Source organism: Streptomyces sp. enrichment culture (genome assembly GCF_964273255.1).
GTDB lineage: Bacteria > Actinomycetota > Actinomycetes > Streptomycetales > Streptomycetaceae > Streptomyces.
In genome coordinates this window covers 5,640,308-5,682,500 of sequence record NZ_OZ186835.1, presented here as the reverse complement: position 1 = coordinate 5,682,500, position 42,193 = coordinate 5,640,308, and the positions used below count along the sequence as shown (strand labels likewise).

The window sequence follows — 42,193 nt, the reverse complement described above, 5'->3', positions numbered from 1 at the left end:
GTGGGTTGGCCGCTTCCGGCTGCAGGCGATCGCCGTACCCGGTTCAAGCGGCCCGGAGTACATTACGCGTCCCGCCGGGCCGAGTCAACTTCGGCGGCGCCTCGGCACGTGGGCGCGGTACGGACTCACGGTCGGGTCGTCCGCGATCCAGTAGCGCCACGGATGCACGGCCCCCTCGCCGGCCACCCCGGTGCGGGGTCCGTTGCGCACCTGGTGGGCCGGGACGGGATGCCCGCCGAGCACCCTCAGCGGGGTGTCGTGCGGGGTGCAGGCGTCCGTGCCGTCGAAGGAGCGGTCGACCCCGAGTGCGGTGGCGAGGCGGGCCGGGCCCTTGGCCAGTTCCTTGTCGTTGCGGGCCGACAGGCGACGGGCCCGGGCGAGTTCCGCGCCCTCGACGATCTCCCCGGCGCGCAGCAGGACCCCACTGGCACGGCCCTCGGGGCCGCAGACCAGATTCATGCAGAACCACATGCCGTACGTGAAGTAGACGTAGACGTGGCCGGGCGGGCCGAACATCACGGCGTTGCGTGCGGTGCGGCCCCGGTAGGCGTGCGAGCCGGGGTCGTTCTCGCCGTCGTACGCCTCGACCTCGGTGAGCCGGAGGGCGATCGGACCGTCCGGGGTGCTGCGTACGACGATCCGGCCGAGGAGATCGGGGGCCACGTCGAGGACGGGGCGGTCGAAGAACTCTCTGGGCAGAGGCGTACGGTCGGGGGTCGCGATCATGCCGTCCGAGGGTACTGGAGGCGGCTCGTGCCGCGGGGTGGTCAGGGGGCGCCGTTCTTGTCAGGGTGACGTCCACGGAACCGGTCACGGCCCGATCGCGTTGTTATGGAGCGACGGTCCGCACGACACGACGGTCCGCAGGACACGGACGAGCCACGGGCCACACAGGCCGTAGGGCGACAAGGGGAGACACATGGCGTTCAAGAAGCTGCTCGCGAGCCTGGGGGCCGGCGGCGCATCGGTCGAGACGGTGCTGCACGAGGTCAACGTCGTGCCGGGCGGTGTCGTCCAGGGTGAGGTGCGGATCCAGGGCGGCTCGGTGAACCAGCAGATCGAGGCGCTGTCGGTCGGGCTGCAGGCCAAGGTCGAGGTGGAGAGCGGCGACCAGGAGTACAAGCAGGACATCGAGTTCACCAAGTCGCGGCTCGGGGGCGCGTTCGAGCTGCAGGCCGGGGCGGTGCACGCGGTGCCGTTCGGTCTGGAGATCCCGTGGGAGACGCCGGTCACGATGATCGACGGTCAGGCCCTGCGCGGGATGAACATCGGGGTGAGCACCGAGCTGGAGATCGCGCGTGCGGTGGACTCCGGTGATCTGGACCCGATCAACGTGCACCCGCTGCCGGCGCAGAAGGCGATCCTGGACGCGTTCATCCAGCTGGGGTTCCGCTTCAAGAGCGCGGACATGGAGCGCGGCCACATCCGCGGGACGCGGCAGAAGCTGCCGTTCTACCAGGAGATCGAGTTCTTCCCGCCGCAGCAGTACCGCGGGCTGAACCAGGTCGAGCTGAGCTTCGTGGCCGACGAGCAGGCCATGGACGTCGTGCTGGAGATGGACAAGAAGCCCGGGCTGTTCAGCGAGGGCAGCGACACCTTCCGTTCCTTCACCGTGGGTCTGAACGACTACCAGGGCACCGACTGGGCCGCGTACCTGAACCAGTGGCTGTCGGAGGTCGGCAGCAAGCGCAACTGGTTCTAGGCTCGGTGGTGACCGAAGGCTGACGATTCAGGAGGTACCGAGGTGACCGAGCTCGAGCGGCGGCCGCTGCCCCACGACTTCCATCCGCCCGTGCCGTCCTTCACGGTGACGAGTGAGGACGTCGAGGACGGGGCGACGCTGGGGGACGCCCAGGTCCACGCTGCCGGGAACACCTCGCCGCATCTGCGGTGGGAGGGTTTCCCGGAGAGGACCAAGAGCTTCGCCGTGACGTGCTTCGACCCGGACGCGCCGACGGGCAGCGGGTTCTGGCACTGGGTGGTGTTCGACATCCCGGCCTCGGTGACCGAGTTGCCGACGGGTGCGGGCAGCGGGAAGTTCGAGGGCCTGCCCCAGGGCGCGGTGCACGTGCGCAACGACTACGGCAGCCGCGACTTCGGCGGTGCCGCGCCGCCGCCCGGCGACGGGCCGCACCGGTACGTGTTCACGGTGTACGCCGTGGATCAGGAGGAGCTGGGTCCGGACGCGGACGCCAGTCCTGCGGTCGTGGGCTTCAACCTGCGCTTCCACACGCTGGCGCGGGCGCACCTGATCGCCGAGTACGAGGTGCCCGCCGGATCCTGACGGACTCCTGACGGGATCCTGACCGGATTGCCGCGTTCACGGAACGTTTGCCCGCCCCTGGTCTTGGAATTGACCCGGGGCGGGCATTTTCTTGGTGTCGCAAGGCGCGGGGGCTTCCCGCGGAGCAGCGGATATTACGTTGTCCATCTCGGCGTGCCCGGCCAGAGTTGACCCCAGCCCGCCAGGGGGTGGGCCGGTGCGCACAGGAGGTGGGCTGGTATGCGGGACACGCTGGTGCTGAACGCGAGCTTCGAGCCGCTGTCGACGGTGACGCTGAACCGAGCCGTCGTTCTGGTGCTCCAGGACAAGGCCGTCGTCGAGCAGGCCCACCCCGAACTGCGCATGCGGGGAGCCGCGGTCGACATACCGGCGCCCCGCGTGATCAGGCTCTGCCACTACGTGCGGGTGCCGTTCCGAAGACGGGCGCCCTGGTCCAGGCGGGGCGTGCTGGTGCGGGACCGGCACCGGTGCGCGTACTGCGGGCGGCGGGCGACGACCGTGGACCATGTGGTGCCGCGGTCCAAGGGGGGCCAGGACACCTGGCTGAACACGGTGGCGTCGTGTGCGGAGGACAATCACCGCAAGGCGAACCGGACGCCCGAGCAGGCGGGCATGCCGCTGCTGCGGGAGCCGTTCGAGCCGACGCCGGCCGACGCGATGCTGCTGGCCCTGGGGGCCGCCGAGTTCGAGGCGCTCCCGGAGTGGCTGACGGTGGACGCCGCGTAGGCAGGTGTGCGTGGCGGCGGGCGGCCGCCGCGTCCGAGGCCGGTCCGCGGGGCCGGTGCCGCCCCCCTGCGCTCCTCGCACCTCGACGGGTACGGGGAGCGGGGGGCCGTGGGCCGGCCGTGGGTCGACGGGCCGTGGCGCGGGGCGGACCGGGAGGCCGGGTCAGTCGATGGAGGGCTTCTCCCGGCGCTCCTGTGCCGGGACGCTGCCGGTGGAGCCGCCGCCGTTGCCGCTCGTCCCGCCGCCGCCCATGGCACCGAAGTTGCCCACGGCGCCGGAGAGGCCCTTGAGGGCGTCGCCGATCTCGCTGGGCACGATCCAGAGCTTGTTGGCGTCGCCCTCGGCGATCTTCGGGAGCATCTGGAGGTACTGGTAGGACAGCAGCTTCTGGTCCGGGTCGCCGGCGTGGATGGCCTCGAAGACGGTGCGGACGGCCTGCGCCTCGCCCTCGGCGCGCAGGGCGGCGGCCTTGGCCTCACCCTCGGCCCGCAGGATCTGGGACTGCTTCTCGCCCTCGGCGCGCAGGATCTCGGACTGGCGGACACCTTCGGCCTGGAGGATCGCGGCGCGCTTGTCGCGGTCGGCGCGCATCTGCTTCTCCATCGAGTCCTGGATGGAGGTGGGCGGTTCGATGGCCTTGAGTTCGACGCGGTTGACGCGGATGCCCCACTTGCCGGTGGCCTCGTCGAGGACGCCGCGCAGGGCGGCGTTGATCTCCTCGCGGGAGGTCAGGGTGCGCTCCAGGTCCATTCCGCCGATGATGTTGCGCAGGGTGGTGACGGTGAGCTGCTCGATGGCCTGGATGTAGCTGGCGACCTCGTAGGTCGCGGCGCGCGCGTCGGTCACCTGGTAGTAGATGACGGTGTCGATGTTGACGACCAGGTTGTCCTGGGTGATGACGGGCTGGGGCGGGAAGGGGACGACCTGTTCCCGCAGGTCGATGCGGTTGCGGATGGTGTCGATGAACGGCACGACGATGTTCAGGCCGGCGTTCAGGGTCCGCGTGTAGCGGCCGAAGCGCTCGACGATGGCGGCGCTGGCCTGCGGGATGACTTGGATCGTCTTGATCAGGGCGATGAAGACCAACACCACCAGGATGATCAGGACGATGATGACCGGTTCCATCGACGGTTCCCCGTACCCTTCTTCGCCTCGGCGCCTTCGGCAGGTCGTGTGCCTGGAAAGATCTTGCTGGTCGAGTCTGACAGACCGCGGAGCAACTCGGGGCCGTATCGGCCCGGTTGCGTCGTGCGAGGTCGCACGACGGGTCACATGACGATGGCCGTGGCTCCCTCGATGTCGACGACGTCCACTTCCTGGCCGACTTCGTAGGCGCGGTCGGCCTCCAGGGCGCGGGCCGACCAGACCTCGCCGGCGAGCTTGATGCGTCCGCCGGAGCGGTCGACGCGTTCCAGGACGACGGCCTGTCTGCCCTTCAGGGCGTCGACGCCCGTGGACAGTTGGGGCGGGCGTCCGGCACGGTGCCGGTTGGCGATGGGGCGTACCACGGCGATGAGGGCGGTCGAGACGACGGTGAAGACGACGACCTGGGCGACCGCGCCGCCGCCGAAGATGCCGGAGGTCACGGCCGCGGCGACGGCTCCCACCGCGAGCATGCCGAGTTCGGGCATCGCGGTGATCACCAGGGCGATGCCGAGTCCTGCCGCGCCGATCAGCCACCACAACCATGCGTCGATGTCCACATGGTCATGGTAGGACCGCGCTCCCGTCGCCGACAGGGCACCGGTGTCCCTTGTCGGTCCGAAAAGGGTTCAAGGGCAGGGAGGTTGGCGGAAGGAGGTGCCGCTCAGCCCATCGGGAGGCCCTGGGCGGTCCAGCGGTCGCCGACCTGCTCGACCACGAGGGGGAGCCCGAAGCAGAGGGAGAGGTTGCGGGAGGTGAGTTCGAGCTCCAGCGGGCCGGCGGCGAGGACCTTGCCCTGACGGATCATCAGGACGTGGGTGAAGCCGGGGGCGATCTCCTCGACGTGGTGGGTCACCATGATCATGGACGGGGCGATCGGGTCGCGGGCGAGCCGGCCGAGGCGGCGGACGAGGTCCTCGCGGCCGCCGAGGTCGAGGCCGGCGGCGGGCTCGTCGAGGAGCAGCAGTTCGGGGTCGGTCATCAGGGCGCGGGCGATGAGGGTGCGCTTGCGTTCGCCCTCGGAGAGGGTGCCGAACCTGCGGTCGAGGTACTCGGACATGCCGAGGCGGTCGAGGAAGGCGCGGGCGCGCTGCTCGTCGATGTCCTCGTACTCCTCCTGCCAGCCGGCGGTCATGCCGTAGGCGGCGGTGAGCACGGTCTGCAGGACCGTCTGCTTCTTGGGGAGCTTGTCCGCCATGGCGAGGCCGGCCATGCCGATGCGGGGGCGCAGCTCGAAGACGTCCGTGCCGGGCCTGCCGAGGGTCTCGCCGAGGATGGTGGCGGTGCCCTTGCTGGGGTAGAGGTAGCTGGACGCGATATTGAGGAGGGTGGTCTTGCCGGCTCCGTTGGGGCCGAGGATGACCCAGCGCTCACCCTCCTTGACCGACCAGGAGACCTGGTCCACCAGAGCCCGGCCCTCGCGGACCACGGATACGTCCTGAAGCTCCAGAACATCGCTCATGAGCGCGTTGTCTCCCCTTGCAGTGTGGCCGGTCTCGGCAGTCGCTTACGCCTGTGGCTCGGTCCGCCGCGCCGATCGGGCGCAGCCCTCCCTGAAATCTACGCCACCGGCCGGGCGGGGCGGTCCCGCGGTCCGGTTCTTGGGCTTTCCGCGGGCCTGCCTCGGCGGGCCGGGGGCCCGCCTAAGGTGGGGGGATGCTGTCGGAACCACGCTCTGGACGCCTTGCTGCATGGGGAAATGCCCTGTTGGCCGGACTTGTCCCGCCGGATGACGCCGTTGTGGAGATCGTCGGCGAGGACGCCGTGCACCGGGTCGCGGGGCTGCCGGGCGAGTCGGCCCCGGTGGGGCTGACGCTGGCGCTGGGGCGGCTGCGGTCGCTGGGGGCGACCGGTCTGCGGGTCGCGCTGCCCGCGCCGGGGCATCCGCTGGGGCTGAGCGGGCCGCCGGAGTTCAACGCGCGGGCGCTGGAGGCCGGGGAGGCGGTGGTCTGTCACGGGGCCGCGCTGGGCCTGGTGCCGGAGGTCGCCGAGGCGGGGCCCGAGGGCGATGTCCATGTGGAGGTCGTCTGGCACTGCCTCCCGGTGCGGGAGGCGCCGCCCGCCGACGTGCCGTCGCTGGGTGAGGCGGAGCGGGAGCTGGCGGAGGCGCTGAGGGAGGCGACGGAGGTGCTGACGCGGCTGGACGTGGCCGGGTCGGGGCCGGTGGCCGAGGCGGCGATCGACGCGTACCGGGCGCGGGCGGAACGCGGGCGGGAGGTGCTGGCGCCGGGCTATCCGCCGCGGGCGGTGCGGGTGCTGGAGCTGGCGCAGCGGGTCGGGGCGCTGGTGGCGCTGGCGGGGACCCACGGACACGGTGGTGCGGTGAGCGCGTCGGAGATGGCGGCGCGCGGGTCGGCGCTGCGGCCGGTGGAGCGGACGGCGCGGCGGGCGCAGGTCGCGGCGTACAACGCGGCGGTGGAGGAACGCGAGCGCGGCGTCCGCTGAGCGCGACCCGAACCACAGGCGGCGGGGCGTGCGGGCCGGAGGCCCGGGGGCACGCGGGTCACAGGGTGGGAACAGCCCACGGGCCGGGGCGTGCGGGCGGCCGGGGTCGGCCGCCGGTGGCCGCCGGCGGGCGGCAGCGTCCGGAGCGTGCGCCGGTACACCACGGCGGCGCCGACGCGGGAGCGCACCCGGCCGCAGGCGCCGGGGCACGAGCGGTCCAGCAGGGGCCGGAGTGCGAGCGGCCCCGCAGACGCCGAGGCACGGGCCGCCGCGGACCCAGGACTGCGCGCCGCCGATGAGGACGCGGGCAGCGGGCACGGGGCGCCGGAGCCGCGCAGGAACGCGTGATCGACGACGACGCGCGGTGGACGACGCCGCCCGGCCCCGGACGGCGGACGGCCTCCCGGGTGGGGCCGGGAGGCCGTGGTCACCGCGTCGGTGCGGGGCGCGTCAGTGGTTGACGGCCAGGTTGCCGAAGGCCGGGTTCAGCAGGCCGATGACGTTGACGGTGTTGCCGGAGACGTTGACCGGGACGTCGACCGGGACCTGGATGACGTTGCCCGAGACGACGCCCGGGGAGCCCGCCGCGATGCCGTCGGCGTGGGCGCCGTCCGTGGCGGAGGCCATGCCGGTGCCGGCGGCGAGCAGACCGCCGGCGATCATCGTCACGGCCGCTGCCTTCTTCAGGTTCTTCACTTTCCAACCCCTCCTTGCGAGGACCGCGGCAGGCGCCGCGGCACGCACTGAGCAACGCGGGGGGCCGAAAAAGGATGCGCCATCCGGGGGACATTCCCACGACGGTATGAATCTCTCACCGGAGGGGAACCGTCCGCCGGGCCGGGGCGTCGCGGCTCAGCCGCTCACCCCGTGCCGCACAGCCCACAGGGCGGCCTGGGTGCGGTCCGCGAGGTCCAGCTTCATGAGGATGTTGGAGACGTGCGTCTTCACCGTCTTCTCGGAGAGCACCAGGGCGCGGGCGATCTCGCGGTTGGAGCGGCCGTCCGCGATCAGCCCCAGCACCTCGCGCTCCCGGTCGGTGAGCGAACCGGCCCGGCCGTGCCCCGGCCCGGTGTCCTCCTGCGCCAGGAGCGCGCCGGCCACCTCGGCCTGGAGCAGGACGTGTCCCGCGTGCACGGAGCGGATGGCTCCGGCGAGGGCGTCGGGGTCGACGTCCTTGTACACGTATCCGGCGGCGCCCGCGCGCAGGGCCGGGACCACCGTGCGCTGCTCGGTGAAGCTGGTGACCACCAGCACGCGGGCGGGGTGGTCCAGCTCGCGCAGCCGGCGCAGCGCCTCCACGCCGTCCATGCCGGGCATCTTCAGGTCCATGAGGATGACGTCCGGCCGCAGTTCCCCGGCGAGGGCGACGCCCTCGGTGCCGTCCGCGGCCTCGCCGACGACCTCGATGTCGTCCTGCACCTCCAGGAAGGTGCGCAGTCCCCGGCGGACCACCTGGTGGTCGTCGACCAGGAGCACCCTGATTGCGTCAGCCACCGGGGACCTCCATTTCGATCGTGGTGCCCTTGCCGGGCTCGGACGTCACGTCGAGGCTGCCGCCGACGCCGCCCGCCCGGTCCCGCATGGAGACCAGTCCGAGGTGGCGTCCGGCACGGCGCACGAGGCGCGGGTCGAAGCCGCCGCCGTCGTCGGTCACCCGCAGGACGGCACCGGCGCCCCGCCGCTCCAGGGTGACGTCGACCCGGTCGGCGTCGGCGTGCCGCAGGGCGTTGTGCAGGGCTTCCTGGGCCACCCGCAGCACCGCCTCCTCCTGGGCGGCGGGCAGGGCCCGTACGCCGTGGGCGGTGAAGGTGACCCGGGCGGTGTGGGCGCGGTCGAGGACCTGGACCTGGGTGCGGAGGGTGGCGACGAGTCCGTCCTCGTCCAGGGCCGCCGGGCGCAGCTCGACCACGGCGGCGCGCAGTTCGTCGGCGGCCTCGGCGGCGAGGGCGGCCACCTGCTGGAGCTCGCCCTTGGCCCGGGAGGGGTCGCGGTCGACGAGGCGGGCGGCGGCCTGGGCGGTCAGGCGCAGGGAGAACAGTTTCTGGCTGACGGCGTCGTGCAGTTCGTGGGCCAGCCGGGAACGTTCCTCGGCGATGGTCAGCTCGCGGCTGCGCTCGTAGAGACGGGCGTTGGTGAGGGCGATCGCCGCGTGCTGGGCGAGGATGCCGAGCAGTTCCTCGTCGTCCTCGGTGAAGCCGCAGGTGCCCTCGGGTCTGGGGCAGTTCTTGTTGGCCAGGAAGAGGGCGCCGATGACCTCGTCGCCGTCGCGGATGGGCAGGCCCAGGAAGTCGGCCAGGTCGGGGTGGGCGCTGGGCCAGCCCTCGAAGCGGGGGTCGCGGCGCACGTCGGCGAGGCGCTGCGGGGCGGCCTCGTCGAGCATCGCGGCGAGGATGCCGTGCCGTCGCGGGAGGGGGCCGATGGCCTTCCACTGGTCCTCGCTGACGCCGTCGACCACGAACTGGGCGAATCCGCCGTGGTCGTCGGGCACGCCGAGCGCGGCGTACTGCGCGTCGAGCAGTTCGCGGGCCGAGGCGACGATCGTCTTGAGGACGTCGCGCACCTCCAGGTGCCTGCTCATGGCCAGCAGCGCGGAACTGACCGCGGCGAGGCCGGACCGGGGGCCGTGACTCATGTCCTCACGGTACCGGCGGGTGCGGGCGTGGCGGATCGGCCCGGTGGCCCCCCGCCGCGGGCCCCGGGACCTAGGTCGCGGGGCGGACCCGGGGCCGGTCGCGGGGCGGGGCGTAGGGCCGGGGTACCCGGGTGCGCGGTGCAGGGCGAACGGACCCGGCGCGTGCGTCCCTCGTCCGAGGCGCGGCGGGCGGCGCCGTCCCTACGTTGTGATCACGCCGTCCGAGCGGCGCACGACGAGAGGGGTACGACATGCCGGTGGCGATCATCACGGGGGCGTCCAAGGGGCTGGGGCACGCGCTGGCGGGGGCGCTGGCGGAGCGCGGCTGGGGCCTGGTGCTCGACGCGCGGAGTCCGGTGCCGCTGGCGGAGGCGGCCCGGCGGGTGTCCGCGCACGGCACGCGCGTGACCGCCCTGCCGGGTGACGTGGCGGACGCCGGGCACCGCGCGGAGCTGGTGGCGGCGGCCCGGCGGCTGGGCGGGGCGGACCTGCTGGTGCACAACGCCAGTGCGCTGGGGACCGAGCCGCTGGAGCCGTTGGAGCGGCTGCCGCTGGACGGGCTGCGGCGGGCGCTGGAGGTGAACCTGGTGGCGGCCCTGGGGCTGGTCCAGGAGGCACTGCCGCTGCTGCGGGCGTCCCGGGAGGGCGCCGTGATCACGGTGAGTTCGGACGCCGCCGTCGAGGCGTATCCGCGGTGGGGCGGGTACGGGGCGTCCAAGGCCGCGCTGGACCACGTGGCGGCGGTGCTGGGGGTGGAGGAGCCGGCGCTGCGGGTGTGGGCGGTGGACCCGGGGGACATGGCGACGGACCTGTACGCGGCGGCCGTGCCGGACGACGACGCTCCGCGGCCGGAGCCGTCCGGCGTGGTGCCCGCCTTCCTGCGGCTGCTGGACGAGCGGCCGGCGAGCGGGCGGCACGCGGCGGCGGCGCTCGCGGGGGTCCGGCCGTGACCGTGGCGGTGCGGGTGCCCGAGGAGCTGTCGGCCCGGGTGCCCGCGGAGCAGCGGGGGCCGGGGCGGGGCCGGGACGCCGTGCGGTTGCTGGTGTCCCGGGGCACGCGGGTGACGCACCACGTCTTCGCGGAGCTGCCGCGGCTGCTGCGGGCCGGGGACCTGCTGGTGGTGAACACCTCGCCGACGCTGGCGGCGGCCGTCGACGGGCGGGCGGGGCGCGAGCGGGTGGTGGTGCACTTCTCCACGCGCGGTGACGACGGCCGCTGGGCGGTGGAGCTGCGGGAGCCGGACGGGCGGGGCACCACGCGCGCGCGTGCCGCGCGGCGCGCGGGGGCAGGGGTGCGGCTGCCGGGCGGGGCGCGGCTGGTCCTGGAGGAGCCGCTGTCCGCCGGGGGCGAGAGGCTGTGGTGGGCGCGGGTGAGCCGGGACGTGGCCGGGCTGCTGCGGGAGTACGGGCGGCCGATCCGGTACGCGTACACGGAGCGGGACCAGCCGCTGTCGGCGTACCGGACGGTGTTCGCGCTGCCGTCGCCGGACGGGGCGGGCAGTGCGGAGATGCCGAGTGCGGGGCGCCCGTTCACCGCCGGCCTGGTGGCGGAGCTGGTGAGCCGGGGGGTCGTGTTCGCGCCGGTCAGGCTGCACACCGGGGTGGCGTCGGCGGAGGTGCACGAGCCGCCGTACCCGGAGCGGTTCGAGGTGCCCAGGACGTCGGCGTGGCTGGTGAACGCGGTGCGGGCGCGCGGCGGGCGGGTGGTCGCGGTGGGGACGACGGTGGTGCGGGCGCTGGAGTCGGCGGCCGGTGCGGACGGTGTGGTGCGGGCGCGTGCGGGCTGGACGGATCTGGTCGTGACGCCGGCGCGCGGGGTGCGGGTGGTGGACGGCCTGCTGACGGGTCTGCACGAGCCGGAGGCGTCGCACCTGCTGATGCTGGAGGCGGTCGCGGGACGGGCGGCCGTCGAGCGCGGCTACGAGGAGGCGCTGCGTGCGCGGTACCTGTGGCACGAGTTCGGGGATGTGCACCTGCTCCTGCCGCAGCGACGGTCGTAGGGGGCGCCGGGGGCACAGGCACCGGGGGAACCGGGGCGGCTCACCCAGTGCATTGCGGCAGCAACTGCGTGTGAGAAGAGGGTGGGCCCCGTGTGAGGCCGGGCATAGGGCGCACATCACGTACGAACGGGAGTAGGAGATACATACCGCCCACGTGAGCGGCCCGTTCAGTCCAGCTTGTACCGATTTGCCCCTCCCGGGTCCACTACCCGGCTTCGTACGTCACACCTTTGCCACCCCATTTTGCGGCCGCTAAGAATGGCTGCCGTCGCTCAGCGCCGTGGGTACGACCCGCGGCGTTCGTGCCGGAAGCACCACTGTCCCCACCGGACGCCGAGCGACCTCCGCGCTATTCGAAGAGGTCCAACCCCCCATGCCGAAGAACATCCTCACCCGTGGTCACAGCCGCGCCCTGAGCCGGCATCACAAGATCGCCGCCGCCGGTGTCGCCGCCCTCGGTGCCGCCGCGATCGGGATCTCGGCCGTGCCGAGCGACGCGTCGACGACCGTCACGAGCGAGGCGGCCGCTCCGGTGGCCGAGGTGGCCTACAGCAACGAGCAGATCAAGGACGTCAAGGCGAGCGTCACCGACCAGCTCGCGGGCGCCAGCGTGAAGGCCGAGCAGATCGCGGCGAAGAAGAAGGCCGAGGCCCGCGCGAAGGCCGAGGCCACCGCGAAGAAGAAGGCCGCCGCGGCGAAGAAGGCGGAGAAGACCCGCCAGGCCCAGGAGAGCGCCAGCCGCGCCGCCGAGCGCACGCAGGTGAAGAAGGCCGCCGAGAAGACCTACGCGAACAACCTCGACGGCTGGATCCGCGAGTCCCTCGACATCATGAAGAAGCACGGGATCCCGGGCTCCTACGAGGGCATCCACCGCAACATCATGCGCGAGTCCTCCGGCAACCCGCAGGCGATCAACCTGTGGGACATCAACGCCCGCAACGGCATCCCGTCCAAGGGCCTGCTGCAGGTGATCCCGCCGACGTTCGAGGCGTACCACGTCCCGGGCACCTCGAAGAACATCTACGACCCGGTCGCCAACATCACGGCCGCCTGCAACTACGCGGCGGACCGGTACGGCACCATGGACAACGTCGACAGCGCGTACTGAGGTCGGCGCGGACCTCTGTACCTCGCGTCCGACGCGAACGCACACGCCGAAGGGCGGCACCCTCCTGACCGGGTGCCGCCCTTCGGGCGTCGTCGTGGTGCCGTGGGCGCGGCGGTTACTTCCGCATGACCTCCGGCTCGTGGCGGCGCAGGAAGCGGGCCACGAAGAAGCCGCAGATCACGCCGAGCACGATGAGCGCGCCCATGTCCATCGCCCACGCGCCGACCGTGTGCTCCCACAGCGGGTCGGTGTCGCCGGGCGTCTCCGGCGGGCTGATCCGGTTGAAGTCCAGCGTGGCGCCCGCCGCGGCGACCGCCCAGCGGGACGGCATCAGGAACGAGAACTGGTTGACGCCGATCGAGCCGTGCAGCGCGAAGAGACAGCCCGTGAACACCACCTGGATGATCGCGAACATCACCAGCAGCGGCATGGTCTTCTCGGCGGTCTTCACCAGCGAGGAGATGATCAGGCCGAACATCATCGAGGTGAAGCCGAGCGCCATGATCGGCAGGGAGAGCTCCAGCAGCGTGAAGCCGCCGAGGACCAGGCCCTCCTCCGGGAGCTCCCGGCTGGAGAAGCCGATCACGCCGACCAGCAGACCCTGGAACACCGTGATCATGCCGAGGACGAACACCTTGGACATCAGGTACGCCGAGCGGGACAGGCCGGTGGCGCGCTCCCGCTCGTAGATGACCCGTTCCTTGATCAGCTCGCGCACGGAGTTCGCCGCGCCCGCGAAGCAGGCGCCGACCGCCAGGATCAGCAGCACCGTCGTCGCCGTGCCGTTCGGGACGATCCGGCCGGTCTGCGGGTTGGGCGGGTTCGGCAGGAGGCCCTTGTCCGCGTCGATGAGCAGGCTCACCGCGCCGAGCACCGCCGGCAGGATCACCATCAGGGCGAGGAAGCCCTTGTCGGACGCGATCACCGAGATGTAGCGGCGCACCAGGGTGGCGAACTGCGACATCCAGCCCTGCGGCTTCGGGGGCCGCATCGCCTGCATCGCCGGCACCTGTACGGACTGCGGGGCGACCGCGTCGATGTCCGCCGCGTACATCTGGTAGTGCTGCGAGCCCTTCCAGCGGCCCGCCCAGTCGTAGTCGCGGTAGTTCTCGAAGGCGGAGAAGACGTCGGCCCAGGTGTCGTAGCCGAAGAAGTTCAGCGCCTCCTCGGGCGGGCCGAAGTAGGCGACCGAGCCGCCCGGCGCCATCACCAGCAGCTTGTCGCAGATCGCCAGCTCGGCCACCGAGTGCGTGACGACCAGGACGGTGCGGCCGTCGTCGGCGAGGCCGCGCAGCAGCTGCATGACGTCGCGGTCCATGCCCGGGTCGAGACCGGACGTCGGCTCGTCCAGGAAGATCAGCGAGGGCTTGGTCAGCAGCTCCAGCGCCACGGACACGCGCTTGCGCTGGCCGCCGGACAGGGAGGTGACCTTCTTGTCCTTGTGGATGTCCAGCTTCAGCTCGCGCAGCACCTCGTCGATGCGGGACGCGCGCTCGGCGGCCGTGGTGTCGGCCGGGAAGCGCAGCTTCGCCGCGTAGGTGAGGGCCTTCTTGACGCTCAGCTCCTTGTGCAGGATGTCGTCCTGCGGGACCAGCCCGATGCGCTGGCGCAGCTCGGCGAACTGCTTGTAGAGGTTCCGGTTGTCGTAGAGGACCTCGCCCTGGTTCGCGGGGCGGTAGCCGGTGAGCGCCTTGAGCAGGGTCGACTTGCCCGAGCCGGAGGGCCCGATGACCGCGATCAGCGACTTCTCCGGCACGCCGAAGGAGACGTCCTTGAGGATCTGCTTGCCGCCGTCGACCGTGACGGTCAGGTGGCGCGCGGAGAAGGACACCTCACCGGTGTCGACGAACTCCTCGAGCCGGTCCCCGACGATCCGGAACGTCGAGTGGCCCACACCGACGATGTCGGTCGGGCCCAGCAGCTGAGATCCGCCCTTGGGGATCGGCAGACCGTTGACGTACGTGCCGTTGTGCGAGCCGAGGTCGCGGATCTCCATGCGCCCGTCGGGCGTCGAGTGGAACTCGGCGTGGTTGCGGGACACCTGGAGGTCGGAGACGACGAGGTCGTTCTCCAGGGCGCGGCCGATGCGCATCACCCGGCCGAGGGAGAACTGGTGGAACGTGGTCGGGCTGCGGTCGCCGTAGACCGGCGCGCCCGGTCCGCCGCCGGGGCTCTGCTGCTGCGGGATCCGCGGCGCGGGCTGCTGCGGGGCGCCCTGCTGCGGCTGCTGGTAGCCGGCCTGCGCGGCCGGCTGCTGCGGCGGCGCCTGCTGCGCCCAGCCCGCATGGGCGCCCTGAGCCCCCTGGGCCGCGTACGGCTGCTGGTGCTGCGGCGCCTGCTGCGGCGGCGCCTGGTGCGAGGCGGCCCCGACACCGGTCAGCGTCACGCGCGGCCCGTCGGTGGCGTTGCCCAGGTTCAGCGCCGTGTCGGAGGCGACCTCCAGATGGTGGATCCGTTGCCCCTGCACGAACGTGCCGTTGGTGCTGCCGTGATCCACGATGACCCAACTGTGGCCGTTGAAGCTGATCGTGGCGTGCCGCCAGGAGACCCTGGCGTCGTCGAGCACGACATCGCCCTGCGGATCGCGTCCCAGGGCGTAGGTCCTGGACGGATCGAGCGTCCAGGTACGTCCGTTTGATTCCAGTACGAGTTCCGGCACTCCATGCCCCACTGAGTTGTCCCCCGAATTTCCCCCGTCGCAGGGAGTCTAGGGATGTCGAACATCGGGGGGAACTATTCCAGGGTCGTCCCCCTGACCGAAAGTCGGGCCTTGTCACGAGCCCGCACCAACGCTTCGATCCGCCCCGCCGACGGGGTTGAAATCGGCTCGGAGAGTGGTAATCCAGGCGAGGGGGACATGCGCGGCAACCGTGCCGCGCCGGGGACCGGGGGGTCTGCCATGAGTGCTGCCACGCGGGCCGGCATCGCGGAACGGGACGACGGGCGCGTGCCCTGGGTGGACGTCCTGGTCTCCGCGGTGGCGGCGGTCAGCTGGGCGCTGATCGGGATGGCCGGCACCGCGGCGCTGGGACTCCACCTGCTGCGCGCGGACGCGGCGGGTTCGCTCGGGCCGATGACGGCGGCGGTGGTGGCGCTGGGGGCCGGCGGTTCGGTCACGCCGTCCGGCGACGTGTCCGCGTTCGGCCTGTCGGGCGCGGAGGCGACCACCGCGGTCGAGATCACGCCACTGGGCGTGAGCCTGGTCGGCGCGCTGCTGCTGGCCTTCTTCTTCCTGCGGTCGCTGCGGACGGCGGGGGCGGTGGTCACGGCCGCCGAACTCCTCGCGCGGGCCGGTGCGGTGCTCGCGCTGTGCGTGGCGATGGCGGGCGGGCTGGTGTGGGCCGGCCACGACGTCGTCACCCTCGACGGCAGGTCCCTCGGGCTGGACGGGCTCCCCGGCGGGGACGGAGACGGGACCGGCCTCCCCGGCCCGGTCGATCTCCCGGGCGTGGAGGGGCTGTTGCCGGACCGGGTCGCCGGCCTCGTCGACGCGGAGGCCGCGGTGGGGTTCACCGTCGACACCGCACCGACGCTGCTCGGTGCCGCGGGCTGGTCGGTCTGCGTCCTGGTGGTCGCCCTGCTGGCCTCCCGCCGTACGCCGCTGCCGCGCGGGTGGGACGCGGTGCACCGGGTGGTGCGCCCGGCGGTGTCCGCCGTCGTCACGGTGCTGCTGCTGACGGTGGCGGCAGGCTGCGCGGCGGCCGGGTACGCCGCCGTGGGCGACGGCCGGCCGCGGCGGATCGTGGGGGCGGCGCTGCTGGGGGCGCCGAACGGGGCGTGGCTCGGCCTGCCGGTCGGTCTGTTCGTGCCCTGGGACGGCCGCGCCTCGGGGGTGCTGCTCGGGGTGCTGCCGCATCCGCTGGACGACCTGCTGCGGCACGGGGCCGGCGGGCCCGTCACCCTGGGGCGGCTGGCCGGGCTCGACGGGCGGGTGTGGCTGCTGGGCGTCGCGGCCGCCGTGGCGATGCTGCTCGCGGGGGTGCTGACGGCGGTGCGCACGCCGGCCGTGGGGACGCCGGCCGTCTTCGCCGGGCAGTGCGCGCTGCGGCTGGGTGCGGTCACCGCCGTCACCGTGCCGGGGCTGGTGCGGCTGACGGGGGTGTCGGTCGACGCTTCGCTGACCGTCCTCGGGTTCGATGTCGTCGGCGCCGGGCTGGAGCTGCACGGCGAGGCGGGCACGGCTGCGCTGCTGGGCGCCGCGTGGGGTGCGGGTGCCGGAGGTGCGGGGGCGCTGCTGGCCCGGGCGGCCGGCGCGGCGGGCGCCCGGGCGGCACCGGCGGCACGGGGTGACTGCGCCACCACGGAGGATGGTGCGGGGGCGGAGGCGGCGGGTCCCGGGGGCACGGGGAGCACGGTCGTCGCGGTGGGGTCCGGGTGGTCCGGGCCGCCTGCAGGATCCGGGTCGCCCGCCGACGGCAGGCGGTACGACGGCGGACGTACGGCGTCGGCGGCCCGCGGAGAGGCGGCTGCCTCCGGCGAACAGGGCGGGAAGGGACGGGACCGGGAAGGACGGGGCCTGGAAGGACCGGGCCGGGAAGGACGGGCGGATGCGGGCCGGGCGGATGCGGGCCGGGACGGCCGGGAGCACAGGGACGCCCCGCAGCGCGGGGACGGCCCGCAGCGCGGGGACGGCCCGGAGGGTGGGGTGCGGCGTGGGCCGTATACGCCCGGAACGCCGTACCGGCCGCCGAACCCCGACACGAATCCGTATCTGCGGATGCCCGGGACGGAGGGGGCGGGCGAGCCGCGGGACGCCGGTCCGTCCGACGGGTGGCCCGCACCGGCGGACGACCGGCCGGAGGCGCACGGCCCCGGGGCCCGGCCCCGGCCGGCTGGGCCGCCGGACGTCCGGGACGCCGGTGCGCGGGGGTACCGGCCGCCGTCGTGGGTGGCCCCGCCACCGCCCGGGAGCGCCCGGCCGCCCGGTGGGGGCCCGGCTCCGGAGGAGTCCGCGGAGCCCGCCCCTCCCGGCGCCCCGGGCGAGGACGACGTCTCCGGGGCGCCCACGGTGGTCCGGCCCGTCGAGCCGCCCCGGCGCGGACAGCGGGGCGGCGCCGCGCGGGAGCGCTTCACGCGGCGGGCGGACGACGGACCGCCCCCTCCCCCGCCGCCCCCTCCCCCGGCCCCGCGCGGGCCGGGGGGCAAGGGCTGAGGCGGCGGCGCGGCCCTCTCCCGGACGGCGGCTGACCCGGCGGCGCGGCCCCCTCCCGGACGGCGGCTGACCCTACGGCCCGGCCCACGCCGGAGGGCGTCCGCCGCCGGGGGCCGTCCGCGGCCGGGGCTCCCTCCCGGGACCGCGCCCTCCCGGGACCGCGCCGTCCCGGCCGCAGGACAGGCCGGCCGAGCGGGCGGGGCACTACCTCGGCCCCGGCCGCCGGACACGCCGGCCGAGCGGGCGGGGCGCTGCCCCGGCCCAGGTCCCGGCCCCGGTGGCCCGGACGCGGTCACGGCCGCCGCCGCCCGGGCGGGGCCACACCCGCCGGTCGCTGCCCGCGAGGAAGGCCGCCCCCGGCCCGCCCGGTTCCTCCGGGCCCGGCCGCGACCGTCGTCCGGGCGCTCGCGTCCTGCGGTCCGTCCCGCCGCCCGTCCGGCCGTCCGTCCATCAGTCCGTCCAGCGTCCAGCGGTCCGTCCAGCGGCCGGTCCGGCTGTCCGTCAGGCGGACCGAGGCGGCGGGAGGCACGGGGTGCCGGATACGGTAAGACCACCATGAGCGCATCGCAGACCACCGACGTACCCACTCTCCTGGTCAAGATCTTCGGCAAGGACAGGCCGGGCATCACGGCCGGCCTCTTCGACACCCTCGCCGCCTACTCGGTCGACGTCGTCGACATCGAGCAGGTCGTCACCCGTGGCCGTATCGTGCTGTGCGCGCTCGTGACCGAGCCGCCGCGGGGCCTGGAGGGGAACCTGCGGGCCACCGTGCACAGCTGGGCCGAGTCGATGAAGCTCCAGGCGGAGATCATCTCCGGCATCGGCGACAACCTTCCGCGCGGCCTGGGCCGTTCCCTGATCACCGTGCTGGGCCACCCCCTCACCTCCGAGGCGGCGGCGTCGATCGCCGCCCGCATCACCGACGCCGGCGGCAACATCGACCGCATCTTCCGGCTCGCCAAGTACCCGGTGACCGCCGTGGAGTTCGCGGTGTCGGGGGTGGAGACCGAGCCGCTGCGCACCGCGCTGGTGACCGAGTCCGCACGGCTCGGGGTCGACGTGGCGGTCGTCGCGGCCGGGCTGCACCGGCGGGCGCAGCGCCTGGTCGTCATGGACGTGGACTCCACGCTCATCCAGGACGAGGTGATCGAACTGTTCGCCGCCCACGCGGGCTGCGAGGACAAAGTGGCCGACGTGACGTCCGCGGCCATGCGCGGGGAGTTGGACTTCGAGCAGTCCCTGCATGCACGGGTGGCGCTGCTGGAGGGGCTGGACGCCTCCGTGGTGGACAAGGTGCGCAGCGAGGTCCGGCTGACGCCCGGTGCGCGCACCCTGATCCGCACGCTGAAGCGGCTGGGTTACCAAGTCGGCGTGGTGTCGGGCGGGTTCACCCAGGTCACGGACGACCTGAAGGAGCGGCTGGGGCTGGACTTCGCCCAGGCGAACACGCTGGAGATCGTCGACGGGAAGCTGACGGGCCGGGTCACCGGGGAGATCGTCGACCGGGCGGGCAAGGCGCGCCTGCTGCGTCGTTTCGCGGCCGAGGCGGGGGTGCCGCTCTCCCAGACGGTGGCGATCGGCGACGGCGCCAACGACCTGGACATGCTGAACGCGGCCGGTCTCGGCGTGGCCTTCAACGCCAAGCCGGTGGTGCGCGAGGCCGCGCACACGGCGGTCAACGTGCCGTTCCTGGACACGGTGCTGTACCTGCTGGGGATCACGCGCGAGGAGGTCGAGGCGGCGGACACCGTCGACCTCGGCTGAGCGGGGCCCGCCCTGCCGAGCACGGGTACGGCACGGCCCGGACACGCGCGGTACGCCGCGTGCCCGGGCCTGCACCGTGTGTGAGGGTCCGGCCGTGCTCGTCGCCGGAACGCCGTCAGGCGCGGGGCCTCACTCGCTGGGCGCCCAGTAGTCCACCAGCGTGCCGACGCCCGGCTCCAGGGACTTCCAGGAGCCGGTGAAGGTCAGCACCGCGAAGGCGGCGGCCGGGTAGCCCCGGCGGTTCATCCGCTCGCGGGCGTCCGCCTCGTCCGAGCCGGCCAGGATGTCCGCGAGGCCCTGGATGCCGGGGTTGTGGCCGACCAGCAGGACGTTCTGCGCGTCGTCGGAGGTCTCGTTCAGCAGGGCGATCAGCTCGCCGGGCGACGCCTCGTAGATCCGCTCCTCGTAGACGGTTTTCGGTCGCTGCGGGAATTCCTGGACCGCGAGCTTCCAGGTTTCCCGGGTGCGGGTCGCGGTGGAGCACAGGGCCAGGTCGAAGGCGATGGCGGAGTCGGCCAGCTTGCGTCCGGCGACTGCCGCGTCCATGCGGCCCCGCTCAGCGAGCGGGCGCTCATGGTCGTTCACCGGGGGCCAGTCGGCCTTCGCATGCCGGAAGAGGACAATCCTGCGGGGTTCTGCGACGCTCATGTCACCCAGCTTCGCATGAAACAGGCCACGGGGCGCAGGGAGTTGGCGGCCCTCCCCCCGGGGACTCACCGGCCCATGAGCTGCTGCGCGCGTTCGACGAGGTGCGCGATCGCCGGTTCGCCGGCCGCCGCGTGGGCCTCGGAGGGGTTCAGGACGAGGGTCAGCAGCGTGACGAAGGCGAGGGTGGGCAGGGCCAGGGCCCACCAGGGCAGCCGGATGCCGGGGCCGCCGCCCCGTGGGGCGGGGTGGGGCCGGGGATGGGTGCGCGCCGTCATGAGGGCCTCCGCTCCACGAGGAATCCGTTCCGGGGGCCGCTCCCGCGGCCACATCTCGAAGGTACGGACCCGACGGGCGCCAACCCATCCGGTGATCCACCCACTTGACCCTGAGCCTGTCCCCCTAGGGGATACGGGGGCCAGCCCCACCACGCGGCGGACGACGCGGACGACGCGGACCTCCGGGACGGACGGTCCGCCCGGGGCCGCCGGGGCGGCCCGAAGACCGCAGCGCAGCGGACGGACGCACGGGGCGCCGGGACAGAGGCGCCACCGGGCGGGCGGGACGGCAGGGGCGCTGGAACGGCCCGGGAGGGGCCTGGACCTGTCTGGACGTCGGCCCGGGGGCCGGGAGCGGTCGGGCCACCCGGAGGCGCCGCCGGCCGGATTCCGAACGACCGCCTCGGTACGTCCGTGGACGGCGCGAGCGGCGACAGCACCGCCCGACACCGGGGCGCGTCTCCGGCTCCGTCCTCCGTCCTCCGGCTCCGGCTCCGGCTCCGGAGAACGGTCCGGACGGCCCCGCGGGACGGCCCGGGCGTCAGGGGGCGAGGAAACTGGCGACGACGCCGATGACGACGAGGATCGCGAGGAACGAGCCGAGGACCAGGAGCAGCTTCTTCTGGCCGTTCTGCGGGTTCGGGTCGAGGACTGGCATGGGGCCAGTCTCGCATCCCCGGCGCGGTGACCCGGTGCGGGGGCGCGCTCAGCGCGCCGTCTCCTCCTCCACCGTGCGGGGGCGGCCGGCCAGGTAGCCGAACACGGTCTGCGGCACCATGAGGGCGGCCATCAGCCCGATCGGGAGCCCCCAGCCGCCGCTGTGCTGGTAGAGCACACCGACCAGCAGCGGCCCCGGGATGGAGATCAGGTAGCCGGTGCTCTGGGCGAAGGCCGACAGCTGGGCGACGCCGGGGCCGGTCCGTGCCCGCATGCCGACCAGGGTCAGCGCGAGCGGGAAGGCGCAGCCGGCGATGCCCAGCAGCAGTGCCCAGGCCCAGGCGCCGGCGGCCGGGGCGAAGTGGAGACCGGCGTACCCGGCGAGACCGCTGGCGCCGAGGACGAGCACGATCGGGCCCTGGTGGGGCAGCCGGGTGGCGAGCCGGGGTATGACGAAGGCGAGCGGTACGCCCATCACCATGGTGACGGCGAGCAGCAGCCCGGCCGTGCCGGCGGGGACACCGGCGTCCCGGAAGATCTGCGGCATCCACCCCATGGTGATGTAGGCGGCGGTGGCCTGGAGCCCGAAGAAGACGGCCAGTGCCCAGGCGGTGGGGCTGCGGGAGATACGCGGCGGGGCCGCCTCCGCGCGGGGGCCGGGCACGGAGGCGGACGCCGCCCCGGCAGACGCCGCCCCGGCAGACGCCGCCCCGGCAGACGCCGTCCCGGCGGACACCGCCCCGGCGGGAGGGGCCCCGGCAGCCGCGGCCCCCGACGGTGCGGCCGCCTTTCCGGCTCCCGCCGTCCCCGGAGCGCCGGCGCCCGTCCGGCCCCGGCCGCGGCGGCCGGAGGCGTCCGGGCCGTCGGCCCGGACGAACGCGAGCCACGGCAGGACGGCCGCGGCGGCGAGGGCGGACCACAGGACGAGTCCGGACCGCCAGTCCCCGCCGAGCAGGTCGGTCACCGGCACGGTGACGGCGGCGGCAGTCGAGGTGCCGAGGGCGAGCGCCATGGAGTACAGGCCCGTCATGGTGCCGATCCGGTCCGGGAACCAGCGCTTGACGATGACGGGCATCAGGACGTTGCTGACGGCGATGCCCATCAGGGCCAGGGCGGTGGCCGCGAGGAACCCGGCCGTGCCGCCCGCGAACGGGCGGACGAGCAGGCCGGCGGCGATGGCGGCCATGCCGCCGCACACCACGGCGCCGGGCCCGAAGCGGCGGGCGAGGCGCGGAGCGGTGACGCCGAAGACGGCGAAGCACAGCGGGGGCACGGAGGTCAGCAGTCCGGCCACGCTGCCGCTCATGCCGAGCGCCGCGCGGACCTCCTCGAGCAGCGCGCCGAGACTGGTGATGGCGGGCCGCAGATTGAGGGCGGCGAGGACCACGGCCACGACCAGCAGGCGGGCGGTCCACCCGCGCGGGCGGGAGGACGCGTCCGGCGGCCCGGGCGTCCGGGACGGCGGTGCGGGTCGGGATCCGGCCGGTGTGTCTCCGGTCGTCGTGGACGCGAGCGTCCGGGTCTCTTCGCCAGCCATGGGACCCATCATAGAATCATGGGATGATTTCCCGTCCAGCGTCGGGCCGCCCGCCCGGCGGTCCCGCTGTGCGAAGGTGAACCATGCCCCTGAGCCATCCGCGTCGTGCGGCCCTGTCCGAGCAGGTCATCGCCGCCCTGCGCGCGCAGATCACCACGGGTGAGTGGCCGGTCGGCTCCCGGATCCCGACCGAGCCGGAGCTGGTCGAGCAGCTCGGGGTGGCCCGGAACACGGTCCGCGAGGCGGTCCGCGCCCTCGCGCACAACGGCCTGCTGGACATCCGCCAGGGGTCGGGCACCTACGTGGCGGCGACGAGTGAACTGGCGGGCGTCATGCACCGCCGGTTCGCCGACGCCGATCCCCGGCACGTGGCCGAACTGCGCTCCACGCTGGAGTCGTCCGCCGCGCGGCTGGCCGCCGAGCGGCGGACGGAGAAGGACCTCAAACAGTTGGACACCCTGCTGCTGCGCCGCGAGGAGGCGTGGGAGTCGGGCGAGGCCGAGGCGTTCGTGGCGGCGGACGCCACGTTCCACCTGGCGGTGGTGGCGGCCTCGCACAACGACGTGATGACCGCGATGTACGCGGACCTGGGCGAGGTGCTGCGGGACTGGCTGCGCGGCGACGTGGGCCCGGAGCTGTCCCCGGAGACACACATGGAGCACGGGAGGCTGGTGGACGCGATCCGCGCCGGGGACGCCGCGGCGGCGGCCGAGGTGGCCGCCGCCTATCCGCTGGCGTGCCGGCCGGGCCGGATCACGGCTCCGTCCTCCGGTGGCTGACCCAGGCGGAGCCGACCTCCTTCCAGCAGCGGCCGGTCAGGCGCACGGTCTGGGCCGGCCCGGCGGCCACCGGGGCGCTGTCGGCGTCGAGGTCCCACCACCGGACGCACTCCACGTGCAGACTCACACGGTCGGTGACGGGATAGGGGTTGTGGCAGTACGCGGTCACGCTGGAGCCGTCGACACGGATCCGGCACTCGGCACCGAACGGATCGTCCGCGGCCGGCCGGTCCGTCACCGGCTGCGCGGGGCGCGTGCGGGTGTGCGGGAACGCCTCGTACGGCAGGGCCAGGACGAGGGCGGCGGCAAGGGTCGCTGAGGCCAGGCGGTACACGCGCACAACGGGACCTCCTCGGCGTGGCTGGGGAGGGGAAAGCGCGACGGACGTGTCCTCCACGGTGCCCGGTCCCCGGCGCCCCGCGCCCGGATTGGTGGGCCGTTCGGGTGAACGGGACGGATGGCCGCGGGCGCCTCACGAGCGGCCTTCGGCACCGTCCGCGGCAGCACGGCAGGCGGCGTTCCGGCGACCGCCACGCGGCCCAGCGACACGGCGGCATGGCGGCACAGCAGCATGGCGGCACAGCGGCACGGGCAGCGCAGCACGGGGCCCCCGGCCGCCCCGGCGGGACCGGAGCGCCACGCCACGGGACACGGCTCGGGACCGGAGCACCACGGGACACGGCCCGGGACCCGGAGCGCCGCCGGACACGGCGCGGGCCCGCACCCACCGTGGGGTGCGGGCCCGCGCGCCGTGGACGGCCGGGGGACCGTGCGCGGTCCCCTCCGGATCAGGCGCCGACGGCGTGCAGACCGCCGTCGACGTGCACGATCTCACCGGTGGTCTTGGGGAACCAGTCGCTCAGCAGGGCGACGACACCGCGGCCGGCCGGCTCCGGGTCCTTCAGGTCCCACTCCAGCGGGGCACGGGTGTCCCACACGGAGGCCAGCTCGCTGAAGCCCGGGATGGACTTGGCGGCCATGGAGCCGATCGGGCCCGCGGAGATGAGGTTGCAGCGGATGTTCTGCTTGCCCAGGTCGCGCGCCATGTAGCGGTTGGTGGCCTCCAGGGCGGCCTTGGCCGGCCCCATCCAGTCGTACTGCGGCCAGGCGTACTGCGCGTCGAAGGTGAGGCCGACGACGGAGCCGCCGTTCTGCATCAGCGGCAGGCAGGCCATGGTCAGCGACTTCAGGGAGAAGGCGGAGACGTGCATGGCGGTGGACACCGACTCGAACGGCGTGTTGAGGAAGTTGCCGCCGAGCGCGTCCTGCGGCGCGAAGCCGATGGAGTGCACCACGCCGTCGAGGCCGCCCAGTTCCTCGCCGACGACGTCCGCGAGACGGCCCAGGTGCTCGTCGTTGGTCACGTCGAGCTCGATGACCTTGGTGGGCTCGGGCAGCTTCTTGGCGATGCGCTCGGTCAGGGTCGGCCGCGGGAACGCGGTCAGGATGATCTCGGCGCCCTGCTCCTGGGCCAGCTTGGCGGTGTGGAAGGCGATGGAGGACTCCATCAGGACACCGGTGATCAGGACGCGCTTGCCCTCGAGAATTCCGCTCATGTCGTTCAGTGACCCATTCCCAGTCCGCCGTCAACGGGAATGACGGCTCCAGTGATGTACGAGGCGTCGTCGGAGGCGAGGAACCGCACCGTCGCGGCGACCTCCTCCGGCTGCGCGTACCGGCCGAGCGGCACCTGCGACACGATCTTCGTGCGCTGTTCCTCGGTGAGCACCTTCGTCATGTCGGTGTCGACGAAGCCGGGCGCCACGACGTTGAAGGTGATGTTGCGCGACCCCAGCTCACGGGCGAGGGAGCGCGCGAAGCCGACCAGGGCGGCCTTGGAGGCGGCGTAGTTCGCCTGCCCCGCGGAGCCCGCCAGGCCGACGACCGAGGAGATGAGCACCACGCGCCCCTTCTTGGCGCGCAGCATGCCCCGGTTGGCCCGCTTCACGATGCGGAACGTGCCGGTGAGGTTGGTGTCGACGACGGAGGTGAAGTCCTCCTCGGACATGCGCATCAGGAGCTGGTCCTTGGTGACGCCGGCGTTGGCGACGAGGACCTCGACCGGGCCGTGCTGCGCCTCGATCTCCTTGTAGGCCTGCTCCACCTGCTCGGGGTCGGTGATGTCGCAGCGGACCGCGAGGAAGCCGGCCGGCGGCTCACCCGAGCGGTACGTGATGGCGACCTGGTCGCCGGCGTCGGCGAATGCACGGGCGATGGCGAGGCCGATGCCCCGGTTGCCTCCGGTGACGAGAACCGAGCGGCTCAACGGATCACCCTTTCGATAGCGGTCGGATTCCCCCGCCCGAACACCTGGATGACAGGCGGCTTCCCCGAAAACCTATCGGTCGGGAGGTGCCCCGGGACATTCGGGCACCGACAGTGGCGCTCGTGGCCTCCTGTCGGGTTCCTACAGTCCGGACGGACGGTGAGCGGGCGCTCCGGCGTCCCGGGCCGCCCGCCGCGCCCGGCTCCGGGCCCCTCGCTCCGGCCCGGTACGGGTGCGGCCGGCCCCGGTCGGGCCGTGCCGAGCGGATCCGATCCGTCCGGGCGCTCCGGGCGCTCCGGGAGCTCCGGGAGTCCGGAGCGCGGGGGCGCGAAGGCGCACGGAACGGCGCGTGGAAGCCCCACAGGGGGCGGCACGGGCTCCGGCGGCCCGGGCCGTGCGGCATGATTCACTGCCCGTGACGGTCAGGCCGGCGCGCACCGAAGGGAAACCCACCCGTGCCCCATGAAGTCGATCAGTCGTTCCTGGCGCTGCCGCTGCGCCCGCTCGCCGACGCCGCGCTGGCCCGCGCGCGCTCGCTCGGGGCGGAGCACGCCGACTTCCGGCTGGAACGGGTGCGCAGCGCGTCCTGGAGCCTGCGGGACGCCCGGCCCGCCGGGACGTCGGACACCACCGACCTCGGGTACGCGGTGCGGGTGGTGCACGGCGGGGCCTGGGGGTTCGCCTCCGGGGTGGACCTGACGCCCGGCGCCGCCGCGAAGGTCGCCTCGCAGGCGGTGGCGATGGCGCAGCTGTCCGCGCGGGTGGTCCGGGCGGCGGGGGCGGGGCCGGGCGGCCCGGTGGAACTGGCGGAGGAGCCGGTGCACGCGGAGAAGACCTGGGTGTCGTCGTACGACGTCGACCCGTTCTCGGTGCCGGACGAGGAGAAGGCCGGGCTGCTCGCCGAGTGGAGCGCGCGGCTGCTGGCGGCGCCCGGGGTCGACCACGTGGACGCCTCGCTGCTCACCGTGCACGAGAACAAGTTCTACGCCGACACCGCCGGGACCGTGACCACGCAGCAGCGGGTCCGGCTGCACCCGTCGTTCACGGCCGTGTCGGTGGACGACTCCAGCGGGGAGTTCGACTCCATGCGCACCCTGGCGCCGCCCGTCGGGCGCGGCTGGGAGTACCTGACCGGGACCGGCTGGGACTGGGACGAGGAGCTGGCGCGGCTGCCGGAGCTGCTCGCGGAGAAGATGCGGGCGCCGAGCGTGGAGCCGGGCCTGTACGACCTGGTCGTCGACCCGTCCAACCTGTGGCTGACCATCCACGAGTCCATCGGGCACGCCACGGAGCTGGACCGGGCGCTCGGCTACGAGGCGGCGTACGCCGGCACCTCGTTCGCCACCTTCGACCAGCTGGGCAGGCTGAAGTACGGCTCCGAGCTGATGAACGTCACGGGCGACCGCACCGCCGAGCACGGGCTCGCGACGATCGGCTACGACGACGAGGGTGTCGAGGCCCAGTCCTGGGACCTGGTGAAGGACGGCACGCTGGTCGGCTACCAGCTCGACCGGCGGATCGCGAAGCTGACCGGCTTCGAGCGGTCCAACGGGTGCGCGTTCGCGGACTCCCCCGCACACGTGCCGGTGCAGCGGATGGCGAACGTGTCGTTGCGGCCCGATCCCGCCGGGATGTCCACGGAGGACCTGATCGGCGGTGTGGAACGGGGCATCTACGTGGTCGGGGACCGGTCGTGGAGCATCGACATGCAGCGCTACAACTTCCAGTTCACCGGCCAGCGGTTCCACCGCATCGAGAACGGGCGGCTGGCGGGTCAGCTGCGGGACGTGGCCTACCAGGCGACGACGACCGACTTCTGGGGCTCCATGGCGGCGGTCGGCGGTCCGCAGACGTACGTGCTGGGCGGGGCGTTCAACTGCGGCAAGGCGCAGCCGGGGCAGGTCGCGGCGGTCTCGCACGGCTGCCCGTCGGCCCTGTTCCGGGGCGTCAACATCCTCAACACGACTCAGGAGGCCGGTCGATGAGCGGGCGCACGAGCAAGCCGCACGAGATCGTCGAGCGCGCCCTCGCGCTGTCCCGGACCGACGGGTGCGTGGTGATCGCCGACGAGCGGTCGACGGCCAATCTGCGCTGGGCGGGCAACGCGCTCACCACGAACGGGGTCACGCGCGGGCGCACCCTGACCGTGGTGGCCACGGTGGACGGCAGGGAGGGCACCGCGTCCGGGGTCGTGTCGCGGTCCGCCGTGACCGCCGACGAGCTGGAGCCCCTGGTGCGGGCGGCCGAGGCGGCGGCGCGCGGGGCCGGTCCGGCGGAGGACGCCCGGCCGCTGGTCGCCGGGGTGCCCGCGTCCGCGGACTTCACCCAGGCGCCCGCCGAGACCTCATCGGCGGTGTTCACGGACTTCGCCCCGGCGCTCGGGGAGTCGTTCGCCCGGGCCCGGGCGGGCGGGCGTGAGCTGTACGGGTTCGCCCACCACGAGGTGGTGTCCAGCTACCTCGGCACGTCGACGGGCCTGCGGCTGCGGCACGACCAGCCGAACGGGACGCTGGAGCTGAACGCCAAGTCGCCGGACCGCACCCGGTCGGCGTGGGCGGGCCGCTCCACCTGCGACTTCACGGACGTGGACCCGAGGGCGCTGGACGCGGAACTGGCGGTGCGGCTGGGCTGGGCCGAGCGGCGCCTGGAGCTGCCCGCGGGCCGGTACGAGACGCTGCTGCCGCCGACCGCGGTGGCGGACCTGCTGATCTACCAGCTGTGGTCGGCCTCCGGACGGGACGCGGCCGAGGGCCGCACGGTGTTCTCCGCCCCCGGCGGCGGCACCCGCATCGGTGAGCGGCTCACCGGTCTGCCGCTGACGCTGCGCAGCGACCCGCACGAGCCGGGGCTGCAGTCGGCGCCGTTCGTGCTGGCGCACTCCTCCGGGGGCGACCGCTCGGTGTTCGACAACGGGCTGCCGCTGGCGGCCACCGAGTGGGTGCGCGAGGGCGAGCTGAGGCACCTGACCACCAGTCGGCACAGCGCGGAGCTGACCGGGCTGCCGGTGACGCCGGGGATCGACAACCTGATCCTGGAGGGGGGCCGGGACCGCTCGCTGGAGGAGATGGTGGCGGACACCCGGCGGGGGCTGCTGCTGACCTGCCTGTGGTACATCCGCGAGGTGGACCCGGCGACGCTGCTGCTGACCGGCCTGACCCGGGACGGCGTCTACCTGGTGGAGAACGGCGAGGTGACCGGCGAGGTGAACAACTTCCGGTTCAACGAGTCGCCGGTGGACCTGCTGGGCCGGGCGGCCGAGGCGGGGCGGACGGAGAAGACGCTGCCCAGGGAGTGGAGCGACTGGTTCACCCGGGCCGCGATGCCCGCGCTGCGCATCCCCGATTTCAATATGAGCTCGGTCAGCCGGGGCGTATAACCTCGTAGGCGTCCGCGTCCGGCCGCCGGCCGGGCGCGCGGAGCCGAGCACCCTCGGCGCCCTTCTTCCGGCATCACCTAGGAGACACGAGAACCGTGACGGACATCGTCGACGAGCTGCAGTGGCGCGGGCTGTTCGCCCAGTCCACCGACGAGGACGCATTGCGCAAGGCGCTCGCGGACGGTCCCGTCACCTTCTATTGCGGCTTCGACCCGACCGCGCCGTCCCTGCACGTGGGGCATCTGGTGCAGGTGCTCACCCTGCGCCGGCTCCAGCAGGCCGGGCACCGGCCGCTGGCGCTCGTCGGCGGGGCCACGGGCCAGATCGGCGACCCGCGGCCGACCGCGGAGCGCACCCTGAACTCGCCGGAGACGGTCGCGGGCTGGGTGGAGCGGCTGCGCCGGCAGATCGAGCCGTTCCTGTCCTTCGAGGGCGAGAACGCGGCCGAGATGGTCAACAACCTGGACTGGACGCAGAACCTGTCGGCCATCGAGTTCCTGCGGGACGTCGGCAAGCACTTCCGCGTCAACAAGATGCTGACGAAGGATTCGGTCGCCCGGCGGCTGGAGTCCTCCGAGGGCATCAGCTACACCGAGTTCAGTTACCAGCTGCTGCAGGCCATGGACTTCCTCCAGCTCTACCGGAGGTACGGCTGCACGCTCCAGCAGGGCGGCAGCGACCAGTGGGGCAACCTCACGGCGGGCCTGGACCTGATCCACCGGCTGGAGCCGGACGCCACGGTGCACGCGTACGCGACGCCGCTGATGACGAAGGCGGACGGCACCAAGTTCGGCAAGACCGCGAGCGGCGCCGTCTGGCTGGACCCGGAGATGACGACGCCGTACGCGTTCTACCAGTTCTGGCTGAACGTGGACGACCGGGACATCTCGGGCTACATGCGCATCCTGTCCTTCCGGTCCCGTGAGGAGCTGGAGGAGCTGGAGCGGCAGACCGAGGAGCGGCCGCAGGCCCGGGCCGCGCAGCGTGCGCTGGCCGAGGAGCTGACGACGCTGGTGCACGGCGCGGACCAGACGGCCGCCGTGATCGCCGCCTCGAAGGCGCTGTTCGGCCAGGGCGAGCTGGCGGAGCTGGACGAGCGCACGCTGGCCGCAGCGCTCTCCGAGGTGCCGCACGTCCGGGTCGCGGAGCCCGCCCCGGTGGTGGACCTCTTCGCGGAGGTCGGCCTGGTGGCCAGCAAGTCGGCCGCGCGGCGCACGGTGAAGGAGGGCGGCGCCTACGTGAACAACGTGAAGGTCGCCGCCGAGGACGCCGTCCCCGCGCGGGAGGACCTGCTGCACGGGCGCTGGCTGGTGCTGCGCCGGGGCAAGAAGAACCTGGCGGCCGTCGAGGTCACGGCCGGCTGATCCCGGTCGGCCGGGGGGCGGTTCCCACGGGGACCGTCCGCCCCGGCCGCCCCCCGGGGACGGGTCAGGCTCCCCGGGTCCCGTGCTTCCTGCGCTGCATCGCGTTGTAGATCATCTCCACGAGGAGCACGACGACGATGGCCGCGCCCAGCTGGAAGATGTGCCGCCCCCAGTCGATGCCCCGGGTCTCCTCGATCCCGAAGCCCCGTGCGATGGCGTTGCCGACGACAGCGCCGATCATGCCGCAGATGGTCGCCAGCCACAGCGGGATGTGCTGCTTGCCGGGGATCACCGCCTTGGCGAGCAGGCCGAGCACGAATCCCACGATGATCGCCCACAACCAGCCCATGGCTGCCTCCTCGTACGGCTTGACGCGAGCATTACGGCCAGTGTCGGCCCGGAGCGGGTGCACCGCATGCCGGGCGGCGCCGTCCGCGCGACGGAGCGGCCCCCGGCGGGCGGACCGGGGCGCGCCCCGGTGGCGGCCCGGCGGCCGCGCGGGCGTAACGTGGTGGGTGTCCGGGCCCGGTGTCCCCGATCGGTCGCGGAGCGGTCAGGGACGGGGAAGTCTCGTACGGGCGGGTGGTGGATGACGATGCGGAAGCAGCATGGCCCCGAGGTGTTCCGGATCACCGGCGCCCGGGCGGGACTCCAGGACGACGTGCGGGGACGGCAGCGCCGGTACGTGATCTCGATGACCATCCGTACGATCTCGGTCATCCTCGCCGCGGTGCTGTGGAACGTGGAGAAGCACGTCGCGATCGTGGCGCTGGTCCTCGGCGCGCTGCTGCCGTACATCGCGGTGGTGATCGCCAACGCGGGCCGGGAGAACGCCCCCTCGTTGCCGTCGACCTTCGTGACCACGCCGATGCGGCCCATGATCACGCCGCCGCCCGGGGAGGACGGCGACACGCGGGACACGGACGCGCGGGCCGCGGCGGAAGCGGGTGCGGAGCGTCCCGAAGGGCCGTGACCGCCGGGTACGGACGGGTGAGCGGCGGGAGCGGAAGCAGGTTCTGCGCCAAGCTCAAGAAAAGCTCAGATCAATCATGCTGTTCCGGTGCCGGTGCCGGGGTGACCCGTGACATACTTCGTACGCGCTCCGCATCCCCCGTCGGAGCGACGGACCGACGCCGGGCAGCTCCCCCCGTGGCTGCTCGGCGTCGCCTTTTCCGGGGGACGGCCGCCCGGTCCGGAAGCCGCCGCGGGGCCGGGTTAGGGTCGCGGTGTGATGGTCCCCGATCCCGAGACGCCGATCTGTTCCGCCAAGGGCTGCCGGAGCGCGGCCGCCTGGGTGCTGGCCTGGAACAACCCGAAGCTGCACACGCCGGAGCGGCGCAAGACGTGGCTCGCCTGCGAGGAGCACCGGGAGCACCTGTCGCAGTTCCTGGGCGTGCGGGGGTTCCTGAAGGACGTCGTCCCCTTCGCCGAGTGGCAGGCCCGGGAGGTCTGAGCGCTACCGGGGCCGGTCGTTCGGGGCTCAGCCGCCGATGGCGGACATCGGCCGGTCCGGCTGGACGAAGGAGGGGTCGTCCAGGCCCGCGCCGGCCTTCTTGCCCCACATGGCCTGCCGCCAGACACGGGCGATCTCCTCGTCCGGGGCGCCGGAGCGCAGGGCGGCGCGCAGGTCGGTCTCCTCGGTGGCGAACAGGCAGGTGCGGACCTGCCCGTCGGCGGTGAGGCGGGTGCGGTCGCAGGCGGAGCAGAACGGGCGGGTGACGGAGGCGATGACGCCCACGCGGTGCGGGCCGCCGTCGACCAGCCAGCGCTCGGCGGGTGCGGAGCCGCGGGCCTCGGCGCCCTCGGGGGTCAGCTCGAAACGGGTGCGCAGGGAGGCGAGGATGTCCCCCGCCGTGACCATGCCCTCGCGCTTCCAGCCGTGCTGGGCGTCCAGCGGCATCTGCTCGATGAACCGCAGTTCGTAGTCGTGCTCCACGGCCCAGGCGAGCAGGTCGGGCGCCTCGTCGTCGTTGAGTCCGGGCATGAGCACGGAGTTGACCTTCACGGGGGTCAGACCGGCCTCGCGGGCCGCGTACAGGCCGTCGGTGACGTCCTGGTGGCGGTCGCGGCGGGTGAGGCGCTTGAAGACGTCCGGGCGCAGGGTGTCCAGGGAGACGTTCACCCGGTCCAGGCCCGCCCGCTTCAGGGCGCCGGCGGTGCGGCGCAGGCCGATGCCGTTGGTGGTGAGGGAGATCTGCGGACGGGGCTCCAGGGCGGCGACCCGTTCGACGATGCCGACCAGGCCGGGCCGCAGCAGGGGCTCGCCGCCGGTGAAGCGGACCTCCTCGATGCCGAGGGCGGTGACGGCGACGCCGACCAGGCGGACGATCTCGTCGTCGGTGAGCAGGTCGGGCTTGGCGAGCCACTGCAGGCCCTCCTCGGGCATGCAGTAGGTGCAGCGCAGGTTGCACCGGTCGGTGAGCGAGACCCTCAGATCGGTGGCCACTCGGCCATAGGTGTCGATGAGCACGTGGGCCCCCTCCCTCGACGCGGATCGCTGACATCCCGTACCTGCGAGCGTACGTGACGGCACCGACGGGCCACAGCCGCCCGATGCGACGAGAACGACGACGGCCGCGTCGTGGGGACCTGGAGGTTCCTACGACGCGGCCGTTTGGCGGGGTGGATCAGTGGGCGCCGGTTCCGGTGAGGGACCGGACCTCCAGCTCCGCGTACTTCTCGGTGTCCGGCTGCTCCTTGGAGAGCACGGTGCCGAGCCAGCCGAGCAGGAAGCCGGCCGGGATGGAGATCAGGCCCGGGTTCTTCAGCGGGAACCAGGAGAAGTCGACGTCGGGGAACATCGACGTGGGGTCGCCGGAGACGACGGGCGAGAACAGCACCAGGCCGACGGCGATGACGAGACCGCCGTAGATCGACCACAGCGCGCCCTGGGTGGTGAACCGCTTCCAGAACAGGCTGTAGAGGATGGTCGGCAGGTTGGCCGAGGCGGCGACCGCGAACGCGAGCGCGACCAGGCCGGCCACGTTCAGGTCGCGGGCGAGGGCGCCCAGGGCGATGGAGACGACACCGATGAGGACGGTGGCCAGACGGGCCGCCCGCATCTCCTCCTTCTCGGTGGCCTTCCCCTTGCGGATGACGTTGGCGTAGATGTCGTGCGCGAAGGAGGAGGACGAGGCCAGGGTGAGGCCCGCGACCACGGCCAGGATGGTCGCGAAGGCGACCGCCGAGATGGTGGCGAGCAGGATCGCGCCCCAGGTCGAGTCGACGCCGCCGAGGTGCAGGGCGAGCAGCGGGGCCGCCGTGTTGCCGGACGGGTTGGACTCGATGATCTCGGTGCGCGAGATCAGGGCCGCGGCGCCGAAGCCGAGGGCGATGGTCATCAGGTAGAAGCCGCCGATGATGCCGATGGCCCAGTTGACGGACTTCCGGGCGGCCTTGGCGTTGGGCACCGTGTAGAAGCGGATCAGGATGTGCGGCAGGCCGGCGGTGCCGAGCACCAGGGCGATGCCGAGGGAGATGAAGTCCAGCTTGGTGGTGCCGCTGGCGCCGTACTGCAGGCCGGGCTCCAGGAAGGCGGCGCCCGCTCCGCTGTTCTCGGCGGCCTTGCCGAGCAGGTCGGAGATGTTGAAGTTGAACTTCAGCAGGACCAGGAAGGTGATCAGGATGGTGCCGCCGATGAGCAGCACGGCCTTGATCATCTGCACCCAGGTGGTGCCCTTCATGCCGCCGATGGACACGTAGACGATCATCAGGACGCCGACCAGGGCGACGATGAGGATCTTGCCGGCGTCGGAGGTGATGCCGAGCAGCAGCGAGACGAGGACGCCGGCGCCGGCCATCTGGGCGAGCAGGTAGAAGATCGACACGACGATGGTCGAGGTGCCGGCGGCGGTGCGCACCGGGCGCTGGCGCATGCGGTAGGCGAGGACGTCGCCCATGGTGTAGCGGCCGGAGTTGCGCAGCGGTTCGGCGACCAGCAGCAGCGCCACCAGCCAGGCGACCAGGAAGCCGATGGAGTACAGGAAGCCGTCGTAGCCGAAGAGGGCGATGGCGCCGGCGATGCCGAGGAAGGACGCGGCGGACATGTAGTCGCCGGAGACGGCGAGCCCGTTCTGGAAGGCGCTGAACTGGCGCCCGCCGGCGTAGAAGTCGGAGGCGCTCTTGGTCTGGCGCCCGGCCCAGACGGTGATGCCGAGGGTGGCGACGACGAACAGCGCGAAGAGGGTGATGATCAGGCCGCGGTGTTCGCTGGCCTCGTTCGCGGCGAGGGTGACGTGGGCGATCGAGGGGCTCATGCGCCGCCCTCCATACGGGTCTTGATGGCTTCGGCCTTCGGGTCGAGCTTGGCGGCGGCGTGGCGGGAGTACCACCACGCGATGAAGAAGGTGGTGGCGAACTGCAGGATGCCGAAGACGAAGGCGACGTTGATGTTGCCGAACAGCTCGGTGCCCATGAAGCCGCCCGCGTAGTTCGACAGCAGGACGTACAGCAGGTACCAGGCGATGAAGGCGACGGTCAGCGGGAACGCGAAGGAGCGGTGCGTGCGGCGCAGTTCGGCGAACTCCGCGCTCTGCTGAACCTCGGTGAACTCCTCCGGCGTCGGGAGTCTGGTCTCTGCTGTCGAGGGGGGCGGTGCTTCGGCGGCCACGGAGTCTCCTCGCGATCGTGCGGTCCGACAGGGACGGAGGCGAGTGTCCTCGCGCTCCCTGCCCAAGGGCACGGCGCCCGGCCGGGGGTGGTTCAAACGGGTTCTGCTTCTTTCCGGCCGACGGCTTCCGGCCGGGCGGACGAGGGCGGGCGCGGAGGCCGGGGCACGGGCGCGGGGGCACGGGCGCGGGGGCACGGTCACGGGGGCCGGGGCACGGGCGGCGGCCGGGCCGCCGGGGCGGGAACGGCCCCCGGGCGGCGCGTCCCCGGACGCCGGCGCCGCGGGGCCGGCACGGCGAGGGTGTCCGGGGACGGAGAGGGCCGTCCGGGGGACCGCACGGGACCCTCCGGGACATTCGGGCGCGGACTGTGAAGACCTTGAGGGAAAACGTTGCTGGCCCGAGACCTCGCGGGATAGCTTCACCCTGCACAACCCGTCATGTACCTGCCCGAGCACCACCTGTGTCTCGGGCAGCTTCCGTTCCGGATGATGTGGAGACCCCATGGCTCATCTGCGTTCCAGACGCCGGCTCGCCCTCGCCGTGCCCGTCGCGCTGTCGCTGACCGCCTCGCTCGGCTTCCTGCCGGCGGCGGCCTCGGCCGCCGAGCGGACCGCGTCGACGGCGGAGCAGGCGACGGACGCGCCCGCCTTGGCGTACGTCGTCAACACCAAGGTGGACCGCCGCACGATCGCATCGGTGGAGAAGGCGATCGCCAAGGCCGGCGGGAAGGTCGTGGTCACCCACGACAGGATCGGTGTCATCGTCGTCCATTCGGCGAACCCGGACTTCGGCACGGAGATACGCAAGGCCCGGGGTGTGCAGTCGGCGGGTGCCACCCGCACCGCGCCCCTGACCCCGGCCGGCACCACCGACGTCGGCGCGGCCGAGTACGTGACGGCCGCGGACGCCGCGCGCATCGGGGCCGCCTCGGCGAAGACGCCGGGCAGCGAGCCGCTCGAGGCCGACCAGTGGGACCTGAGGGCGATCGGCGCCGACAAGGCCGCGAAGATCAACCCGGGCAGCGGCAAGGTGACCGTCGCCGTCATCGACACCGGCGTCGACGACACCCACCCGGACCTCGCCCCGAACTTCTCCGCCTCCCAGTCCGCCAACTGCGTCGGCGGCGTGGCGGACACCAGCGAGGGCGCCTGGCGCCCGTACACGGACGAGGACTACCACGGCACCCACGTGGCCGGTGAGATCGCCGCCGCCCGCAACGGCATCGGCGTGGCCGGTGTCGCGCCGGGCGTGAAGGTGTCCGGCATCAAGGTGAGCGACCCGGACAACGGCCTCTTCTACCCGGAGAACGTCGTCTGCGCCTTCGTGTTCGCCGCCGACCACGGCGTGGAGATCACGAACAACAGCTACTACGTCGACCCGTGGCTGTACAACTGCAAGGACGACCCGGACCAGAAGGCGATCCTGGACGCGGTCAACCGCGCCCAGCTGTACGCCCAGCGCAAGGGCACCCTGCACGTGGCGTCCGCCGGCAACTCCAACCACGACCTGGCCTCGGACGCGATCGACGACGCCTCCAGCCCCAACGACACCACTCCGGTCGAGCGCACCATCGACCCGAGCGAGTGCCTGGACCTGCCGACCCAGCTGCCGGGCGTGGTCACCGTCAGCGCGACGGGCGTGGACAACCTGAAGTCCTACTACTCGACCTACGGCCACCGGGTCGTGGACGTGGCCGCGCCGGGCGGTGACCGCCGCTACCAGCTGCCGGACACCCCGTCGAAGGACGGCCGCATCCTGTCCACCATGCCGAACGGGCAGTACGCCTTCCTCCAGGGCACGTCGATGGCCTCGCCGCACGCCGCCGGCGTCGCCGCGCTGCTGAAGTCCAAGCACCCGTGGGCCCCGCCCGCCGTGATCCAGGCGCTGCTGAAGGCCCAGGCGGACAACCCGGGCTGCCCGGACTCCTACGACCAGGACGGCGACGGCACGCAGGACGCCACCTGCGAGGGCGGCAAGCGTGTCAACGGCTTCTACGGCTACGGCATCGTCAACGCGCTGCGCGCCGTGAAGTAGGGCCCCCGCCGGGGCACGGGTCCCGGGGCGGCACACGGAGGGCCGGGCGGTTCGCCCGGCCCTCCGGCCGTGCGGCAGGGTGTGCGGTGGCACACGGTCCCGGCCGCCCCGTTCCGGCGGGGCCCGATCACCCCCGGTCCGGGCGGCCGGGGCCCACGGAGGAAGCACGATGAGCGATACGGCCGGCGCCTGGTCCGCACTCGGCGGGGATCCCGCTCTGCTCGCACGGGTGTCGGCCGTGGAGCGGCCTGAGGTGCTGCCGGCGCGGCTCCCGGTGCGTGCGACGGCGCGGGCGTGCGTGGCCGCGTGCGCGCTGGCGGCCGCCGAGCTGGCGGCCCGGCGGGCGGGCCTCGCCGAGGTGCCTGCCGTACGGGTGGACGACGGCGCGGTGGCGACGGCGTTCGTCAGCGAGCGGCACCTGCTGGTGGACGGGCGGGCCCCGGTCCCCTTCGCGCCGCTGTCGCGGTTCTGGCGGACGGCGGACGGCTGGGTGCGCACCCACGCCAACTACCCGCACCACTGGGAGCGGTTGCTGGCCGCGCTGGGCGTGACCGGCGACGGCGACCCGGAGACGGTGGCGGCGGCGCTGGCCGGACGGTCCGCGCGGGAGGTGGAGGACACGGTGTGCGCGGCCGGGGGGCTCGCGGTCGCGCTGCGCACGCCGGCGCAGTGGGCGGCGCATCCGCAGGGCGTGGCGGTGGCGCGGCGGCTCCTGGTGGAGCGCGTCCGGCTGGACTCCGCGTCCGGCCGGGCCCTGCCGGGGGTGGACGGGCGGCCCCTGCTGCCCGCCGCCGGGGTGCGAGTGCTGGACCTGACCCGGGTCATCGCCGGGCCCGTCGCCACCCGCGTGCTCGGCCTGCTCGGCGCGGACGTGCTGCGGGTGGATCCGCCGGGCCTGCCCGAGATCGCCGACCAGCACGCCGACACCGGCTTCGGGAAGCGGTCCGCGCGGCTCGACCTGGCCTCGGACCGGGACGCCTTCGAGGAGTTGCTCGCCGGCGCGGACGTCGTCGTCACCGGCTACCGCCCGGGCGCCCTGGACCGGTTCGGGCTGGACGCGCCGGCGCTGGCCGAGCGGCGGCCGGGAGTGGTGGTGGCCCAGTTGTCGGCGTGGGGCGCGTACGGACCGTGGGGCGGCCGGCGGGGTTTCGACAGCCTGGTGCAGGTGGCCACGGGCATCGCGGCGGCCGAGGGCGGGGACGGGCGTCCGGGCGCGCTGCCGGCGCAGGCGCTCGACCACGGCAGCGGATACCTCCTCGCGGCGGCCGTGCTGCGGGCCCTGACGGACCGTGCGGAGACGGGCGGCAGCCGGCTGGTCCGGGTGGCGCTGGCCCGCACGGCGCAGTGGCTGCTGGAGTCCGCGCCCGCCGCGGCCGCGCGGGCGGACGCCCCGGCCGGGCAGGCCCCGGCCCTCGTGCCCGGCCCCTGGCTGGCCGCGACCGACAGCCCGCTCGGCCGGCTGCGGTACGCCCTGCCCCCGGTCACGTTCGCGGGCGGGCCGCGCGACTGGGCCCGTCCGCCCGGCCCGTGGGGAGCCGACGCGGCGCGCTGGGAGTGACCGGCGGCGGGCGAGGCGGACGCGGCGGACCGCAGGGCCCGAGGCACGGCCCGGCGCACCGACGGGCCGCCGGCGGGCGTCGTGCGGCCGGGGGTACGGCGCCCGCGGCACGGTGTCGCGCCCCGGCGTGTAACGGCTCCGGAGCCCTGGCTGTGTATCGGCTTCGGAGCCCCGGCTGTGTAACGGCTCCGGAACGGAACCGTCCTGAAAAGATGCATCACGCACGGAATGTCCGGGCCCACTTCCGTCCCGGGCTTGCCCGGCTCTGTGTGTGCTTGTGAAGATCCTGGGGTGACTCTGACCAACCCCCGGTCCAGGACGACCGGTGCGCACAGGGGCGCGCGGCGTTCCGGCGTCGGCCCGGCCGTCGCCGTCCTCGTCCTGGTGACGCTGGGCGCGCTCATACCCCTGCTCGGTCCGGCTCCGGCACTGGACGGCACCGGGGAGGACCCGGCTCCCGGCACGGGAGGCATAGCCCTGCTGCGGACGGTGCTGTTCGCGGCGCTGGCCGTGCCCGTCGGCGAACTGTTCGTGCGGCGGCTGGCCCGTTCCGTACCGGGCGCGCCCCCCGTCCTGCCCCGCAGCTGGTCCACGGTGGCCAACTCGGTGGGGTTCGTGGCCGCCCTGGGGCTGGCGTCGGTCGTGGCCACCGGCAACCTCGTCCCCGCCGGCCTCGCCGACATCGACGTGGGCGGCCTCTACGACACCCGGGACGGCAAGCTCGCCCTCCTGGAGGTCAACGGCTTCCTCGCCGCCGCCCTGTGCGCCGCCTCGTCCCGGCCCGGCACCCAGGCGTGGCCGCTGGCCGCCGTGGTCGTGGCGGAGGCGCTGCGCGCGCACCCCACGACGGAGTACTCGCCCCTGCTGGGCTCCGGTCTGACGCTGGTGCACCTGACCTGTGCCTCGATGTGGGTGGGCGGCCTGGTGTACACCCTGCGCACCATCGCGCGGTGGCGGGCCGCCGAGGCGGGCAGCGCCCTGCTGGGCCTCTACGCGCGGGTGGCCGCCCTGCTCCTGGCCGCCCTCACCGCGACCGGCATCTGCAGTTCGCTGCGCCGGATGCCGCCCGAGACGATCATGGAGCAGCTGACGGAGACCGCCTACGGCCGGGTCCTGCTCGCCAAGGTGCTGCTGATGGCGGGGGTCGCCGCCCTCGCCCTGTGGGCCCGGATCCGGCTCGGCCGGGCGGCCGATCCGCTGTCCGCCTGCTCCCCCGCGCGGGCGGAGGTGTTCGCCCTGGGCCTGGTGGTGGCGGTGTCCGGACTGCTCACGGCCCTCCCGGTCCCGATCCGCTGGTGAGCTCCGCGCGCAACGCACGGACGGCGCACGGCACCTGACGGTCCGTCGGGACCGCGGACCGCGCTCCGCACGGCCGCGCCCACGCCCGCTCACCCCGCGCCGCGGCCCTCCCGCACCGGCCCGCCGCCGGACCGCGGCCGCCCGTACACATCGATCACTCGCGGACATTCCCGGCATCCGAACGCCCGCGCGGGACCGGGGACCTGACGGACCGCAGTGTCGGCCGCGCCCCGTATCCTCAGTGACCATGCTCGAAGACCTGACGACCGCAGCCCCCTCCCCCGGCGTGTGGCCGGCGGCGTATCCCCGGGGTTACGCGGTCGTTGACGTGGAGACGACGGGGCTGGCCCGGGACGACCGCATCATCTCGGCGGCCGTGTACCGGCTGGACGCGCAGGGCGAGGTCGAGGACCACTGGTACACCGTGGTCAACCCGGAGCGGGACCCCGGCCCGGTGTGGATCCACGGCCTGACGAGCGAGGCGCTGGAGGGCGCGCCCCTGTTCGGCGACATCGCCGCGGAGTTCGCGGCCCGGCTGCGGGGCCGGGTGCTGGTGGCGCACAACGCGGTCTTCGACTGGCAGATGATCGCCCGGGAGTACGCCCGCGCGCGTGTCGAGGCGCCGGTGCGGCAGCGGCTGTGCACCATCGCGCTCGCCAAGGAGCTGCGGCTGCCGCTGCCCAACCACAAGCTGGAGTCGCTCGCCGCGCACTTCGGCGTCGTGCAGCAGCGGGCGCACCACGCGCTGGACGACGCGCGGGTGCTGGCGGAGGCGTTCCGTCCCAGCCTGCGGGCCGCCGCGGCGGCGAACGTCCGGCTGCCGCTGCACGAGTGCCGGCCGCTGACGGAGTGGACGGACCGGCCGCGGATCGGGCAGCAGGCCGCCTACGCCGGGCGCCCGGCCACCTGGCGCCCTTCGCGCAGGCGGCCCGCCTGCCCGTACCCCAACCCGGGGCGGTACGAGCCGGGCAGGCCGCTCAAGCAGGGCATGCGGGTGGCCTTCTCCGGCGACACCTCCGTCGACCGGGAACTGCTGGAGGACCGGGCGACGGAGGCGGGACTGCACGTGGCCACCAGCCTGTCCCGGCTGACCAGCCTCCTGGTCACCAACGACCCCGGGTCCGGGACGTCCAAGGTGGTCAAGGCCCGCCAGTTCGGCACACCGGTCGTGGACGAGGCGGCGTTCGGTCAGCTGCTCGGCAACGTCGAACCCGCGTCCGAGGGCTGACCGGGCCCCGCCGGGCGGGCGACCGTACGGACGGGTGATTGCCCGGCGACTCGCCTGCCGCCCGCTCGTCCCCCACGGACCGACGGCCCACCCTGTGGCCCATGGCGACCTGCGAAGTATGCGGCAACAGTTACGGAATGACCTTCGAGGTGCACGCCCAGGGGGCCGTGCACGTGTTCGACTGCTTCTCCTGTGCGATCCACCGCATGGCCCCGATCTGCGAGCACTGCCGGGTGCAGATCATCGGCCAGGGCGTGGAGGCCGAGGGCCACTGGTACTGCGGGGCCCACTGCGCCCGGGCGGAGGGAAGGACGGGCATCGTGGACCGGGTATGAGGGCGTACCGGACGTACCCGCCTCCGAGCACCCCACGACCGAGTTGTACGGTCGTGGGGTGTACCGCTTCCTGTTGTCCCGCCAGTGGGTGACCATCACCCTGGTCGCCCTGCTGCTCATCCCCACGATGATCTGGCTGGGCTTCTGGCAGATGGAGCGCCACGACCAGCGCTCCGCGCGCAACCGGCTCGTCGCCGAGGCGCTGGACGCGGAGCCGGTGCCCGTGCAGCGGCTCGCCTCCCCCGGGCACGCCGTGACCCGCGAGGAGCGGTACCGCACGGTGACCGCCACGGGCCGGTTCGACACCGACGCCGAGGTCGTGGTGCGCCGCCGCACCAACTCCGACGACGAGGTCGGCTACCACGTCCTCACCCCGCTGGTCCTCCGGGACGGCAGGATCCTGCTGGTCAACCGCGGCTGGATCCCGTCGGACGGGCCCAGCCAGACCGTGTTCCCGGACGTTCCCCCGCCGCCCTCCGGCGAGGTCACGATCACGGGCCGGCTGATGCCCGACGAGACCACCGAGGCCAGCGGCATCAAGAACCTCCAGGGCCTGCCCGACCGGCAGATCATGCTGATCAACAGTGAACTGGAGGCCCGCCGCCTGGGCGCCGAGGTGCTCGGCGGCCACGTGGTGCAGACGGCGCCCGAGCCGCGCGACGGCAGCCCGCAGCTGCTCGGCGGCCCGGGCGAGGAGAACGCCGCCCTGAACTACGCGTACGCCCTGCAGTGGTGGCTGTTCGCCGCGGCCGTGCCGGTCGGCTGGGTCGTGCTGGTGCGCCGTGAGACACGGGAGCGGGCGGCCCGGTCCGCGGCCGGGCCCGCCGGCGCCCCGGAGTCGGAGCCGGCCTCCGTCTGACCGCCCCCGTCTGAACCGCCCCCGGCCCGCGCACCCCTCCCGGCCGCCCGCCCCCGTGTGCGAGAGTGTGCGGGCCGCCGGGCCCGGCCGTCGCGGCGCCCCGGGCGGACGGCCC

General features: G+C 73.7%; 40 protein-coding genes. 21 read left to right on the top strand and 19 right to left on the bottom strand.

Annotated elements, in window-relative coordinates:
* Positions 1-84: 84 nt before the first annotated feature.
* On the bottom strand, positions 85-726 hold the full coding sequence (locus tag ACSU53_RS24745) for a DNA-3-methyladenine glycosylase (RefSeq protein WP_437031120.1): 642 nt from the start codon (positions 724-726) through the stop codon (positions 85-87).
* A gap of 193 nt (positions 727-919) precedes the next feature.
* On the opposite strand from ACSU53_RS24745, the gene ACSU53_RS24740 reads away from it, so the two are divergent.
* The 3 genes from ACSU53_RS24740 (at position 920) to ACSU53_RS24730 (ending at position 3,010) form a co-directional block, all read left to right on the top strand.
* The gene (locus ACSU53_RS24740; protein WP_362088803.1) at positions 920-1,702 is read left to right on the top strand and encodes a sporulation protein; all 783 of its coding nucleotides are present in this window, start codon (positions 920-922) and stop codon (positions 1,700-1,702) included.
* Between the two features lie 42 nt (positions 1,703-1,744).
* Positions 1,745-2,284, top strand: coding sequence for a YbhB/YbcL family Raf kinase inhibitor-like protein (locus ACSU53_RS24735; protein ID WP_437031117.1), 540 nt, complete (start codon positions 1,745-1,747; stop codon positions 2,282-2,284).
* 219 nt (positions 2,285-2,503) lie between these two features.
* Complete coding sequence (locus ACSU53_RS24730) at positions 2,504-3,010, top strand: HNH endonuclease (RefSeq protein ID WP_437031115.1); 507 nt, start codon at positions 2,504-2,506, stop codon at positions 3,008-3,010.
* 162 nt (positions 3,011-3,172) lie between these two features.
* On the opposite strand, the gene ACSU53_RS24725 is transcribed toward ACSU53_RS24730, so the two are convergent.
* From ACSU53_RS24725 to ACSU53_RS24715, 3 genes are all read right to left on the bottom strand, one after another.
* Entirely contained in the window at positions 3,173-4,135 is a 963-nt protein-coding gene (locus ACSU53_RS24725; protein WP_437031113.1) for an SPFH domain-containing protein, read from the bottom strand.
* Positions 4,136-4,278: 143 nt separating this feature from the next.
* Positions 4,279-4,713: an NfeD family protein gene (locus ACSU53_RS24720; protein WP_437031111.1), complete on the bottom strand. Its 435-nt coding sequence runs from the start codon at positions 4,711-4,713 to the stop codon at positions 4,279-4,281.
* 104 nt (positions 4,714-4,817) lie between these two features.
* A complete protein-coding gene (locus tag ACSU53_RS24715; protein WP_362088807.1) occupies positions 4,818-5,615 on the bottom strand; it encodes an ABC transporter ATP-binding protein in 798 nt (265 codons plus the stop codon).
* 194 nt (positions 5,616-5,809) lie between these two features.
* Between ACSU53_RS24715 and ACSU53_RS24710 the strand changes: the two genes are divergently transcribed.
* Positions 5,810-6,598 carry a hypothetical protein gene (locus ACSU53_RS24710; RefSeq protein WP_437031109.1) on the top strand — a complete coding sequence of 263 codons (789 nt, stop codon included), beginning with the start codon at positions 5,810-5,812 and terminating at the stop codon, positions 6,596-6,598.
* Between the two features lie 450 nt (positions 6,599-7,048).
* Here the strand turns inward: ACSU53_RS24710 and ACSU53_RS24705 are convergent, their stop codons facing one another.
* The 3 genes from ACSU53_RS24705 to ACSU53_RS24695 all read right to left on the bottom strand — a co-directional run bounded on the left by ACSU53_RS24705 (position 7,049) and on the right by ACSU53_RS24695 (position 9,230).
* Positions 7,049-7,294 carry a chaplin gene (locus ACSU53_RS24705; protein WP_362088809.1) on the bottom strand — a complete coding sequence of 82 codons (246 nt, stop codon included), beginning with the start codon at positions 7,292-7,294 and terminating at the stop codon, positions 7,049-7,051.
* 156 nt (positions 7,295-7,450) lie between these two features.
* Positions 7,451-8,092: a response regulator gene (locus ACSU53_RS24700; protein WP_437031106.1), complete on the bottom strand. Its 642-nt coding sequence runs from the start codon at positions 8,090-8,092 to the stop codon at positions 7,451-7,453.
* A complete protein-coding gene (locus tag ACSU53_RS24695; protein WP_437031104.1) occupies positions 8,085-9,230 on the bottom strand; it encodes a GAF domain-containing sensor histidine kinase in 1,146 nt (381 codons plus the stop codon). Before ACSU53_RS24695 ends, ACSU53_RS24700 begins: the two co-directional genes overlap by 8 nt.
* Positions 9,231-9,481: 251 nt before the next feature.
* Between ACSU53_RS24695 and ACSU53_RS24690 the strand changes: the two genes are divergently transcribed.
* The 3 genes from ACSU53_RS24690 to ACSU53_RS24680 all read left to right on the top strand — a co-directional run bounded on the left by ACSU53_RS24690 (position 9,482) and on the right by ACSU53_RS24680 (position 12,337).
* Positions 9,482-10,180 (top strand): SDR family NAD(P)-dependent oxidoreductase, encoded by a 699-nt coding sequence (locus tag ACSU53_RS24690; protein WP_437031102.1) that lies wholly within the window; start codon positions 9,482-9,484, stop codon positions 10,178-10,180.
* Positions 10,177-11,229, top strand: coding sequence for an S-adenosylmethionine:tRNA ribosyltransferase-isomerase (locus tag ACSU53_RS24685; RefSeq protein WP_437031099.1), 1,053 nt, complete (start codon positions 10,177-10,179; stop codon positions 11,227-11,229). Before ACSU53_RS24690 ends, ACSU53_RS24685 begins: the two co-directional genes overlap by 4 nt.
* Positions 11,230-11,602: 373 nt before the next feature.
* Positions 11,603-12,337: a transglycosylase SLT domain-containing protein gene (locus tag ACSU53_RS24680; RefSeq protein ID WP_437031097.1), complete on the top strand. Its 735-nt coding sequence runs from the start codon at positions 11,603-11,605 to the stop codon at positions 12,335-12,337.
* A 115-nt stretch (positions 12,338-12,452) separates the two neighbouring features.
* Here the strand turns inward: ACSU53_RS24680 and ACSU53_RS24675 are convergent, their stop codons facing one another.
* Positions 12,453-14,996 carry an FHA domain-containing protein gene (locus ACSU53_RS24675; protein WP_437031095.1) on the bottom strand — a complete coding sequence of 848 codons (2,544 nt, stop codon included), beginning with the start codon at positions 14,994-14,996 and terminating at the stop codon, positions 12,453-12,455.
* Positions 14,997-15,236: 240 nt separating this feature from the next.
* Here ACSU53_RS24675 and ACSU53_RS24670 point away from each other — a divergent pair, with 240 nt between their 5' ends.
* Together ACSU53_RS24670 and serB are read left to right on the top strand one after the other, a co-directional pair.
* Positions 15,237-17,489: a streptophobe family protein gene (locus ACSU53_RS24670; RefSeq protein ID WP_437031093.1), complete on the top strand. Its 2,253-nt coding sequence runs from the start codon at positions 15,237-15,239 to the stop codon at positions 17,487-17,489.
* A gap of 555 nt (positions 17,490-18,044) precedes the next feature.
* Entirely contained in the window at positions 18,045-19,253 is a 1,209-nt protein-coding gene (serB, locus tag ACSU53_RS24665) for a phosphoserine phosphatase SerB (RefSeq protein ID WP_437031091.1), read from the top strand.
* Positions 19,254-19,382: 129 nt separating this feature from the next.
* Here the strand turns inward: serB and ACSU53_RS24660 are convergent, their stop codons facing one another.
* The 4 genes from ACSU53_RS24660 to ACSU53_RS24645 all read right to left on the bottom strand — a co-directional run bounded on the left by ACSU53_RS24660 (position 19,383) and on the right by ACSU53_RS24645 (position 22,370).
* Entirely contained in the window at positions 19,383-19,901 is a 519-nt protein-coding gene (locus ACSU53_RS24660; RefSeq protein ID WP_437031089.1) for a SixA phosphatase family protein, read from the bottom strand.
* Positions 19,902-19,966: 65 nt separating this feature from the next.
* A complete protein-coding gene (locus ACSU53_RS24655) occupies positions 19,967-20,176 on the bottom strand; it encodes a hypothetical protein (protein WP_437031087.1) in 210 nt (69 codons plus the stop codon).
* A 541-nt stretch (positions 20,177-20,717) separates the two neighbouring features.
* Positions 20,718-20,834, bottom strand: a complete 117-nt coding sequence (locus ACSU53_RS24650) for an SGM_5486 family transporter-associated protein (RefSeq protein ID WP_437031085.1) — start codon at positions 20,832-20,834, stop codon at positions 20,718-20,720.
* Between the two features lie 48 nt (positions 20,835-20,882).
* Positions 20,883-22,370, bottom strand: coding sequence for a CynX/NimT family MFS transporter (locus ACSU53_RS24645; RefSeq protein WP_437031083.1), 1,488 nt, complete (start codon positions 22,368-22,370; stop codon positions 20,883-20,885).
* An 83-nt stretch (positions 22,371-22,453) separates the two neighbouring features.
* On the opposite strand from ACSU53_RS24645, the gene ACSU53_RS24640 reads away from it, so the two are divergent.
* The gene (locus tag ACSU53_RS24640; protein WP_437031081.1) at positions 22,454-23,149 is read left to right on the top strand and encodes a FadR/GntR family transcriptional regulator; all 696 of its coding nucleotides are present in this window, start codon (positions 22,454-22,456) and stop codon (positions 23,147-23,149) included.
* Here ACSU53_RS24640 and ACSU53_RS24635 read toward each other — a convergent pair.
* The 3 genes from ACSU53_RS24635 to fabG form a co-directional block, all read right to left on the bottom strand.
* Complete coding sequence (locus tag ACSU53_RS24635; RefSeq protein WP_437031079.1) at positions 23,124-23,489, bottom strand: hypothetical protein; 366 nt, start codon at positions 23,487-23,489, stop codon at positions 23,124-23,126. The genes ACSU53_RS24640 and ACSU53_RS24635 overlap by 26 nt on opposite strands.
* 448 nt (positions 23,490-23,937) lie before the next feature.
* Positions 23,938-24,705, bottom strand: a complete 768-nt coding sequence (gene fabI / locus ACSU53_RS24630) for an enoyl-ACP reductase FabI (RefSeq protein ID WP_437031077.1) — start codon at positions 24,703-24,705, stop codon at positions 23,938-23,940.
* Between the two features lie 5 nt (positions 24,706-24,710).
* On the bottom strand, positions 24,711-25,415 hold the full coding sequence (gene fabG / locus ACSU53_RS24625) for a 3-oxoacyl-[acyl-carrier-protein] reductase (RefSeq protein WP_362088824.1): 705 nt from the start codon (positions 25,413-25,415) through the stop codon (positions 24,711-24,713).
* A gap of 455 nt (positions 25,416-25,870) precedes the next feature.
* Here fabG and ACSU53_RS24620 point away from each other — a divergent pair, with 455 nt between their 5' ends.
* The 3 genes from ACSU53_RS24620 to tyrS all read left to right on the top strand — a co-directional run bounded on the left by ACSU53_RS24620 (position 25,871) and on the right by tyrS (position 30,155).
* Complete coding sequence (locus tag ACSU53_RS24620; protein ID WP_437031075.1) at positions 25,871-27,400, top strand: TldD/PmbA family protein; 1,530 nt, start codon at positions 25,871-25,873, stop codon at positions 27,398-27,400.
* Complete coding sequence (locus ACSU53_RS24615) at positions 27,397-28,791, top strand: metallopeptidase TldD-related protein (protein WP_437031073.1); 1,395 nt, start codon at positions 27,397-27,399, stop codon at positions 28,789-28,791. The genes ACSU53_RS24620 and ACSU53_RS24615 overlap by 4 nt, the downstream gene beginning before the upstream one ends.
* A 95-nt stretch (positions 28,792-28,886) precedes the next feature.
* Positions 28,887-30,155, top strand: coding sequence for a tyrosine--tRNA ligase (gene tyrS / locus ACSU53_RS24610; RefSeq protein ID WP_437031071.1), 1,269 nt, complete (start codon positions 28,887-28,889; stop codon positions 30,153-30,155).
* A gap of 64 nt (positions 30,156-30,219) precedes the next feature.
* Here tyrS and ACSU53_RS24605 read toward each other — a convergent pair whose 3' ends face one another.
* Positions 30,220-30,504: a GlsB/YeaQ/YmgE family stress response membrane protein gene (locus ACSU53_RS24605; protein ID WP_437031069.1), complete on the bottom strand. Its 285-nt coding sequence runs from the start codon at positions 30,502-30,504 to the stop codon at positions 30,220-30,222.
* Between the two features lie 246 nt (positions 30,505-30,750).
* Here ACSU53_RS24605 and ACSU53_RS24600 point away from each other — a divergent pair, with 246 nt between their 5' ends.
* The gene (locus tag ACSU53_RS24600; RefSeq protein WP_437031067.1) at positions 30,751-31,128 is read left to right on the top strand and encodes a DUF3099 domain-containing protein; all 378 of its coding nucleotides are present in this window, start codon (positions 30,751-30,753) and stop codon (positions 31,126-31,128) included.
* A 258-nt stretch (positions 31,129-31,386) separates the two neighbouring features.
* Positions 31,387-31,608: a hypothetical protein gene (locus tag ACSU53_RS24595; protein WP_437033381.1), complete on the top strand. Its 222-nt coding sequence runs from the start codon at positions 31,387-31,389 to the stop codon at positions 31,606-31,608.
* Positions 31,609-31,635: 27 nt separating this feature from the next.
* On the opposite strand, the gene moaA is transcribed toward ACSU53_RS24595, so the two are convergent.
* From moaA to ACSU53_RS24580, 3 genes are all read right to left on the bottom strand, one after another.
* Positions 31,636-32,625 (bottom strand): GTP 3',8-cyclase MoaA, encoded by a 990-nt coding sequence (moaA, locus tag ACSU53_RS24590; protein ID WP_437031065.1) that lies wholly within the window; start codon positions 32,623-32,625, stop codon positions 31,636-31,638.
* Positions 32,626-32,782: 157 nt separating this feature from the next.
* On the bottom strand, positions 32,783-34,411 hold the full coding sequence (locus ACSU53_RS24585) for a solute symporter family protein (protein WP_437031063.1): 1,629 nt from the start codon (positions 34,409-34,411) through the stop codon (positions 32,783-32,785).
* Positions 34,408-34,764, bottom strand: coding sequence for a DUF485 domain-containing protein (locus tag ACSU53_RS24580; RefSeq protein WP_437031061.1), 357 nt, complete (start codon positions 34,762-34,764; stop codon positions 34,408-34,410). Before ACSU53_RS24580 ends, ACSU53_RS24585 begins: the two co-directional genes overlap by 4 nt.
* Before the next feature lie 502 nt (positions 34,765-35,266).
* Between ACSU53_RS24580 and ACSU53_RS24575 the strand changes: the two genes are divergently transcribed.
* From ACSU53_RS24575 to ACSU53_RS24550, 6 genes are all read left to right on the top strand, one after another.
* Positions 35,267-36,799, top strand: a complete 1,533-nt coding sequence (locus tag ACSU53_RS24575) for a S8 family serine peptidase (protein ID WP_437031059.1) — start codon at positions 35,267-35,269, stop codon at positions 36,797-36,799.
* A gap of 169 nt (positions 36,800-36,968) precedes the next feature.
* Complete coding sequence (locus tag ACSU53_RS24570) at positions 36,969-38,357, top strand: CoA transferase (RefSeq protein WP_437031056.1); 1,389 nt, start codon at positions 36,969-36,971, stop codon at positions 38,355-38,357.
* 291 nt (positions 38,358-38,648) lie between these two features.
* Positions 38,649-39,656 carry a CopD family protein gene (locus tag ACSU53_RS24565; RefSeq protein ID WP_437031054.1) on the top strand — a complete coding sequence of 336 codons (1,008 nt, stop codon included), beginning with the start codon at positions 38,649-38,651 and terminating at the stop codon, positions 39,654-39,656.
* Between the two features lie 247 nt (positions 39,657-39,903).
* Entirely contained in the window at positions 39,904-40,884 is a 981-nt protein-coding gene (locus ACSU53_RS24560; protein WP_437031052.1) for a DEDDh family exonuclease, read from the top strand.
* A gap of 101 nt (positions 40,885-40,985) precedes the next feature.
* Complete coding sequence (locus ACSU53_RS24555; protein WP_109379926.1) at positions 40,986-41,219, top strand: hypothetical protein; 234 nt, start codon at positions 40,986-40,988, stop codon at positions 41,217-41,219.
* A 58-nt stretch (positions 41,220-41,277) separates the two neighbouring features.
* A complete protein-coding gene (locus ACSU53_RS24550) occupies positions 41,278-42,078 on the top strand; it encodes an SURF1 family cytochrome oxidase biogenesis protein (RefSeq protein ID WP_437031050.1) in 801 nt (266 codons plus the stop codon).
* Positions 42,079-42,193: the final 115 nt, after the last annotated feature.

What these genes read in the sequence shown, in the direction of transcription:
- ACSU53_RS24715 (WP_362088807.1), bottom strand. Translation starts at nt 5,615, where the DNA reads ATGAGCGATGTTCTGGAGCTTCAGGACGTATCCGTGGTCCGCGAGGGC.
- ACSU53_RS24560 (WP_437031052.1), top strand. Translation starts at nt 39,904, where the DNA reads ATGCTCGAAGACCTGACGACCGCAGCCCCCTCCCCCGGCGTGTGGCCG.
- ACSU53_RS24710 (WP_437031109.1), top strand. Translation starts at nt 5,810, where the DNA reads ATGCTGTCGGAACCACGCTCTGGACGCCTTGCTGCATGGGGAAATGCC.
- ACSU53_RS24585 (WP_437031063.1), bottom strand. Translation starts at nt 34,411, where the DNA reads ATGAGCCCCTCGATCGCCCACGTCACCCTCGCCGCGAACGAGGCCAGC.
- ACSU53_RS24740 (WP_362088803.1), top strand. Translation starts at nt 920, where the DNA reads ATGGCGTTCAAGAAGCTGCTCGCGAGCCTGGGGGCCGGCGGCGCATCG.
- serB (WP_437031091.1), top strand. Translation starts at nt 18,045, where the DNA reads ATGAGCGCATCGCAGACCACCGACGTACCCACTCTCCTGGTCAAGATC.
- fabI (WP_437031077.1), bottom strand. Translation starts at nt 24,705, where the DNA reads ATGAGCGGAATTCTCGAGGGCAAGCGCGTCCTGATCACCGGTGTCCTG.
- ACSU53_RS24655 (WP_437031087.1), bottom strand. Translation starts at nt 20,176, where the DNA reads ATGACGGCGCGCACCCATCCCCGGCCCCACCCCGCCCCACGGGGCGGC.
- ACSU53_RS24595 (WP_437033381.1), top strand. Translation starts at nt 31,387, where the DNA reads ATGGTCCCCGATCCCGAGACGCCGATCTGTTCCGCCAAGGGCTGCCGG.
- ACSU53_RS24645 (WP_437031083.1), bottom strand. Translation starts at nt 22,370, where the DNA reads ATGGCTGGCGAAGAGACCCGGACGCTCGCGTCCACGACGACCGGAGAC.
- ACSU53_RS24730 (WP_437031115.1), top strand. Translation starts at nt 2,504, where the DNA reads ATGCGGGACACGCTGGTGCTGAACGCGAGCTTCGAGCCGCTGTCGACG.
- ACSU53_RS24575 (WP_437031059.1), top strand. Translation starts at nt 35,267, where the DNA reads ATGGCTCATCTGCGTTCCAGACGCCGGCTCGCCCTCGCCGTGCCCGTC.
- ACSU53_RS24570 (WP_437031056.1), top strand. Translation starts at nt 36,969, where the DNA reads ATGAGCGATACGGCCGGCGCCTGGTCCGCACTCGGCGGGGATCCCGCT.
- ACSU53_RS24670 (WP_437031093.1), top strand. Translation starts at nt 15,237, where the DNA reads ATGAGTGCTGCCACGCGGGCCGGCATCGCGGAACGGGACGACGGGCGC.
- ACSU53_RS24640 (WP_437031081.1), top strand. Translation starts at nt 22,454, where the DNA reads ATGCCCCTGAGCCATCCGCGTCGTGCGGCCCTGTCCGAGCAGGTCATC.
- ACSU53_RS24745 (WP_437031120.1), bottom strand. Translation starts at nt 726, where the DNA reads ATGATCGCGACCCCCGACCGTACGCCTCTGCCCAGAGAGTTCTTCGAC.
- ACSU53_RS24690 (WP_437031102.1), top strand. Translation starts at nt 9,482, where the DNA reads ATGCCGGTGGCGATCATCACGGGGGCGTCCAAGGGGCTGGGGCACGCG.
- ACSU53_RS24605 (WP_437031069.1), bottom strand. Translation starts at nt 30,504, where the DNA reads ATGGGCTGGTTGTGGGCGATCATCGTGGGATTCGTGCTCGGCCTGCTC.
- ACSU53_RS24660 (WP_437031089.1), bottom strand. Translation starts at nt 19,901, where the DNA reads ATGAGCGTCGCAGAACCCCGCAGGATTGTCCTCTTCCGGCATGCGAAG.
- ACSU53_RS24725 (WP_437031113.1), bottom strand. Translation starts at nt 4,135, where the DNA reads ATGGAACCGGTCATCATCGTCCTGATCATCCTGGTGGTGTTGGTCTTC.
- ACSU53_RS24650 (WP_437031085.1), bottom strand. Translation starts at nt 20,834, where the DNA reads ATGCCAGTCCTCGACCCGAACCCGCAGAACGGCCAGAAGAAGCTGCTC.
- ACSU53_RS24600 (WP_437031067.1), top strand. Translation starts at nt 30,751, where the DNA reads ATGCGGAAGCAGCATGGCCCCGAGGTGTTCCGGATCACCGGCGCCCGG.
- ACSU53_RS24695 (WP_437031104.1), bottom strand. Translation starts at nt 9,230, where the DNA reads ATGAGTCACGGCCCCCGGTCCGGCCTCGCCGCGGTCAGTTCCGCGCTG.
- ACSU53_RS24680 (WP_437031097.1), top strand. Translation starts at nt 11,603, where the DNA reads ATGCCGAAGAACATCCTCACCCGTGGTCACAGCCGCGCCCTGAGCCGG.
- ACSU53_RS24555 (WP_109379926.1), top strand. Translation starts at nt 40,986, where the DNA reads ATGGCGACCTGCGAAGTATGCGGCAACAGTTACGGAATGACCTTCGAG.
- ACSU53_RS24615 (WP_437031073.1), top strand. Translation starts at nt 27,397, where the DNA reads ATGAGCGGGCGCACGAGCAAGCCGCACGAGATCGTCGAGCGCGCCCTC.